General features: G+C 69.2%; 43 protein-coding genes (2 of these 43 running past the window's edge). 18 read left to right on the top strand and 25 right to left on the bottom strand.

Annotated elements, in window-relative coordinates; genetic code table 11:
- Positions 1 to 720 carry the 5' portion of an SDR family NAD(P)-dependent oxidoreductase gene (locus tag NS4_RS02615; protein ID WP_063057813.1) on the bottom strand. The gene continues 177 nt to the left of window position 1, outside the view, so 720 of the gene's 897 nt are visible here — the first part of the coding sequence; its start codon is at positions 718 to 720; its stop codon lies off the left edge, out of view.
- 185 nt (positions 721 to 905) lie between these two features.
- Here NS4_RS02615 and cyp51 point away from each other — a divergent pair, with 185 nt between their 5' ends.
- From cyp51 to NS4_RS02585, 6 genes are all read left to right on the top strand, one after another.
- A complete protein-coding gene (gene cyp51 / locus NS4_RS02610) occupies positions 906 to 2,261 on the top strand; it encodes a lanosterol 14-alpha demethylase (protein WP_063057812.1) in 1,356 nt (451 codons plus the stop codon).
- A gap of 285 nt (positions 2,262 to 2,546) precedes the next feature.
- On the top strand, positions 2,547 to 4,301 hold the full coding sequence (locus NS4_RS02605; protein WP_063057811.1) for a fatty acyl-AMP ligase: 1,755 nt from the start codon (positions 2,547 to 2,549) through the stop codon (positions 4,299 to 4,301).
- A complete protein-coding gene (locus tag NS4_RS02600) occupies positions 4,298 to 7,816 on the top strand; it encodes a thioesterase domain-containing protein (RefSeq protein WP_063057810.1) in 3,519 nt (1,172 codons plus the stop codon). Before NS4_RS02605 ends, NS4_RS02600 begins: the two co-directional genes overlap by 4 nt.
- Positions 7,817 to 7,937: 121 nt before the next feature.
- Positions 7,938 to 9,482, top strand: a complete 1,545-nt coding sequence (locus tag NS4_RS02595) for a PfaD family polyunsaturated fatty acid/polyketide biosynthesis protein (protein ID WP_218020285.1) — start codon at positions 7,938 to 7,940, stop codon at positions 9,480 to 9,482.
- Positions 9,483 to 9,510: 28 nt separating this feature from the next.
- A complete protein-coding gene (locus NS4_RS02590) occupies positions 9,511 to 15,582 on the top strand; it encodes a type I polyketide synthase (protein WP_063057809.1) in 6,072 nt (2,023 codons plus the stop codon).
- 11 nt (positions 15,583 to 15,593) lie between these two features.
- Positions 15,594 to 23,099: a beta-ketoacyl synthase N-terminal-like domain-containing protein gene (locus tag NS4_RS02585; RefSeq protein WP_218020284.1), complete on the top strand. Its 7,506-nt coding sequence runs from the start codon at positions 15,594 to 15,596 to the stop codon at positions 23,097 to 23,099.
- Between the two features lie 27 nt (positions 23,100 to 23,126).
- On the opposite strand, the gene NS4_RS02580 is transcribed toward NS4_RS02585, so the two are convergent.
- Genes NS4_RS02580 through NS4_RS02555 form a run of 6 tightly spaced genes read right to left on the bottom strand, consistent with a single transcriptional unit; the run spans position 23,127 to position 29,835 of the window.
- Entirely contained in the window at positions 23,127 to 25,829 is a 2,703-nt protein-coding gene (locus tag NS4_RS02580; RefSeq protein WP_063057808.1) for a fumarate reductase/succinate dehydrogenase flavoprotein subunit, read from the bottom strand.
- Positions 25,826 to 26,593 carry an ABC transporter ATP-binding protein gene (locus NS4_RS02575; protein ID WP_063057807.1) on the bottom strand — a complete coding sequence of 256 codons (768 nt, stop codon included), beginning with the start codon at positions 26,591 to 26,593 and terminating at the stop codon, positions 25,826 to 25,828. The genes NS4_RS02580 and NS4_RS02575 overlap by 4 nt, the downstream gene beginning before the upstream one ends.
- On the bottom strand, positions 26,590 to 27,441 hold the full coding sequence (locus tag NS4_RS02570) for an ABC transporter permease (protein WP_063057806.1): 852 nt from the start codon (positions 27,439 to 27,441) through the stop codon (positions 26,590 to 26,592). Before NS4_RS02570 ends, NS4_RS02575 begins: the two co-directional genes overlap by 4 nt.
- A complete protein-coding gene (locus NS4_RS02565; RefSeq protein ID WP_063057805.1) occupies positions 27,438 to 28,817 on the bottom strand; it encodes an ABC transporter substrate-binding protein in 1,380 nt (459 codons plus the stop codon). The genes NS4_RS02570 and NS4_RS02565 overlap by 4 nt, the downstream gene beginning before the upstream one ends.
- Before the next feature lie 7 nt (positions 28,818 to 28,824).
- The gene (locus tag NS4_RS02560; RefSeq protein ID WP_063057804.1) at positions 28,825 to 29,052 is read right to left on the bottom strand and encodes a 4Fe-4S dicluster domain-containing protein; all 228 of its coding nucleotides are present in this window, start codon (positions 29,050 to 29,052) and stop codon (positions 28,825 to 28,827) included.
- Entirely contained in the window at positions 29,053 to 29,835 is a 783-nt protein-coding gene (locus tag NS4_RS02555; RefSeq protein WP_063057803.1) for a GntR family transcriptional regulator, read from the bottom strand.
- Positions 29,836 to 30,201: 366 nt separating this feature from the next.
- Between NS4_RS02555 and NS4_RS02550 the strand changes: the two genes are divergently transcribed.
- Positions 30,202 to 31,068 (top strand): LLM class F420-dependent oxidoreductase, encoded by an 867-nt coding sequence (locus tag NS4_RS02550; RefSeq protein ID WP_063057802.1) that lies wholly within the window; start codon positions 30,202 to 30,204, stop codon positions 31,066 to 31,068.
- 21 nt (positions 31,069 to 31,089) lie between these two features.
- On the opposite strand, the gene NS4_RS02545 is transcribed toward NS4_RS02550, so the two are convergent.
- The 6 genes from NS4_RS02545 to NS4_RS31975 form a co-directional block, all read right to left on the bottom strand.
- The gene (locus tag NS4_RS02545; RefSeq protein WP_063057801.1) at positions 31,090 to 32,151 is read right to left on the bottom strand and encodes a glucosidase family protein; all 1,062 of its coding nucleotides are present in this window, start codon (positions 32,149 to 32,151) and stop codon (positions 31,090 to 31,092) included.
- Positions 32,138 to 32,869 carry a class I SAM-dependent methyltransferase gene (locus NS4_RS02540; protein ID WP_039824572.1) on the bottom strand — a complete coding sequence of 244 codons (732 nt, stop codon included), beginning with the start codon at positions 32,867 to 32,869 and terminating at the stop codon, positions 32,138 to 32,140. Before NS4_RS02540 ends, NS4_RS02545 begins: the two co-directional genes overlap by 14 nt.
- Entirely contained in the window at positions 32,863 to 34,125 is a 1,263-nt protein-coding gene (locus tag NS4_RS02535; protein ID WP_063057800.1) for a glycosyltransferase family 4 protein, read from the bottom strand. The genes NS4_RS02540 and NS4_RS02535 overlap by 7 nt, the downstream gene beginning before the upstream one ends.
- Positions 34,125 to 35,000, bottom strand: a complete 876-nt coding sequence (locus NS4_RS02530) for an LLM class F420-dependent oxidoreductase (protein WP_063057799.1) — start codon at positions 34,998 to 35,000, stop codon at positions 34,125 to 34,127. The genes NS4_RS02535 and NS4_RS02530 overlap by 1 nt, the downstream gene beginning before the upstream one ends.
- A 70-nt stretch (positions 35,001 to 35,070) precedes the next feature.
- The gene (locus tag NS4_RS02525; protein ID WP_063057798.1) at positions 35,071 to 35,472 is read right to left on the bottom strand and encodes a carboxymuconolactone decarboxylase family protein; all 402 of its coding nucleotides are present in this window, start codon (positions 35,470 to 35,472) and stop codon (positions 35,071 to 35,073) included.
- The gene (locus tag NS4_RS31975; protein ID WP_157105852.1) at positions 35,469 to 35,675 is read right to left on the bottom strand and encodes a hypothetical protein; all 207 of its coding nucleotides are present in this window, start codon (positions 35,673 to 35,675) and stop codon (positions 35,469 to 35,471) included. The genes NS4_RS02525 and NS4_RS31975 overlap by 4 nt, the downstream gene beginning before the upstream one ends.
- A gap of 175 nt (positions 35,676 to 35,850) precedes the next feature.
- On the opposite strand from NS4_RS31975, the gene NS4_RS02520 reads away from it, so the two are divergent.
- The 4 genes from NS4_RS02520 (at position 35,851) to NS4_RS02505 (ending at position 39,732) form a co-directional block, all read left to right on the top strand.
- Positions 35,851 to 36,051 carry a ferredoxin gene (locus NS4_RS02520; protein ID WP_039825088.1) on the top strand — a complete coding sequence of 67 codons (201 nt, stop codon included), beginning with the start codon at positions 35,851 to 35,853 and terminating at the stop codon, positions 36,049 to 36,051.
- A gap of 230 nt (positions 36,052 to 36,281) precedes the next feature.
- Positions 36,282 to 36,833 (top strand): nuclear transport factor 2-like protein, encoded by a 552-nt coding sequence (locus NS4_RS02515; protein ID WP_063057797.1) that lies wholly within the window; start codon positions 36,282 to 36,284, stop codon positions 36,831 to 36,833.
- Positions 36,834 to 36,838: 5 nt separating this feature from the next.
- On the top strand, positions 36,839 to 38,089 hold the full coding sequence (locus NS4_RS02510) for a hypothetical protein (protein WP_063057931.1): 1,251 nt from the start codon (positions 36,839 to 36,841) through the stop codon (positions 38,087 to 38,089).
- A 41-nt stretch (positions 38,090 to 38,130) separates the two neighbouring features.
- Positions 38,131 to 39,732 carry an acyl-CoA synthetase gene (locus tag NS4_RS02505; RefSeq protein ID WP_063057796.1) on the top strand — a complete coding sequence of 534 codons (1,602 nt, stop codon included), beginning with the start codon at positions 38,131 to 38,133 and terminating at the stop codon, positions 39,730 to 39,732.
- 55 nt (positions 39,733 to 39,787) lie between these two features.
- Here the strand turns inward: NS4_RS02505 and NS4_RS02500 are convergent, their stop codons facing one another.
- Positions 39,788 to 40,474, bottom strand: coding sequence for an ABC transporter ATP-binding protein (locus NS4_RS02500; protein WP_063057795.1), 687 nt, complete (start codon positions 40,472 to 40,474; stop codon positions 39,788 to 39,790).
- Positions 40,471 to 41,508, bottom strand: a complete 1,038-nt coding sequence (locus tag NS4_RS02495; RefSeq protein WP_218020283.1) for an ABC transporter permease — start codon at positions 41,506 to 41,508, stop codon at positions 40,471 to 40,473. The genes NS4_RS02500 and NS4_RS02495 overlap by 4 nt, the downstream gene beginning before the upstream one ends.
- Before the next feature lie 213 nt (positions 41,509 to 41,721).
- Here NS4_RS02495 and NS4_RS02490 point away from each other — a divergent pair, with 213 nt between their 5' ends.
- Together NS4_RS02490 and NS4_RS02485 are read left to right on the top strand one after the other, a co-directional pair.
- Entirely contained in the window at positions 41,722 to 42,927 is a 1,206-nt protein-coding gene (locus NS4_RS02490; protein WP_063057794.1) for a sensor histidine kinase, read from the top strand.
- Complete coding sequence (locus NS4_RS02485; RefSeq protein WP_063057793.1) at positions 42,924 to 43,559, top strand: response regulator; 636 nt, start codon at positions 42,924 to 42,926, stop codon at positions 43,557 to 43,559. Before NS4_RS02490 ends, NS4_RS02485 begins: the two co-directional genes overlap by 4 nt.
- 12 nt (positions 43,560 to 43,571) lie before the next feature.
- Here NS4_RS02485 and NS4_RS02480 read toward each other — a convergent pair whose 3' ends face one another.
- A complete protein-coding gene (locus NS4_RS02480; protein WP_157105851.1) occupies positions 43,572 to 44,231 on the bottom strand; it encodes a class I SAM-dependent methyltransferase in 660 nt (219 codons plus the stop codon).
- Positions 44,232 to 44,416: 185 nt separating this feature from the next.
- On the opposite strand from NS4_RS02480, the gene NS4_RS02475 reads away from it, so the two are divergent.
- On the top strand, positions 44,417 to 44,995 hold the full coding sequence (locus tag NS4_RS02475; RefSeq protein WP_063057792.1) for a TetR/AcrR family transcriptional regulator: 579 nt from the start codon (positions 44,417 to 44,419) through the stop codon (positions 44,993 to 44,995).
- Positions 44,996 to 45,029: 34 nt separating this feature from the next.
- Here the strand turns inward: NS4_RS02475 and NS4_RS02470 are convergent, their stop codons facing one another.
- The 6 genes from NS4_RS02470 to NS4_RS02445 all read right to left on the bottom strand — a co-directional run bounded on the left by NS4_RS02470 (position 45,030) and on the right by NS4_RS02445 (position 50,441).
- Positions 45,030 to 45,593: a TetR/AcrR family transcriptional regulator gene (locus NS4_RS02470; RefSeq protein ID WP_063057791.1), complete on the bottom strand. Its 564-nt coding sequence runs from the start codon at positions 45,591 to 45,593 to the stop codon at positions 45,030 to 45,032.
- A gap of 165 nt (positions 45,594 to 45,758) precedes the next feature.
- The gene (mshC, locus tag NS4_RS02465) at positions 45,759 to 47,000 is read right to left on the bottom strand and encodes a cysteine--1-D-myo-inosityl 2-amino-2-deoxy-alpha-D-glucopyranoside ligase (RefSeq protein ID WP_063057790.1); all 1,242 of its coding nucleotides are present in this window, start codon (positions 46,998 to 47,000) and stop codon (positions 45,759 to 45,761) included.
- Between the two features lie 165 nt (positions 47,001 to 47,165).
- Positions 47,166 to 47,963 carry an SCO1664 family protein gene (locus NS4_RS02460; protein ID WP_063057789.1) on the bottom strand — a complete coding sequence of 266 codons (798 nt, stop codon included), beginning with the start codon at positions 47,961 to 47,963 and terminating at the stop codon, positions 47,166 to 47,168.
- Positions 47,960 to 48,544 (bottom strand): DUF3090 domain-containing protein, encoded by a 585-nt coding sequence (locus NS4_RS02455; RefSeq protein ID WP_063034928.1) that lies wholly within the window; start codon positions 48,542 to 48,544, stop codon positions 47,960 to 47,962. The genes NS4_RS02460 and NS4_RS02455 overlap by 4 nt, the downstream gene beginning before the upstream one ends.
- Before the next feature lie 123 nt (positions 48,545 to 48,667).
- Positions 48,668 to 49,369 (bottom strand): histidine phosphatase family protein, encoded by a 702-nt coding sequence (locus NS4_RS02450; protein WP_063057788.1) that lies wholly within the window; start codon positions 49,367 to 49,369, stop codon positions 48,668 to 48,670.
- 136 nt (positions 49,370 to 49,505) lie between these two features.
- Entirely contained in the window at positions 49,506 to 50,441 is a 936-nt protein-coding gene (locus NS4_RS02445) for an undecaprenyl-diphosphate phosphatase (protein WP_063057787.1), read from the bottom strand.
- Between the two features lie 258 nt (positions 50,442 to 50,699).
- Here NS4_RS02445 and NS4_RS02440 point away from each other — a divergent pair, with 258 nt between their 5' ends.
- The 4 genes from NS4_RS02440 (at position 50,700) to NS4_RS02425 (ending at position 54,794) form a co-directional block, all read left to right on the top strand.
- Complete coding sequence (locus NS4_RS02440; protein WP_063057786.1) at positions 50,700 to 51,674, top strand: aldo/keto reductase; 975 nt, start codon at positions 50,700 to 50,702, stop codon at positions 51,672 to 51,674.
- Positions 51,675 to 51,725: 51 nt separating this feature from the next.
- Positions 51,726 to 52,763, top strand: a complete 1,038-nt coding sequence (locus NS4_RS02435) for a heme/hemin ABC transporter substrate-binding protein (RefSeq protein ID WP_063057785.1) — start codon at positions 51,726 to 51,728, stop codon at positions 52,761 to 52,763.
- A gap of 70 nt (positions 52,764 to 52,833) precedes the next feature.
- Positions 52,834 to 53,916 carry a FecCD family ABC transporter permease gene (locus NS4_RS02430; protein ID WP_063057784.1) on the top strand — a complete coding sequence of 361 codons (1,083 nt, stop codon included), beginning with the start codon at positions 52,834 to 52,836 and terminating at the stop codon, positions 53,914 to 53,916.
- The gene (locus NS4_RS02425; RefSeq protein ID WP_084486552.1) at positions 53,913 to 54,794 is read left to right on the top strand and encodes a heme ABC transporter ATP-binding protein; all 882 of its coding nucleotides are present in this window, start codon (positions 53,913 to 53,915) and stop codon (positions 54,792 to 54,794) included. The genes NS4_RS02430 and NS4_RS02425 overlap by 4 nt, the downstream gene beginning before the upstream one ends.
- A 4-nt stretch (positions 54,795 to 54,798) precedes the next feature.
- Here the strand turns inward: NS4_RS02425 and NS4_RS02420 are convergent, their stop codons facing one another.
- The 3 genes in view from NS4_RS02420 to NS4_RS02410 are tightly spaced (at most 20 nt apart) and all read right to left on the bottom strand, a layout consistent with a single transcriptional unit that may run on beyond the window.
- Positions 54,799 to 56,919: an MMPL family transporter gene (locus NS4_RS02420; RefSeq protein ID WP_063057783.1), complete on the bottom strand. Its 2,121-nt coding sequence runs from the start codon at positions 56,917 to 56,919 to the stop codon at positions 54,799 to 54,801.
- 17 nt (positions 56,920 to 56,936) lie between these two features.
- Positions 56,937 to 57,497 (bottom strand): WKL family lipoprotein, encoded by a 561-nt coding sequence (locus NS4_RS02415; RefSeq protein ID WP_063057782.1) that lies wholly within the window; start codon positions 57,495 to 57,497, stop codon positions 56,937 to 56,939.
- A 20-nt stretch (positions 57,498 to 57,517) separates the two neighbouring features.
- On the bottom strand, positions 57,518 to 57,671 hold the 3' end of the coding sequence (locus NS4_RS02410) for a hypothetical protein (protein ID WP_063057781.1). It continues 197 nt past the right edge of the window; only the last 154 of its 351 coding nucleotides appear in the window; its start codon lies beyond the right edge, outside the window; its stop codon occupies positions 57,518 to 57,520.

Here is a 57,671-nt window from a genome sequence, read left to right as displayed (position 1 = left end):
ACCCGCGAGGTACAGGTACAGCTGAGCGACGTAGTCGGCGGGTGGCGCGTCGAGGGCGGCGTTCTTGCTGATCTCGTCGAGCATGCCGCGCCGGTAGAGTTCCATGATCTTGGCTTCGTAGGCGAATCCGCTGGAGAGCCGGGTTTTCGCGCCGGGGCATACGACATTGGCGCGCACCTTGTGTTCGGCCAGTTCGGCGGCGATGGCGAGAGTGAGGGAGTTGACCGCGCCTTTCCCGGCGGCGTAGCCGGTGCCACCGTAGTCGCCGAGGTAGGCGAAGGAACTGGTGTTGATGATGCTGCCGCGGCCCTGCGCGACCATTCTCGGGGCGGCGGCGCGGCAGGTGTTGAACGTGGTGGTGAGGTGGGAGTCGAGGAGGGCACGCCAGTCGCGGGTGCTGACGTCGAGGATCGAGGAGCCGGCCGGTTCGGCGATTCCGGCGCAGTTGACGAGCACGTCGACGGCACCAAAGGTACGGATACAGGCGTCGACGAGTTCGGTGGCGGTGGATTCGTCGGCGGCGCTGCCGGCGACGCCGACCGCGCGGTGACCGGCGAGGGTCAGCGAATTCACGGTGCGTTCGACCGCGGCGACGTTGCGACTGTTGACCACCACGCCGGCGCCGTGCCCGGCCAGTGCGTGCGCGACGGCGTAGCCGATGCCGCTGGTGGCGCCGACGACCACGGCGCCGCGTCCCCACAGGGTCTGGTTTCCGCTCATCGCCTGTTCTCGCTCGCTTCGCTCGGCCGAACACTACTCCGTACAGGTGTCCAGGCAGTATGGCATCCCCACGGCGGCCCGGTGTCACAACCGGACACATCTTGCTCGCGGACAACACCCCGTAGTACTGTCCAGACAGGTGTCTACCATAGATCCTGGACAGCAATCTGGGGAAGGATTTCCACATGACTTCGGTGAAACCGCCGCGGGTGTCCGGAGGCGAACACGAATACGGCCACCTCGAAGAATTCCGGACCGACCCGATCGCGCTGATGCGCCGGGTCCGGCAGGAATGCGGCGACGTCGGCCGGTTCGACCTCGCCGGACGCCACGTCGTCCTGCTCACCGGCGCCGAAGCGAACGAGTTCTTCTTCCGCGCCACCGACGAAGAACTGGATCAAGCCGCCGCCTACCCCTTCATGAAACCGATCTTCGGTGAAGGCGTGGTGTTCGACGCCAGCCCGGAACGCCGTAAGGAGATGCTGCACAACTCCGCGCTGCGCGGCGATCAGATGCGCGGGCACGCGGCGACCATCGAAAAAGAGGTCGACCGGATGCTGGCGAGCTGGGACGAGGAAGGCGAGATCGATCTGCTCGATTTCTTCGCCGAACTCACCATCTACACCTCCTCGGCCTGCCTGATCGGGACGAAGTTCCGCGAGGAACTCGACAGCCGCTTCGCGCATCTGTACCACAACCTGGAACGCGGCACCGACGCGCTGGCGTATGTGGACCCGTACCTGCCGATCGAAAGCTTCCGGATCCGCGACGAATCCCGCGCGGCCCTGGTCGAACTCGTCCAGGAGATCATGAACGGGCGCATCGCGAACCCGCCCGCCGGCAAAGCGGACCGCGACCTGCTCGATGTGCTGGTCTCCGTGCAGAAAGAGGACGGTACACCGCATTTCAGTGCCAGCGAGGTCACCGGCATCTTCATCTCGATGATGTTCGCCGGCCACCACACCACCTCGGGCACCGCCGCCTGGTCGGTCATCGAATTGCTGCGGCATCCGGAGGTGCTGTCCGGAGTCGTGAAGGAACTCGACGAACTCTACGCCGACGGCCAGGAAGTGAGTTTCCACGCGCTGCGCCAGATCCCGCGCCTGGAAGCGGTTCTCAAAGAGACGCTTCGGCTGCATCCCCCGCTCATCATCCTGATGCGCGTGGCCCAGGGCGAGTTCGAGGTGTGCGGGAACCGGATCGAGCCCGGCGATCATGTGGCGGCGACCCCGGCGATCTCCAACCGGCTACCCGAGGACTTCCCGAACCCGGACAGTTTCGATCCCGGCCGCTATATCGACCCCAACCAGGAAGACCTGGTCAATCGATGGACGTGGATCCCATTCGGCGCGGGCCGGCACCGCTGCGTCGGCGCGGCGTTCGCGCTGATGCAGCTCAAAGCGATCTTCTCGGTTCTCCTGCGGGACTGGGAATTCGAGATGGCGCAGCCGACGGAGTCATACCGCAACGATCACTCGAAGATGGTGGTGCAACTACAGCAGCCGTGCCGGGTACGGTACCGCCGCCGGCAGAAGGCGTGATGATCTGGCCACCACCCAGCGCTGCCTCGAGGGCCCTCGCCGTCGCGGTCGATCACCGCACACACTGCGAGCCGGTCGCCACCACCGCCGACTCTGCTGTTTTGCGGAAAACCCGCACGGGCACGGTTCGGCCCGTGTGGAGGTTGTGCCCGTGGTGGTAGCTGCGAGATCTCTTCCCAAGCGTGAAAACAGATCCGAGCAGACGACGAGTTAACTTGACGCCGCGCGGGATGCCCAGGGCCGGGCAAGCACTACCTGCCGCCGTGGTGAAAGGATCTGCTCACGATGGAGCCCGAAATCGCTGTCGTATCGGCTTTCGCCACCCTCCATGCCGAAGACCCGCGGCGCACATTGTTCGTCTTCGTCGACGAGCACGGTCACGACGGCGAACACCTCACGGTCCACCAGCTCGCGGAGCGAGCACAAGACGTCCGGGCCCTGTTGCGGCGAGCCGGGATGGAACCCGGTGATCGGGTGCTGTTGCTGCACCTGCCCTCGTTGGATTTCATCGTCGCCTTCCTCGGCTGCCTGGCCGCCGGTGTGATTCCGGTTCCTCTCCCGCCGCCGAACCCGTTCGCCCTGGCGAAAGAAGTCGGCGCGGTATCGGGTATCGCGCAGGACTGCGGTGCGCGGGCGATCCTGACGCACGCCGGCTACCGCACCATGGTGGATGCGGTACCGCTTCCACCGGAGGGAGCACAGTGGCCGGAGCTGCCCTGGCTGTGGCCCGTTGATGTCCCGGACCGATCGGGCGAGTCACCTCGCTCCTGGTACCGGCCCAACGATCCGGACGAACCGGCCTTCCTGCAGTACACCTCGGGATCGACGGGCTCGCCGAAGGGGGTGGTGGTCACCCATCGCAATATCCACCACGAACTCGCCGCTCTCGCCGCCGACTTCGAACTCGGGGACGACACCGTCGCGGTCAGCTGGCTACCACATTTCCATGACCTCGGACTGGTCTGTGTCCTGCTCAACACGCTGGTCGGAAACGCTGATCGCACCTACCTGATCTCACCGCTGCACTTCTTGCAGCGGCCGGCGATCTGGTTCGAGGTGCTCTCCCGGGTCGGCGGCACACATACCACCGCGCCGAACTTCGCCTACGACCTCATCGTCCGTAAGACGACTCCGCAACAGCGCGCCGGCTGGGACCTCAGTTCGGTGCGCAGGTTCGGCACCGCGGGGGAAACCGTTCTCGCGTCGACGGTCGAGGCGTTCTTCACGGCTTTCGAATGCAGCGACGCGTCCCGGCAGGCATTCCATCCCGGCTACGGACTCGCCGAGCACACGCTCAGTGTCACCGTCGGCAGCGGAGGCGCCGTGGCCTTCGATCGTGACCAACTCGAAGAGGGCCGGGCCGTGCCGGCCACCGCGAACGACGGCCGTGAACCGGTGCTTCTGTACGGTAGCGGCTGGGTCACCAAACCGGACGCTCGGCTACGCATCGTCGACCCGCAGACCGGCCGGCCGTGCGCGCCTCGGGAAATCGGGGAGATCTGGGTCGATTCCCCCACCAAGGCCCGCGGCTACTGGTCGCTCGAGGAACAGACGCGCGAAACGTTCCACGCTGTGGTCGGTGACGGTGACCCGCGGCGCTACCTGCGCACCGGCGACCTCGGTTTCCTGCACGAGGACGAACTGTTCGTCACCGGCCGGCTGAAGGATCTGGTCATCGTCCACGGCCGCAACTACGCGCCGCAGGATATCGAGGCCAGTGTCCGCTCCGCGCATCCTCGGATTCGTCCCGGCGGGATCGCCGCCTTCTCGGTGCCGCCATTGCCCGGTGCGGCCTCGGAGCGATTGATCGTGCTCGTCGAGACCACGGGCACCGAACTCGACGAGGCCACCGCCGCCGATATCCGTCGCGCGGTCCGCCGTCGGGTGCGCGACGATCACGGCCTCGCCTGCCACGAAGTGCTCGTCGGCCCGAAACTGGTGCAGAAGACGACCAGCGGAAAGGTCCGCCGTCCCGTGTGCCGCGCGGAGTTCCTGCGCCGGGAGAACGAGGACCGGCCCACCGCGGCGGCCACCCGATGAGTCGTGGCCTGATCTTCTCCACCGGCGCGAGCGATCCTCGGCTCGCCGATATCGACGACGACTTCCAGCAACTGCTGACGGAGTTCGCGCAGGTGACGGCGATGGGGAAACTGACCCGCACCCGAACCTTCCACGCACCCGGGATCGTGGTTCGCGGCCATATCGACTTCTTCGACGCCCCGGGTACGCCGGTGCACCCGTTCTTCGGCGGAGGCAAGCGGTACCCGGTGCTGGCACGGTACAGCAACGGTGTATCCAGTGACGACCTCGCCCCCGGAATCCGCGGGCTGTCGCTGCGCTGGTTCGATCCGGACGGATCCGGCGATTCGCCGTTCAACTTGACGTTCAACACGGGCTATCGCGTATTCGCCCCGAACGCGTGGACATTCATGAAGTTCTTCATGCTCCGCGACGACGCCGCGCGCGAAGAACTCGTTCGTGCCACCCCCGGAGCGTTGGCGCCGGCGCTGGATGCGATCCGGGATCCACATCCGTACCACCGCTATCACCTCAACTCACAGGTGCCGCAGCAGTACGTCGACGGAACAGGCAGACCCTGGTTGGTGCGTTACCGGCTGGTGCCCGGGGAAGAGATGCCCGATATCGGCCACCACACGCCCCGGGGATGGGTGGTGCCACCGATCGAGCGGTTGATGCGGGCGCCGGATGAACGACGTTCGTCGACCTTGTTGCGTGACGAGGTCCGCCGCATGGCCTCGGAGGGCTCCCTGCGCGGGTTGTTCCAGATCCAATTGCATCCGCTCGGTGACGATGCCGCGGCGAACCAGGCCGCGCTGTCACCGTCCGCCGACTGGTCGGCGGCATCCTATCCGTTCCGGACAATCGGTGAGCTGCGTCTGGATCTGGTAGCGGAGGAGGATCCCGCCGCCGAGTTACCGTTCGATCCGGCGGACGCCCCGCAGGGCCTCGGGATCGCGCTCGCTCGTTCTCCTTTCGAAGCGGCGTCGATGAATCACGCCCGCGCCCTCGTCTACCGCGCCGGATACGCCGCGCGAACCTTCCGGCCCGAACCCATCGCTACCGGTTCCCCCGCACTGTCCGCCCCGCGCGTCGCGAACGGCGCCGAAGGCGGCCGGACCGTCTGTGTGATCGGCGCCGGACCGGGCGGCTTGGCGGCCGCGCACGAGTTCGAGCGGCTCGGGCACACCGTGGTGGTACTCGAGCGGGAGCCGGTGGTGGGTGGCAAGTCGGTCTCGGTGGAGATCGACGGACGGGCCTACGATCTCGGGGCGCACCTGTGCAATGACCGGTACGAGCACGTCATCGCCCTCGCCGACGAATTCGGCCTGGATACCGAGGACATCATCGCCCCGCACATCTTCGATACGCAGACCTTCACGGCCGCGATGCCCAAGACGGCGTTCGCCACCCGTGACGTCGTCGGACGGTATATGCGGCTGCGCGCCGAGACCTTTCCCGATATCGGCCGTCCGGGTTTGGCGCACTCCGCCCGGGCCCTGTCCGTGCCGACACGAGAATGGCTGCGCGACAACGATCTCGAGGCGATGGGCGCGTCTCTCGGAGCCGTGTACACCTCGGCCGGATACGGCTACCTCACCGACGATCTGCCCGCCCTGTATTTTCTCAAGGTCTCGGAGACGGTGAGTCAGCTGTCGGTCGAGCCGACCCGTACCCGCCACGCCAACGCGTTCACGATCGCCGGTGGCCTCGGCGCACTGTGGGAACGTATCGCGGCGAAGCTGGCCGATGTGCGGACCGGTGTCGAGATCACCTCGATCGACCGCCGCGGTGACAGCGTGTCCGTACGACTCGCGGACGGCGGGACCGTACATGCCGATGACCTCGTGCTGGCCGTCCCCCTCGATCGGCTCGATGGTGTTCTGGACATGTCGCTGGCCGAGCGCGCGCTCGCCCGGCGGATTCGGCGCCTGGACTTCTATACCGTGCTGTGCCGGATCACCGGGTTACCCCGCGACGGGCACTACACCGTGCGGTCCGGGGACGCCAGCCCCGGTCCGGGGCATTGCGTTTCCTTCCATCACCGGTACCCCGGGACCGATGTATACATCTGTTACTCCTACGGTGCCGACGGTCTGGGACCCGACGATATCGTGGCGAACCTGCGCGACGATGTGATCGGGTTCGGTGGTGCGGTGACCGAGGTGCTACTCGTGCGGCGCTGGCCGTACTTCCCGCATTTCGCGAGTGCGGATCTGGCCGAAGGTGTCTACGACAAGTTCGAGGGACGGCAGGGCGTTCGCCGGACCTACCATGTGGGCGGGCTACTCGGCTTCGAGATGATCGAAACGACGATCGCGCACGCACGCGACCTGGTCACCAGGCATTTCGCCCCTGAAGACAGCGAGGAGGTATCCGGCCCGGACGGTGGGCATGCCCCCGTTCCCGGTCGCACTGCCGCGGAGATCAGCGCATGGCTGGTCGGCCGGCTGGCCAGGGAGTTCGAATTGGCCGAAGCCGAGATCGACCCGGCGGCCTCTCTGGATGATTTCGCCCTCGATTCGTTGGCCGTCGCCGCGCTGCACCTGGATCTCTCCGCGTGGCTCGGCTGCCGGGTGCACCCCACGATCCTGCTGGAGAACCCGACGATCGAGGACGCGGCGCGACGGCTGGCCGAGGCGGTTCCCGCCGCACCGAATACCGCCTCCGCCGCGGCGCCGGTCCCGCTGCTGGCCGTTCCGTTGACGCCGCCACGCCCCTTCTTCTGCATACCCGGCGTGAACGGCATCGCCTACCAGTTCCGGACGCTGGCCGCTGCCCTAGGCCCGTGGTGGCCGTTCACCGCGCTGCAGGCGCCCGGTCACGACGGAGCGGAACCGACCCTGAACACGGTGGAGGCGCTTGCGCAGCGCTATCTCCGGGATATCCGCGCGGTGCAGCCACACGGGCCGTATCTGCTCGGTGGATATTCGCTCGGCGGATTGATCGCCTACGAGACGGCCTGTCGGCTGCGCGCTGCCGGGGAGAAGGTCGGCGAGGTCGTGCTGATCGATACCTACGTTCCGCTGGCCGGCCAATCCACACCCCCCTGGGACGAGCGCGCCGCCTTGGACGAGCTGGCGGCGATGTTGCGGGCGGCGGCCGGTGCGACGGGGAACGAGCTGGTCCTCGATCCCGAGCTGCCGCTCGAACAGCGGCGCGACGCGGTATGTCAGGAGTTGACCAGGAGCCGGGGCAGCGGCGCCCGCCGTCAGTTGGAGTTCATCCTGCGGGTGTACCAGGCGAACCTCGAAGCGAACGTCCGCTACCGGCCACCACGATCGGACCTGCCCGTCACCCTGCTGCGGGCCGAGGGCGCGTTTCCGATCGTCTTCGGCCCGGAGCGGGGCCCCCGGGTACCGCTCGGCGACCCGGCCCAGGGCTGGGACACGGTGCGGACCGGCCGGTTCCGGATAGTGGATGTGCCCGGCAACCATTTCACCATTCTCTCCGAGGCCCGGGTGGGCGAGTTGGCCGACGCACTGCGCGAAGTGCTCACGGGCAGGCGGTGGGCACTATCGGAGACCACCCTGTGACGGCACTCCGCAACCCGATATCACGAGTACCCGGCAACGACATCGCTATCCGTTTCGACCCCGGAACCGCGGGTGTGTGTGCGATGCCTGCCGAGGGCCGTGTGCTGCCGGAGGCGGCGTCGTGACCGCGTCGCTGCACCCGATGCCGCTCGAGCAGGTCGTTCGGCGGATACGGGAACAAGTGCACGTCGTGGCCGAGCCCGAGGGTGGGATCACCGCGATGACGGGCGAGCCCGGCGGGCATCGGGTACTCGCGACCCTGCCGCCGCTGTACCCCGAATGGCTGGGTGACCGGTCGTTCAACGAACGGCACGGCACTCGGTTTCCCTATGTGGCCGGGGAAATGGCCAACGGCATCGCGACGGTGGATCTGGTTGTCGCCATGGGCAAGGCCGATATGCTGGGCTTTTTCGGCGCCGCCGGCCTGTCTCTGCCGCGGGTGGAGCAGGCCATCGTCATGATCCGGGCGGCTTTGGGCAGCCGGACGAACTGGGGTGTGAATCTCATCCACGCGCCGCAGCATCCGGAGTGGGAACAAGGTATGGCGGATCTGCTCATCCGGGAAGGTGTTCCCACCGTGTCCGCGTCCGCGTTCATGGAGCTGACGCCACCGGTGGTGCAACTCGCCACGAGCGGGCTACGCCTCGATCCGGACGGCCGTATCGTCCGCCCCCGGCAGGTATTCGCCAAGGTCTCGCGGCCCGAGGTCGCCGAGAAGTTCCTGTCGCCGGCGCCTCCGGACATAGTGGCCATGCTGTGCGCGCAGGGCCGGCTCACCGCCACCGAGGCGGAGTTGGCCGCGCACGTTCCGGTGGCCGAGGACCTGACCGTCGAGGCCGACAGCGGCGGACACACCGACAACCGGCCGCTGGTATCGCTGCTGCCGCGGATACTCTCCCTCGCGGCGCGGGTCGCCGAACGAGCCGGGTACCAGCGCCTCGTGCGGATCGGCGCGGCCGGTGGTATCGGCACCCCGCACAGCATGGCGGCGGCGTTCGCGGCCGGGGCCGCCTACGTCGTGACCGGGTCGGTCAACCAGACCTGTGTCGAGGCAGGGGTGTCCGCGGCGGCCAAGCAGCTACTCGCGCAGGCGGATATTGCGGATGTGATCATGGCACCCGCGTCGGATATGTTCGAACTCGGCGTGAAGGTGCAGGTGCTGCGCCGCGGCACGCTCTTCGGTAACCGCGCCAACCTGCTCTACGAGCTCTATCGGGACTTCGAGTCGCTCGAAGCGATTCCCGCGCCGGAACGCGACAAACTGGAGCGGACGATTTTCCGGGCGTCGCTCGCCGAGATCTGGGATCGAACGCGCCGTTACTGGCTCGACCGCGATCCCACCGAGGTCGCTCGTGCCGACACCGAACCGAAGCACCGCATGGCACTGGTTTTCCGCTGGTATCTGGGCCGGTCCAGTTGGTGGGCGATCGAGGGGGATGACTCCCGGTGCGCCGACTACCAGTTGTGGTGTGGACCGGCGGTCGGCGCGTTCAACGACTGGGTGGCGGGCAGCTTCCTGGCCGACCCCGCGCAGCGCCACGCCGTGCAGGTCGCCCGCAATCTGCTGGAGGGCGCGGCCGTACTCACCAGGGCGCACCAGCTGCGTACGTATGGGGTGCCGGTGCCGTCGACCGCGTTCGATTTCGCGCCCCGACGACTCGTGTAACGAAAGCTCGACCGAAAGAAGCTCGACCATGTCCGAGAGTGCTGCCAGGACCGTACCGCCGGTCGCCATCGTCGGTGTCAGCGCGGTGCTCCCGGGAGAACCCGGCGCGGACGGGTTCTGGCGAACGGTCGTCTCCGGCGCCGATCGAGTGAGCGATATCCCGGCGACACACTGGCTCGTCGACGACTACTTCCACCCCGACCCGGCGGCGACCGACAAAACCTATGCCCGGCGCGGGGCTTTCCTCTCACCGGTACCGTTCGATCCGCTGGCCTTCGGTATCCCACCGAAGGCGATCGAGGCCACCGATACCAGTCAGCTGCTGGCGCTGGTCGTGGCCGAACGCCTGCTGTCCTCGCTCGAACCGCACCGGATGTCGGGTGTGGACCGGGAGCGGGTCAGCGTTGTCCTCGGCACCTCCGCGTTGGAGCTGTTGACCACGATGGCCGCGCGCATGGAGCGACCGGTGTGGCTCGCCGCGCTGCGCGAGAGCGGTATCCCCGAGGACCGAGCCCTGCAGATCTGCGACCGGATCGCCGAGCACTACGTGCCGTGGCAGGAGGGGAGCCTGCCCGGCATGCTCAGCAATGTCGTCGCGGGCCGGATCGCGAACCGGTTCGACCTGCACGGCAGCAACTACACCACCGACGCCGCCTGCGCGAGTTCCTTGGCGGCGCTGTCGAGTGGGATCAACGAGCTCGCGCTCGGCCAGGCCGATCTCGTGGTGGCCGGTGGTGTGGACACCTTGAACGATCCGGTCACCTATACCTCGTTCAGTAAGACCCCTGCGCTCTCGCCGACCGGGGACTGCCGCCCCTTTTCCGCGGACGCCGACGGCATGATCCTCGGTGAGGGCGTGGTGATGTTCGCACTGCGGCGGCTGGCCGAAGCCGAACGCGACGGCGACCCGGTCTACGCAGTGATCCGGGGTATAGGCACGGCATCCGATGGACGTGGTGGCGCCATCTACGCGCCCCGGTCCACCGGACAGGCACGAGCGCTGCGGCGTGCCTACGCGATGGCCGGCTACGGCCCGGACACGGTCGAGCTGGTCGAGGCGCACGGAACCGGCACAGCCGCGGGTGACGCGGCCGAGGTCGCCGCCCTGCGGACGGTATTCGGTGAGACCGGCCGCGCCGACACCGGATGGTGCGCGCTGGGGTCGGTGAAATCACAGGTCGGACATACCAAGAACGCCGCGGGCGCGGCCGGGCTGCTCAAGGCGACGCTCGCACTGCACCATCGAGTCCTTCCACCGACCATCAAAGTGGATCGGCCCAACCCGGCGCTCGAACTGCACGACAGCCCGTTCTATCTGAACACGGCGGCGCGGCCGTGGATCAGCGACGGCAGCCATCCGCGGCGGGCCGGCGTGTCCAGTTTCGGATTCGGTGGCACGAACTTTCACGTCACGCTCGAGGAATACACGCCGACGCAACAGTCGACCCGCCCGGCCCCGCTGCTGCGCGCGGCGGGAAGCGAACTGGTACTGCTGTCCGCGGACTCACCGGCCGCGCTGGTGGCCGCGGCCCGCTCACTCGCCGAGACGACCGATGGAGTGGTCGCCGTGGCACGAAGGACCCAGGAGTCCTTCGATCCGGCGGCAGCCGTCCGCCTCGGCGTCGTCGTCACCGCCGACGATCTCGCGGCGACACTGGGTGCGGCGGCAGACCGGATCGCGGCGCAACCCACGGAATCGTTCACGGGCCCCGGTGGGATGTACTACGGCGCGTACGTCGCCGAACCCGGGCCGGTCGGGTTCCTGTTCTCCGGTCAGGGAAGCCAGTACATCGGTATGGGCGCCGAACTGGCCATGGTGTTGCCCGCCGCGCGGGAGAGCTGGGATGCGGTCGCGGCCCTGGACCGCTCCGGCGAGGAGCAGCTGCATCGGGTCGTATTCCCGCCGCCGGCGTTCACCGAGGAGGAACGCGCGGCGCAGCGAGCCCGGCTCACACAGACCGAATGGGCGCAACCGGCGCTCGCCGCGCAGAGCCTCGCCGCGCTCGCGTTACTGGATACGCTCGGCGTGCGGCCGGATGCTCTGGGCGGGCACAGTTTCGGTGAGCTGGTCGCATTGCACGCGGCGGGATGCTTCGACAACGCGACCTTGTTGAAACTGGCTCGCCGGCGGGGCGAACTGATGCGAGACGCCGCGACCGAGCCGGGTGCCATGGTCGCGGTGGTCGGCACCCTCGCGGAAGTTCGGGCGTTGGTCGAATCCGCCGCAGACAGCCGATTGTGGGTGGCCAACCACAACGCGCCCAGACAGGTCGTCGTTTCCGGTGCGCTGAGCGCGGTGGCCGCGTTCGAACGGCAGGCAGCCGCGGCCGGGCACACCGTACGCCGCGTCGCGGCGGCGGGCGCGTTTCACACCCCGCTCGTCGCCGCCGCGGCCGCGCCGTTGCGGGAAACCCTCGACTCTCTTGCCGTGCGGGCCCCGCGCATTCCGGTGTACGGCAACGCCCGCGGCGAACCGTATCCGGCCGATCCGGACGCGGTGCGGGCCGGTCTGGCCGAGCAGCTCGCGGTCCCGGTCCGATTCGTCGATCAGATCGAAGCCATGTACACGGCCGGGATCCGGACGTTCATCGAGGTGGGTGCGGGCGCGACGCTCACCCGGCTGGCGGGTGAGGTTCTTGCCGGACGCGAGCACCTGGCGGTGAGCCTCGACCGCGCGGCCCGCGGGGCGGACAACCTGCCCGATGCCTTGGCGCGCTTGGCCGTCGGGGGTCTGCGCATGGAATTCACAGCATTGTGGAGCGCCTACGACCTACAACCGGAGGAGGACAAAGTGAGCAGCAAGCCGTCGCCGGCAGCCGTGAACTTGCTCGGCGCCAACTACGGCAAGCCCTACCCACCGGCGGGCGGCTCGGCCGCTCTGCCCCCACCGAACCCGCCCACGTCGGCACCGCCGGCCGGTAACGAACACGCGGTGCCGGCAGACGCCGCGGTTACCGGGGCGGCCGGCGGCTGGACCGCGCCACCGGCGACCCAGGACGAATCCGTATCGCCGGCATACCGCGACGGATTCGTCTCACCGCCGGCCGGCCATGGGCCCGTACCGGCGCCCGCGCCGAGCCGGCCCGCCGCGAGCGGTTCCGAATGGCTCGATGCGCTACGCGAAACACAACGGCTCGCCGGCGAAGCCCACAGCGCCTACCAGCGGACGATGACGGAATCCCATCTGGCGTTTCTGCGCATGTCGGAAGCCGCGCTGGTCCAGCTCGCGGGCGGAACGGCCGCCTCGGCGTTTCCGCCACCGGCGGCCGCGCCGACGCACCAGCACCTGACGAGTGGAACGACCACGCCGGCTCCTCTTCCTTCGGTGATGTACGGAACCGCCGCGCCGGCCCACCGCCCGCCGACGGCGAACGGCACCCCCGGGCCGGCCGCGATCGCACGCGAACTGCCTCGGGCCGAGCCGATGCCGGCCGCTCCCGATATCCCTCCCGCCGCACCCGAAATCCGTAGCCCGCAGCCGTCGCCGGCCGATGTACCGGCGCCGTCGCCGGACTCCCCCACCTCGGTGGATGTGGCCGGTCTGCTGGCGGTGGTGGCGGAAAAGACCGGCTATCCCGCAGATGTGCTCGATGTGGATATGGAGCTGGAATCGGATCTCGGTATCGATTCGATCAAACGGGTGGAGATTCTGTCGGCGGTGCGGGAGCGTTTCCCCGGTATTCGTGAAGTGGACGCGGTCACTCTGGGTTCGGCGCGGACCCTGGCGCAGGTCGCCGGATTGCTCGGCGCCGAGGATTCGGCGGAGGCGACCCTTCCGGCGGGCGAACCACCGCCCGACGATCTCCCGGCACCCCTCGTACCCATGGCCGGCGCGCTGCCGGCGGAAACCTTCCTCGACGACGCCGGTATGCCGCCGCTGCGGCTGACGATCCGGCCGACTCCGCGCGTAGCGCCGGGGCTCGCACTGCCCGGTCTGCTGGGCAGCCGGGTGGCCATCACCGGCGGGACGCCCGGTATCGCCGACCTGCTCGCGAAAGAACTGGTCGAATCCGGAGTGGATGCCCGCGTGGCCCCCGGACCCAGTGCCGATATCCATGGCCTGATCCACCTCGGCATGCTCGGCACGGCACCCACTGTGGACGCGGCGCTCACCGCCGACCGGGACGCTTTCCGGCTGGCGCGGTCCTTCGCTACCGAGCGCAGCGCCGGGCCCGCGTTCTTCGTCACCGTCCAGGACACCGGAGGCGACTTCGGCCTGTCCGGGATCGCACCGGCCCCGACCGGTCTGGCCGCTTTGGCGCGGACGGCCGGGCGGGAGTGGCCCGACGTCACCGTGAAGGCGATCGACTGCGATGCCCGCGGCGGCACCGACGCCGATATCGCGCGGGCGATCGCGGGAGAACTGCTCGGTGGCGGCACCGCGACCGACGTCGGCCTGGCCGTGGACGGCACGCGCACGGTACTGGAAACCGTTCAGGTCGCGCCGAACCGGGCAACCGGACCGGCGGTCGGGCCGGATTCGGTGATCGTGGTGAGCGGTGGGGCACGCGGGGTCACCGCTGCGGCCGTCCGGGCGCTCGCCCGGGCCGCTGCGCCGAAGCTGGTTCTCCTCGGCCGGACACCGCTCACCGACGAACCGGCCTGGCTGTCCGCGGCATATGACGAGACGGCGGTCCGGGAAGCCGTCATAGCACACTTGCGGGCCGAGGGCACCACACCCGATCCCCGGCGCATCCGGGCCGAGGTGGGCGCGGCCATGGCGGCCCGGGAGATCCGCGAAACGCTCCGTGCGGTGGAAACCGCCGGCTCCCCGGTGCGTTATGTGACCGTGGACGTGACCGACACCGAAGCCGTGCGCATCGCCCTGGCCGGTATCCGCGCCGAATGGGGGCCCGTCACCGGGCTCGTACACGGCGCGGGTGTGCTCGCCGACAAAACGATCGGTGACAAGAGTGATGAGCAGTTCGACCGGGTCTTCGAGACGAAGGTCGGCGGACTGCGTTCGTTGCTCACCGCGGTCGACGACGATCCGCTCGAACTGTTGTGCGTGTTCTCCTCGGTGTCAGCGTGCTACGGCAACGCCGGCCAGAGCGATTACGCCATGGCGAACGAGGTGATCACACAACTCGCGGCGATCCAACAGCGCAGGCGGCCGGGCTGCTCGGTGCGGGCTATCGCCTGGGGCCCCTGGGACGGCGGCATGGTGGACGAAACCCTCGCCGCGCACTTCGGTGCCGCGGGTATCCCCCTGATATCACCGGCGGATGGGGCCGCGGCCTTCGTCGAGGAGTTGAGCGAGGAAGGCGGACCCGTCTGTGTGGTGCGGGCGGCGGGACACCCGGACGCGGCCGATGCTCGCGGGGCCGGCGGAGACCTGGCCTTGACGGCCCGCGACCACGAGTACCTTTTCGATCACCGGATCGGCGAGGTGCCGGTGGTGCCGGTGGCACTGGTACTCGAGTGGTTCACCGGGGCCGCGCGGGCCGCGCTGCCGGACGGCACTCTCACCCTGTCCGGCCTCGAAGTGCTGAGCAAGATCGCGCTCGACGATTTCGCGGCGCGCACCACGCTTTTACGGCTCGTGGCCGATCGTCCGGACCCGGTAGGCACACTGCTGCTCACCGTATCCGGACGGGCGGGTCGCCCGCATTTCCGGGCGCGGGCGACCGTGTCCGACACCGCGCCGCATCGGTGGACCGAACCGACCGGTCTGCGTCCGCTGGGCCGGGACACCTACGACGGGAAAGTACTCTTCCACGGACCCGCGTTTCAGGTTCTCACCGGTATCGACGGTGTCGCCCCGGCCGGGGCGGCAGGCGTGGTGACCGGTACCCGCGAGCGGAACTGGCCACAGGCCCACCGGTATACCGACCCGGCCGCGGTCGACGGAGCACTGCAATTGGCGACGCTGTGGGCCGAACACGTACTCGGGACCGCCGTGTTACCCATGGGAGTCGCGGAGTTCCGCCTGTTCGTCCCCGGTCCGCTCGACGGCGCGGCGCGAGTGATCGTCCGTGCCGGCCGGACGGCGGGACGCAGCGAAGCCCACTGCGATGTCCAGGTCTGCGCGACGGATGGGCACCCACTGTTCGAACTGGGTGGGGTCCGGCTCATCGCCCGGCCAGATATCGCCGGTTAGGAGACGCCACAGTGTTCGAGCCCATCGCGATGGTCGGCCGGGGGTGTGTGCTGCCCGATGCGCTCACGCCCGATGCGTTCTGGCACAACATCGTTACCGGCCGGCTCAGTATCTCGACCGCGACCCCGCTCCGATGGCGATTGCCGGGTGCGGCGATGGCGCACGTCGTCGGGCCGGCGCCCGCGCCGGTGCGCAGCGCCGCCGGTGGCTATGTGCACGGGTTCGACGCCGTCTTCCGGCCGGACGGGTTCCGGGTCGGGCGCGACGAGATCGCCGGGCTCGACCCGTCGTTCCGCTGGGTGCTGCACGGCGTCCGGGAAGCTCTGCGGGAAGTCGGAGAGGACAGGCCCCGGGACCGGACCGGTCTCGTCCTCGGCAATCTGTCCATGCCCACGGACGGGTTGACACGGTACGCGGAGCATATCTGGCTGTCGCGACAACGCGAGGAGTTGCGAACGCTGCTCTCGGACACACCGACCGCGCTGAACCGGTTCTCCTCGGCCATGCCGGCCCACTTCGCCGCCGCCGCGCTGGGACTCGGTGGTGGCGCGTTCGCGCTCGACGCGGCGTGTGCCTCCGCGCTGTACGCGATCAAGCTCGCCTGCGACCGGCTCCATGCCGGTACCGCGGACATGATGGTGGCCGGCGCGGTGAACCGTGTCGACGACCTCGCGGTGCACTTGGCTTTCAGCGCTCTCGGAGCGCTGAGCCCCACCGGGCGTAGCAGGCCGTTCCACCGCGACGCCGACGGTCTGGTCCCCGCCGAGGGCTGTGGATTCGTGGCGCTCATGCGCCTGTCCGACGCGCTGGCGGCGGGTGTGCGGGTGTTCGGGGTGATCCGCGGGATCGGCTTGTCCAACGACGGCCGTGGCGCCGGCCTCCTCGTCCCCTCCCGGGCCGGTCAGCTCAGGGCGATCCGATCCGCCTACGCTACGGCCGGGATCGCACCCGAGTCGGTATCACTGCTGGAATGCCACGCCACCGGCACCTCGCTCGGCGACGAAACCGAGGTGCGCAGTATGGCGGAGGTCTTCGGGGCGGCGACCGACCTGCCGATCGGTTCGGTCAAATCCAATACGGGGCATCTCGTCACCGCTGCCGGCATGGCCGGGCTCCTGAAGGTGCTGGGTGCTTTCGAGACGGGTATCCGGCCGCCGACGCTTCAGGCCGACGAACCGGTCGCGGCCCTGGACAGCACCCCGCTGCGGTTGCTGCGCGAATCCGAACCCTGGGACGGCCCGCGCCGTGCGGGCATCAGTGCCTTCGGTTTCGGCGGCAACAACGCCCACCTGGTACTCGACCCGGGCCCGGGTGACAGCGCCGCGGCACTTGTCCCACCCCGCCTCGCGAGCCCGCCCCCCGAGGCCGAGGCGGAGGTGGCGATCGTCGCGATCGGCGCGCGGGTCGGGTCCTGCCGCGACTACGCGGAATTTCGTGAGAGCCTGCTGGGCGGAGTACGCCGCCGCGAGCCGGTCACCGAGTACGACGTGGCGTTGGACGGCCTGCGCACACCGCCGGCCGACCTGCGGCAGACGCTCGGGCAGCAGGTCGCCGTTCTGGAGGCCGCCCGGGAGGCCGCGGGCCGCGTCGGTTTGCCGCGGGAGCGGACGACGGTGCTGATCGGTATGGGTTGCGATGCCGAGGTCGCCCGCCATCCGGCCCGGGTGCGGGTTGCCGCGCACTGCGCGGAAGTCGGTGTGCGCGAACCTGTCGCCGATGCCTTCGCCGCGCCGCTGGCCGCCCCCGCGGTACTGGGCACGATGCCCAATATCGTCGCCAACCGGATCAACTCCCATCTCGATCTGTCCGGGCCCGGCTTCACGGTCTCGGCCGAAGAAGCGTCCGGCCTCGTCGCGTTGGAGCTGGGTTGCCGGGCACTGCGCGACGGTTCGGCGGACGCGGTGCTCGTGGGGGCGGTGGACCTGTCGCACGAACCGGTCCATCGCAGCGCGGCGCACGAAGTGGGTATCGACACCGAACCGGGTGATGCGGCGGTCGTGCTCATCCTCAAACGAGCCGCCGATGCCCGCCGCGACGGCGACGAGCTGCTCGCCATCGTCGCGGACTCCGGCGCACCGGGTGGTTTGGCTGTCGGGGATGTGCCGCCGGCCGATGATGCGCACAGCGAATGGTTCGACCCGGCCGCGCTCTTCGGTGCCCCACATGCGGCGAAGGGCCTGCTGGCGGTTGCCTGCGCGACCGTCGCGTTGCGCCATGGTGCCGTACCCAGGGCGGGCCGTACCGCCGATCCGGCACTGGGCATCCGGCAGGCCACCGTCGCCGTCCGAACGCTCGGTACCACCCCCGCCGTCACCATGCTGACCGCTGCCGAAGTCGTGCCGTGGACCACGGAACCCACAGTGCGCCAATACATATACTCCGGCACCGATATGCACGGCGCGCTCGCCGCAGCTCGCGCCGGAACCGAAGCGGACCACGGTCCCGCTCGGCTGGTCGTCGCGGCCGCGGACGCGGACCAACTCGCGGCCCGCCTCGCGGGCGCGGCCCGCTGGCTCGAAAAGCGCGGCGTACGTCCGGAGGGTGTCTCCTTCCGGGACCGGCCGATCGACGGCGAGGTCGCGTTCGTCTACACCAACGGTTCCGCATGCTATCCCCGGATGGGCCGGGATGTACTGCTGGCCTTCCCGGAAATCGTCGGTCGATTGGCACGCCGCTGTGGTCCGCTCCGTGATTTCGCCGGCTGGGCCTACACAGGGGACGGCGCGGACCCGACTCATGTGCTCGATCAGATCTGGGGTGCGTCCCTGCTCGGCCAGTTCCATACGGAGTTGACCCGCGGCATCCTCGGCCTCGAACCGGTGGCGGTGCTGGGCTACTCGTCCGGCGAGACCAATTCCCTCGTGGCGATGGGGGCATGGGACGAGGTGCCACGGCTGGTCGCCGACGCCCAACGGTCACCGCTGTTCACCCGGGAGGTGGCCGGCGACCTCGATATCGTGCGCCGGGCTTGGCGCGAACACGGGATCGCGGACGGCCGGTGGACCAGCTACCTCGTCAGCGCCGACGCCGACACCGTGCGCGCGGCGCTGGACGGGGAGCCCACCGTTCGGCTCATGGCGATCAGCGCGCCGCGAACGTGCGTAATCGGCGGGGAAGCCGGGAGCTGTGCCCGCGTGCTGTCCAGGCTGGACGGGGCACCCGCGCTGCCGCTCGGCTACGACATCGCCGTACATATCCCGGAAGTCGAGCAGGTGCGGGACGCCTGGTGGCGGCTGCACGACCGGCCGACCACCGACGTGCCCGGGATTCGCTTCTATTCCTGTGCGAGCGCATCGTCCTACACCATGTCGCGGAAGGCCGCCGCGGACGCGATCACCGAGCAGGCAGTGGGCACGATCGATTTCGTGGCCACGGTGGAGAAGGCGTGGGCCGACGGCGTCCGGGTCTTCATCGAACACGGTCCGCGTGCGTTGTGCACCGGCTGGATCTCCCAGATCCTCGGTGACCGCGATCATGTGGCCGTCGCGCTGGACTCCGCGGACGGTCGCGCGCAGCGCAGCCTGGTCCGAGCGCTCGGTGAACTGCGTGCGGCCGGTGTCGAGGCGCATTACACCGACCTCCTCGAGCGGCTGGGTGCCGTGGATACCACGGCCTCGCACACGGATCGGTGCATTCGTGTCGCCGCACACCCGCCGCCGATCACCCTGCCCGAACTGTTGCCCGCGGAGACGATGGGACCCGCTCCGGCTCTACCACCGGTGCCTCTCCCCACTCGCGTCGTATCCCCGGTCGCTCCTGTCGACGCCGCGCCGCCGACCACACACCTCCTTGCGGCACCGGTCCCCGATATCCCGGCGAACGTCCTGCTCGCCGAGGTCGCACTAGTGCATCGACAGCACCTCGAAGAGCGGGCCGCAGCGCACCGGCGCTATCTGGCAGTGACCGGATACGCACAGGAATTATTGTTGCGCGCGACGCTGCGCGGCACCGGAACGAGTGTTCCGGTGCCGCCGACTATTCCTTCTGAAAGGAGCGTTTTCACCGCGGCCGGTGCTGCGGGGACCGCCGGCCGGGCCGCGCCGGGCGACCCGGTGGCGTCGCGGCGGCTGCCGTCGTTCGACCGGGCCCAGCTGGAAGCCCTGGCCACCGGACCCGTCTCGGCTGTTTTCGGCCCGTTGTTCCGGGCTCAGGACGGATTCCGCCGGCAGGTGCGCATGCCGGCACCACCGATGCTGCTCGCCGACCGCGTCACCGGTATCGACGCCGAGCCGGGGCGCCTGGGCACCGGAACGATCCACACCCAGACCGACGTCACCACCGACAGTTGGTACCTCGATCCGGCCGGCCGGATGCCCGCCGGCCTGATGATCGAAGCAGGGCAGGCGGATCTGCTGCTGATCAGCTGGATGGGTATCGACCTGATCAACCGCGGCGAGCGGGTGTACCGGCTGCTCGGCTGTGAGGTCACCTTCCACGGCAGCCCACCGGAACCCGGGGAGACACTGACCTTCGATATCCATATCGACGGTCACGGGGAACACGGTGGTACGCGCCTGTGCTTCTTTCGCTACGACTGCCATGTGAACGGCAGCCTTCGGCTCAGTGTGCGCGGCGGTCAGGCCGGCTTCTTCAGCGACGCGGAACTCGCGGCCACCAGCGGCGTGCTGTGGGATCCGGCCGCGGACGAACCGGACCCGGCCCGCCCCTGCGACCCGCCGGTCCGCGAAAGCGTGCACCGCGCGTTCACCGCCGCGCAGATCGCCGCCTTCGCCAGCGGACGGCCGGATGAATGTTTCGGCCCCGGATGGCGGCGTACCCGGGCGCATGTCCGCACGCCACGGATTGCCGGCGGCCGCATGCTTTTCCTGGGTGAGATCACCGAGTTCGCGCCCGACGGTGGGCCGTGGCGGCGCGGATATCTGCGGGCCACGGCTCCGGTATCACCGGATGACTGGTATTTCGACGGGCATTTCAAGGGCGATCCGTGCATGCCCGGCACCTTGATGCTCGAAGGTTGCCTGCAGGCGATGGCCTTCTACCTGTCCGCGCTCGGTCATACGATCGACGCGGACGGATACCGGTTCGAGCCGGTACCCGGCCGGACGGTGCCGATGCGGTGTCGCGGCCAGGTCACTCCGCGCAGCCGGGAGATCGTGTACGAGGTGTTCGTCGCGGAGGTCTCCGGCGGTGCCGTACCCACGCTGATAGCCGATGTGCTGTGCACCGTCGACGGGGTCAAGGCGTTCCACGCTCGCCGGACCGGACTCCGTCTCGTACCGGACTGGCCGCTGACCGGTATCGCGCCCACCGTGACCGAGAACCGAGATCCCGGTCCGCTCGTGGCCGATCGGACGGCCTTGCTGGCCTCGGCACTGGGGCGGCCCAGTGCGGCCTTCGGCGCGATGTACGTTCCGTTCGACGGCACCCGGCGCGCGGCGCGCCTGCCGGGTCCGCCCTATCTCTTCGTCTCCCGGATCGTCTCGGTCGACACCCCGCCGGCGACGATGCGGCCGGGCGCCCGGGTGGTCGCGGAGTACGACGTGCCGCCGGAAGCGTGGTACTGGGAGGAGAACGGCTATCCGGTGATGCCGGTGTCGGTGCTGATGGAAGTCGCACTCCAACCGTGTGGCTGGCTGGCGTCCTACACCGGGTGCGCACTGTCCACCGACAAGGATGTGCTGTTCCGCAATCTCGACGGCACCGCGACCGTAGTGGGCGAGGTGACGCCGTCGAGCCGGATCGTGCGGACGACAGCAGCGCTGCGCAACCTCTCGACCCATGCCGGGATGATCATCGTCGCATTCGATGTGGTGTGCGAGGCGGATGGCGAGCCGGTGCTGTCCGCGTCGACCGTTTTCGGGTTCTTTCCGCAACAGGCTTTCGCCGAGCAGGCCGGCCTACCGGCCACCGGGGCACAACGCGCGAGCCTAGCCGCGACCGGCGATCCGGTGATCGAACCGGACGCCGCGGCGTCGGCCGGACCGACACTGCGCCTATGGGATCGGATCGTCGCCTACCATCCGGACGGCGGGCCGGCCGGGCTGGGACGCATCGTCGCGACCAAGGAGATCACCGCAGGCGAATGGTACTTTCGGGCGCATTTCTTCCAGGATCCGGTGCAACCGGGTTCGCTCGGTGTCGAAGCGATGGTCCGGCTGCTGCGGTTCGTACTCCGGGACACGCAGCAGGTCGCCGGTATGCGCTTCGAGTCGGTCGCGCTCGGTGAACCCCTGACCTGGAAGTACCGCGGGCAGGTCACTCCGGACAGCCGACTCGTGACGATCGAGCTGACCGTCTCGAGTATCGAATGGGCCGAGACCACGTGCCTGGCCGTCGCCGACGCGGCACTGTGGGTCGACGGGACCAGAATCTATGAGGTGCCGGCGCTGTCGGTCCGGCTGGTGGCCGCGGAGCCGCACCGGACGGAGGAACTTCTCGACCCCGGCGTCGACACCTGGGTAACCGACCACTGTCCCACCTGGACCGTGCCGGCACTCCCCCTGATGTCCACCGTGGATCGGATGTTCGCGGCCGCACGCCGGCTCGGTACCGCATGCGCGCTGCGGGAGTTGCGGCTGCAGCGCTGGACCCCGCTACCCGGCCCGACGAAGCTGCGCACCGAGGTGCGGCGGACCGGTGCGGGACTCGCGGTGACGGTGTCGGTGTGGCGCGAGGCGAAAAACCCCGTCCTGTCGAGGTTCGAGCCGACCGCTACCGCCGTACTCCTCCCCCAGCACATCACGCCCCCGCCGGTCGCCTGGCCGGACCCGGCCGACCCGCACCCGGCGCCGGATCCGTACCTCTCGGGTGCGCTGAGCCACGGACCGCGTTTCCGCTACCTCCTCTCGCTGGAGTTCGGCGCGACCGAGGCGGTGGGGATCCTCGACGCGGCGCACGGCGGCGTCCCGCGCGGCGAACTGCACCAGGGGCTCCTCGACGCGTGCACCCACGTCATTCCGCACGCCGAACTCTGGCGTTGGTCACCGGAAATCGACCGCGGTCTGGTCGGCTACCCGCATCGCATCACGACACTGGACCTGTACGAGCCCTTACCGGCGCAGGGAAAGCTGACCGTTCGAGCCCGATTCGCCGATTTCGAAGAAGGCGAGCGTATGCATCCCTGCTTCGATGTCCAGGTCTGCCAGGAGCACCGGGTGCTGGCCGCGTTCCACCTCGTCGACGCGCTCGTGCCGACCGGCCCGTTGGCCGCCCTCGACCATGCCGAGCGCCGGTCGTTCCTACGAGATCGAGCGTTCGTCGCCGGCACCGGCCTGTCCCGGACCGAGAACGGGGAGACCCGGGTGACCCGGGCGCAGGTCGACCAACTCGACTGGCTCACCGGGACTGTCGCCGCGATCTACGCCCTCGACGGTACCGACCGGCTGGCGCAGATCGCGATGAAGGACCATATCGGCCGCAGGCTCGGCGTCCATCCCAGCGAAGTGCACGCCGACGTCGCCGGATCCTGTGCCCGTTTCGGTGACCAGGTCTATCCGTTGACGGTCAGCGTCCTGCCCACCTCCGTCGTGGTTCGAGACGCTCGAGGCCGACCGTGAATAGAGAGGGGCGTGGGCCGGCCGCGGTCAGTTCGTCACGGCGCGACGGGCGTAGGCGCGGACGTCGGCGTCCGGATCGCCGACGGCCTGCCGGAGCAGTTCCAGGGCCCGTTCGTGACCCGGCCACGCGGTCAGCGTGAGGACCGCGGCCTTGCGCACATCCAGATGGGGGTCGGTGAGCGCGGCGGCCAATTCGGTGACGGCCGGGCCGGGTTCGCCACCGGCGAGGCCCTTCGCCGCGCCCACCCGCACCTGCCAGGCGGTGTCCCGCAGCGCCGCGGCACAGGCCGCGATATCGGATTCGGTGGCACCGATATCGGCGAACGCGGCCAGCGCCGCCGCCCGGACCAGCGGGTCACGGTCGGCGACCAGCCCGCGGACGGTGTCCGCGCCACCGATACCGATGGTGGCCAGCCCTTGGGCGGCCGCGATCCGCACCTCGCGGTTGCCGTCGGCGGCCGCGACGGCCAGTGCGTCGTACTCGTCGAGGGAGACCAGCGCCCGCACCGCGGCGATCCGCACCCGATGATCGGGGTCGGCCAGCGCCGCACGATAGTCGGTGGCCGTACCGGACCGAGCAGACCGCAGCAGGTCGAGAACCACTGCCCGCACCACCGGGTCGGGCGAAGCCAGCCGTTCGGCGAGACCGTCGATGGACGGCAGCACCTCCACCAGTTCGCGAAGTGCGGCCGCGGCCGCCGCCCGCACCGGCGCCGCGGCGTCGTCGAGGGCGCCGACCAGCAGCGTCGTGAATCCGTCCGGGGTGTTCTCGGTGAGTGCCGCGATCGCGGCGACCCGGACACGTTCGTCGGTATCGGACAGGTAGGGCGCCAGTTGCCCGGCGGTGGGCGCGTCCAGCGTCAGCAGCGCGAGCAGCCGGGGTGAGGCGACCGGTGCCGGCTCCGGTACCGCGGCACGGGGCGCGGAGGCCGCGATATTCGGGGCGCGGCGGTGCCCGACGAGTTCGGGCTGCTCGACCGGCACCGGCTCCCCCTGGGACGGAAGATCATCCAACCCGGGCACGGGGACCAGATACGGGGCGACCGGCCGTTTGAGGAACTCCATATTGCCGTCGGCGGTTTTGCGCAGGTTCAGGTGGTAACGCCACGTGTCGTCGTCCCGGTCCGGGAGATCGGCGCGTTCGTGGTAGAGGCCCCACCGGGATTCGGTACGGGTCAGCGAACTGCGTGCGGCCATTTCCGCGCAATCACGGATGAACGACACTTCGGCGGCGCGCATGAGTTCGTGCGGGGTGCGGGCGCCCATCTCGGCGATATCCGCGCGCATCCGCTCGAAGGTCTCCACCGCCAGCGAGAGTTTCGCGGCGGTTTTCGGCGGTGCGACATAGTCGTTGACGAACCGGCGCAGCTTGTATTCCACCTGCGGTTGCGGCGGGCCGTCGGGGTGCCGCAGCGGCCGGTATACCAGTTCGTGGGCGGCGGCGACCTGATCGGCGGGGAGCTCGGTGGGTGCCGCGGTCTCGGCGAGGGTGCCGGCGGCATGCGCGCCGGCGAGTTCCCCGAACACGAACGCGCCGATCATGTAGTTGTGCGGCACGCACGCCAGATCACCGGCCGCGTACAGGCCGGGCACCGTGGTTCGGGCGTTCTCGTCCACCCACACCCCGGAGGCGGAATGTCCACCGCACAAACCGATTTCGGAGATGTGCATCTCGATATCGTGCGTCCGGTAGTCGTGACCTCGGTTGGCGTGGAAGGTGCCGCGGGTGGGGCGTTCGGTGGTGTGCAGGATGTCTTCGAGCGCGGTCAACGTCTCATCGGGCAGATGCGACACCTTGAGGTAGATGGGTCCCCGAGCGGAATCGATCTCCCGTTTGACCTCGGCGATCATCTGGCCCGACCAGTAGTCGGAGTCCACGAACCGTTCCCCCCGCGCGTTGACCTGGTAGCCGCCGAACGGGTTGGCGACATAGGCGCAGGCGGGACCGTTGTAATCCTTGATCAGCGGATTGATCTGGAAGCATTCGATACCGCTGAGCTCCGCGCCCGCGTGATAGGCCATCGAGTAGCCGTCACCGGCGTTGGTGGGGTTCTCGTAGGTGCCGTACAGGTAGCCCGACGCCGGCAGTCCGAGCCGACCGCACGGACCCGTCGCGAGGATCACCGCCTTCGCGCCGACCGTCACGAATTCACCGGTGCGTGTGTTCAGTGCGGCCGCCCCGATCGCGCGGCCGCCGTCGGTGAGCACCCGGACCGGCATCAGCCGGTTCTCGATCCGGATCTTCTCCCGCATCTTCCGTTGCCGCAGCACCCGGTAGAGGACCTTCTTCACATCCTTGCCCTCGGGCATCGGCAGCACGTACGAGCCCGACCGGTGCACCCGGCGGACCGCGTACTCGCCGTATTCGTCCTTCTCGAATTTGACGCCGTACTTCTCCAGCCGCTGCACCATGGCGAAACCGCGGGTCGCGGTCTGGTATACCGTGCGCTGATCGACGATGCCGTCGTTGGCGCGGGTGATCTCGGCGACGTAGTCCTCCGGTTCGGCCTTCCCGGGAATGACAGCGTTGTTGACCCCGTCCATGCCCATGGCCAGCGCACCGGAATGCCGGACGTGCGCTTTTTCCAGCAGTAGCACGTTCGCGCCCTGTTCGGCGGCGGTGAGCGCGGCCATGGTGCCGGCCGTACCGCCGCCGATGACCAGCACATCGCAGTCCAGGCGCACGGTGTCGGCGAGATCAGGAGCCGCGAACAGGGTGGGTGCGGTCACGACAGGGCCTCCACGAGTCGGTCGCGCTGCGGCTGCCGGTCGGCGGCCACGCGCGGGTTCGGAACATCGATCAGCGCGCGCAGTGGTTTCCCGGCGCGGCCCAGCACAGCGATCCGGTCGCCGAGCAGCAACGCCTCATCCACATCGTGGGTGACGAAGACGATCGTTGTGGGGTGGGTTCGCCAGGTCTCGATCAGCAGCCGCTGCATGGTGGCGCGGGTCTGGGTGTCCAAGGCGCCGAACGGTTCGTCCATCATCACCGCGCGCGGGGCGCCGGCCAGGCCGCGGGCGAGTTGGACGCGTTGCCGCATACCCCCGGACAGATTCTTGGGCAGGAAATCGGCGAACCCGGTGAGGCCGACCTCCTCGATCCAGCGGTCGGCCGCGGCGCGGCGCCCGGCCTTGGGTTCACCCCGCAGCCGCAGCGCCAGTTCGATATTGGCGCGCACACTGCGCCACGGCAGCAGGGCATTGTCCTGGAACACCACCGCGCGGTCCCGGGAGGTGGTGGTGACGGGTTCGCCGTCGGCGAGGACCCGGCCGGAGTCGGGGGGCAGCAGGCCGGCCAGGGCGCGCAGGACCGTGGACTTCCCGCACCCCGAGGGGCCGGTGAGCACGAGGATTTCGCCGGGCCGCACCTCCAGCGACAGCCGGTCGATCACCGGGTAGCCGGTGTAGGACAGCGAGATCTCGTCGAGCCGCAGGCTCATGCCCGGCGCGCCGGTACCGGACGCGTGGGTTTCGGTGGTGAGGGTGGTGGTCATCGGTTGTTCTCCTCTCCCCGTGGCAGCCAGCGGGTGACCCGGCGGCCGAGCAGTTCGATCGCCGCGGAGGTGCCGAACCCGAGGACGCCGATGGTGACGATCCCGACGAAGACACCCGGATAGTCGACGATGGTGTAGGCCTGCCAGGTGCGGTAGCCGACACCGAGGCGGCCGGAGATCATCTCCGCGGATACCAGGCAGATCCAGGCCACCCCGATCCCGACCGACAGTCCGCCGAAGATGCCCGGCAGCGCACCGGGGAACACCACCCGCAGCAGCACATCCCACCGGTTGCCGCCGAGCGTGCGCACCGAGTCCTCCCACAGGGTGGGTAGCGCGCGGACCGCGTGGCGGGTGCTGACCATGATCGGGAAATAGGCGGCCAGGCCGGTGATGAACACGATGCCGGCTTCGTCGTCGGGGAACAGCAGGATGGCGATCGGGACCACCGCGATGGCCGGGACGGGCCGGGCCAGCTCGGTGAGCGGGCCCAGGATTCCGGCGAACAGGCGGGACCGGCCCAGGGCGATACCGCTGGTCACCCCGAGCACGGTGGCGATACCGAATCCGGTGAGGATGCGGATCAAGGATTGCGCCAGATCCAGATAGTAGACGTCGGTGCCGAGTTGGCGGCCGAACGCGGTGATCACCTCGGTTACCGAGGGCAGGGTGTCGAAACGCAGCCACAGCCGGATATCGGCGGTGGTCAGGACCTGCCAGAGCAGGATCGCGGCCAGCACGGAACCGACCCGCAGCAGCCGGTCCGGCCACACCGACCTCCCGGGTCGGCGCGCCGGAGCGGGCGCCACGGCGGGCGGGGCTGGAGCGAGGGTGGTAGCCGCGGTCATGACCGGACCTCGGCGACGGCCTGGTCGTAGGTCACCGGAACCGCGGTCGGGTGGGTCTGGCGGTGGCGAAGCGTGGCTGCCTGGGTGGTGAAGGGCAGGAAGGTGTTTCCGTCGCGCAGCCAGACCGCCTTGTCCGCGAACCAGCGGGTGCCCAGTTCGGTGTCGACGATATAGGCGGCACGGACCTTCGCCCCCTCGGCGCGGGCGGCCGCGACGGCGCGCAGCAGCTCGGTGGGGTTACCGGCGGGGCGCGTGCTGTCCTGGCCGTCGAGCCACAGTTCGGAACCGGAACCGGCGGTCTGGTTGGCGGTGTCGGCGAGCGCCTTCTCGTAGTCCTGGCCGCGGGCGGCGAACGCCGCGCGCAGCCGCTGGTCGTCGACGAAACCGTCGATATCGAGGTCGGCGAAATCGCCGATCGACTTCAGATACCGCACATCGTCTTTTAAGGCCGAGATCAGACTCGGTTTCAGGGTGGTGTCGAAGGAGGTGCCGCCCGGGCCGTTGTAGAGATACACGACCTCCTGCGGCAGATCCGAATCCTCGGCCACTATCCGCGCCGCCTCCAGCGGCTGCTGCCACAGGAATTCCGTGGCATCGAGCTGGGCCTGCAGGAAGGCGTCCACCACCTCGGGATGTTCGGCGGTGTAATGCCCGCGGGCGACCACGCCGTGGAAGGTCGGCACATTCAGTTCGGCGCCGTCGTAGAGCAGTTTCGCCTTGTCCTGGAACACCAGCAGCCCCGGCCACGCCACGAACTGGGACAGGGCGGCGACCTGGCCCGATTCCAACGCCGAGGCACCCACCTGCGGCTGCTGGTTCAGCACCTCCACACCGGCCACCGGATCGACCCCGGCGCGGGTGAGGGCCTGCACCAGGGTGCCGTGGCCGGCGGACCCGACACTGGCCGACACCTTCTTCCCGGCCAGCTCACCCACTCCGGTCAGCGGCGAGTCCGGCGGTACCACCACCATGTTCAGCGCGCCCTTGGGGTTGTAACCGGTGACGGACAGGAATTCGGTGCGGGACCGTTCGCCGGCCTGGGTGCGGGAGCCGTTGATCAGCAGCGGATAGTCGCCCATGGAGCCGATATCGATCTTCTCGGCCACCATCTGGGCGGTGATCGGGGCGCCGGTGTCGTAGTCCTGCCATTCGACCTTGTAGGCGGGGCCGCCGTTCTCGGTGATCTGCCGCAGCCGCTGTTCCAGATATCCCTGGGCGCGCAGCAGGGTGCCCGCGGTGACGGTGTTGATGGTTTTGGACTGGTAGCCGACGACGACGGTGACGGTATCGCCGGCGGCGGCTTCTTCCAGCGAGCACCCGGTGAGGGCCAGTGCCGCGGTGGCGGCCAGGACGGCCAGGCGTTTCAGAGTGGGCATGAGAGGTCTACCTCAGGAGATACGGCATGTTGACAGTGACGGCGCCGGTGGGACAGCGGGCGGCGCAGGGCCCGCAGTACCAGCATTCGTCGACGTGCATGAAGGCCTTCCCGTTCTCGGGGTTGATGGCCAGGGAGTCGAGCGGGCAGATCTCGACACACAGCGTGCAACCCTCGATACACAGGGATTCGTCGATGGTCACGGGGATATCGGTGCGCTGGTTCGCCAATGCCATCTAGAGGACCTTCCATTCGGGGATGCCGCGGGACAGGCTGCCGCGCAGCGTGATCCGGTCACCGCGCATCCGGACGTATTCCAGGTCGACGGGGGTTCCGTCGTCGAGCCGGGTGAGGCGTTCGAGCATGAGCAGCGGTGCTCCGTCGGGGACGTCCAGGGTGGCGGCGGTGTGCCGGTCGGCGGGTATCGCCTCCACGGTGAGGTCGGCCGAACCCAGGGACCGGCCGCTGAGCTGTTCGAGCAGCACGAAGACATCGGTGTGCGCGAGGTCGTGGTCGAGAACGCGCACACCGATCTCGGGAGCGAGGTAGGTGAGATCCAGGCTCAGCGGCTGCTCACCGAGATACCGCAGCCGCTCCAGGTAGACGACCTGCTCGCCGGGGGCGAGCCCGAGCCGCCGGGCCACCGCCGGCGGCGCGGTGATCAGTTGCCCGGCCCGCACCTCGTTGCGGACCGTGCCGTGGCCCTCCAGGGTCTCCTGCAGGCCCAGCAGCGCGTCCAGCCCGTGGTCGTACTTGCGGGCGGTCACCCGGGTGCCCAGCCGCGGCGCGCGGTCGATCAGGCCTTCGTCGCGCAGCAGCGCCAGGGCGTCGCGGATGGTGTTGCGAGAGGTGTCGTGCTCGGCGGCCAGCCGCTGCTCGCTGGGCAGGGTATCGCCCAGGGTGCCGGCGTGGATCTGGTGGCGGAGGATATCGGCAATGCGCCGGGCCTGGTCGGCCCGGAGCCGGCGGACACCGGCCGTACCGCCTGCCCGCTCGGTGTTCGTATCGCTGACCTGCATGAACGCTGACGATAGCTGCGTTTCTGGACGATCCGGGCCCGCCGACGGGCGGCAGCCGGACAGCCCGGCGCAATTCGCCGGGCACCGACGGACGCGACCAGCGCGGATCCGGGCCGATCTCGTCATTACGCCACCCGCGCGAAGGCCACCGGGGTTGAGATCAGGCCGATTCGAATGATCGACCACGCACCCGCAAACCATGGCGGCCGAGCGACCGGGCGACGCGACGGAGCCCCTACCTGGACACGGCGGTATCGGGCCGGATACATCCTTCCGACCCGCCCGTCACGGCTTGACCTGGAGCGCTCTCCAGGTCGTAGCGTGTGCTCGACGGATAATCCACCACGGCAAGGGGAGACGAATCCGATGGAACTCGGGTTGCACATTCCGATTTTCGAGATCGACGGCGGTACCGGCGCCATCGCCGGTGAACTGGCACTCGTCGGGGCGGCGGCGGAGGCGGCCGGGGCTACCTGGCTGTCGTTCATGGACCATTTCTTCCAGATCGAACCGACCGGGCTGCCCGCCGAGGCGAACATGCTGGAGGGCTACACCAGCCTGGGGTACATGGCCGCGCACACCTCCACGATCGAACTCGGCCTGCTGGTCACCGGCGTGACCTACCGGCACCCCGGTCTGCTCGCCAAGATCGTCACCACCCTCGATGTGCTCTCCGGCGGCCGCGCCGCGCTCGGTATCGGGGCCGCCTGGTTCGACCGCGAACACCACGGGCTCGGGGTGCCGTATCCACCGGTCGGGGAACGGTTCGACCGGCTCGAGGAGACGCTGCGCATCTGCGCGCAGATGTGGGATCCGCAGAACAACGGGCCGTTCGAGGGCAAGCACTATCAGCTGGCGGAAACCCTGTGTTCGCCGCAGCCGCTGCACCGGCCGACCGTGCTGATCGGCGGCGGCGGGGAGAAGCGCACCCTGCGGCTGGTGGCCCGCTACGGCGACGCCTGCAATCTGTTCGCCTCGAGCACCGAGGAAGTCGCGCACAAACTCGATGTGCTCCGCCGCCACTGCGACGATCTGGGCACCGATTACGACCGGATCCGCAAAACGGTCCTGGCGGGCAGCCCGGACCCGACCGCCCACGACGACTTCGTCCGCCAGATGGCGGGTTACGCCGAACTCGGCGTGCACACCGCGATCGTCATGCCGCCCGGCGGCTCCCCGGCCGGATGGGTGGACACACTCGCCCCGGTGGTGCCGAAGCTCGCCGAACTCTGAGCGGTGACGTCGTCCCGGGCGTCAGCCGGTGACCCGCACGGGCACCGCCCGCCCCGGGACGGCGTCGGCGGCGAGATCTCGGAAGATCCCGTTTCCGGCACTCGCCCGGGACAGGGCGTCCGCGGCCAGGATCACCGCGGCGCCGGTCCAGGTGGTGCGTTCCACCGGCCAGCGTTTCCCGTCCGCGTACACCAGCCCGGTCCAGTAGGATCCGTCGGTCTCCCGCAGATGCTGGATGCTGGCCAGCAGGGGCAGGGCGCGGTCGCGGTCACCCAGGGCGTCGAGGGACAGGACGAGTTCACAGGTTTCGGCGCCGGTGACCCAGGGCCGGTCGCTGACACAGCGGATACCGATATTGCCGACCACGAAGGTGTCCCAGCGTTGGGCGATGCGGTCGTACCCGGCGCGTCCGCGCAGCGCCCCGCCCAGGACCGGGTAGTACCAGTCCATCGAATACCGGTCCTTGCGGGTGAACACCTGCGGATGGTCGCGCAGTGCGCTGCCGAGCCGGTCGCGGGCGGTCTCCCACTCCGGACGGGGGTCCCCGAGCCGGCGCGCGAGCGCCAGGGCGGCGCCGATGCTGTGGTACATACTCGCCGAGCCGGTCACCAGCGCCTCGGGCAAAACCTTGTCGCCGTCGCGCAACCAATAGATCTCACCGTGCTCGCCCTGGCTCGCGACGACCAGGTCGATCGCGGCGGCCACCACCGGCCACAGATCGGCCGCGAACGCGGTATCGCCGGTGACCGCGAGGTAGTGCCAGACTCCGGTGGCGAGATAGGCGCAGAAGTTCACATCGGTGGCCGGGTCCTCGATCTCGCCGGCGCGGAACTGCCGTGGCCACGACCCGTCGGGGCGCTGGGTGCGCGCCGACCAGGTGTAGGCGGAGACGGCTTCGTCGCGCAGCCCCGCGACGGTGAGCGCCATCGCCGATTCGATGTGATCCCAGGGGTCGGTATGCCCGCCGGGGAACCACGGGATCGCGCCGTCGGGTTCCTGCGCGGCGGCGATGGACTGCGCGGTCTGCAGGATCTGGCGGCGGGTGAGAACCGAAGGTACCGAGGGGAGTTCACCCGCCGGCACGGGTCACCGCCGGCTTGCTGAAGTACAGCGCCACGCTTTTGCCGACCAGCGGGTCGAGCAGGCGCTCCGCCGTCCGGGTCAGCGCCGGTTGTTTCATCATGTCCCACACCAGCATCCGATGGTAGGCGCGCACCAGCGGATGCTCGGTCTTGTGTACGCCCACCGCGCATTTGATCCACCAGTACGGCGAGTGCAGGGCGTGCACATGGGTGCGGTGGGTGTGCCGCAGGCCGCGCGCGGTGATCTTGTCCCGCAGCTCGTCCGCCTTGTAGATGCGGATATGTCCGCCCTCGTTGGCGTGGTACTCGTCCGACAGCGCCCAGCACACCCGCTCGGGCAACCACCGCGGTACGGTCACCACCAGCTGCCCGCCCGGGCGCAGCACCCGCACGAGTTCGGCGATGGCGGCGTCGTCGGCGGGGACGTGCTCCAGGATCTCCGAGGCGATGACGACATCGAATTCCCCGGCGCCGTAGGGCAGGTCCAGAGCGTCACCGTGGACGGCTTCGGCCTTCGCTCCGGCGGGCGCTTCCCCGGCCTGGGCCATGGCCTCGAACATGGTCGCGACGCCGGCGAGTTCGGGGGCGTCCTGATCGAAGGCCACGACATCGGCGCCGCGACGGTAGGCCTCGAACGAATGCCGGCCGGCACCGCAGCCCACATCGATGACCCGGGTACCCGGACCGATCCCGGCGCGGTCGAAGTCGACGGTCAGCACGAGACGCCTCCTGTGATGAATTCTGCCGATCCGGTGTGCCGGGCGATGGCCCGCTCGTACACCTGCACGGTCTGTGCGGCCACCGATTCCCAGCTGAACACCGAGACGGCCCGGTTCCGGGCGGCGGTCTGCATCCGCTGCCGGGTCTGGGGGGAATCCAGCAGCTGCCCGATCACCCGGGCCAGTTCGGCGGAATCGCCGGGCTCGGTGAGTTCGGCGCAGACGCCCGGCTCACCGACAACCTCCGGAAGCGCGCCGGTGCGGCTGACCACCAGCGGGGTCCCCGACGCCATGGCCTCCACCGCGGGCAGCGAGAATCCCTCGTAGAGGGACGGGATGCAGGCGATCTCCGCCGACGCCAGAACCTCGGCGAGTTCGGTATCGGTGAGCCCGGCGCGGACGGTGACGATATCGGAGAGGCCTAGTTCGGCGATCTGCTTCTCGGTGGGCCCGTTGGGCTCCAGTTTCGCCACCAGCTGCAGTTCGACCCGGTGGGTGATCCGCAACCGGGTCAGCGCCTGCAGCAGATGCGTGATGCCCTTGAGGGGTTTGTCGGCGCTGGCGACGGCGACGATCCGGCCTGGCACGCGGGGACCGCGCGGGGCGAACAGTTCGGTGTCCACACCCAGTGGCACAACATTGAGCTGCCCGGGATCGACACCGAAATCGTCGGCGATATCGGTGGCCGACGATGAGGAGACGGTGAGCAGGTCGGGGATCCGCCGGGCGATACGCTCCTGCATACCGAGAAACCCGTACCAGCGGCGCACCAGCGGTTTGCGCCGCCAGACGGCCGCCGCCAGGTCCACTTCGCGGTCCTTGGTGATGGGATGGTGCACGGTGGCGACCAGCGGCAGCCGTTTCGCGATATCGAGCAACCCGCTGCCCAGACACTGATTGTCGTGCACGACGTCGAAATCGTGGACCCGTGTCCGCAGCAGCCGGGCGGCGCGCATGCTGAAGGTGCGCGGTTCCGGGAAGCCGGCGGTCCACATGGTGGCCAGTTCCAGCAGATCGATTCGGTCCCGGATCTCGCGGGGATGCGGCGTGCGGAACGGGTCGTCGTCGCGATAGAGGTCCAGGCTGGGCACCTCGGTCAGGGTTACGCGCGGATCCAGGTCGGCGGGATAGGGCTGACCGGAGAAGACCTCCACGTCGTGGCCGAGTTCGGCCAGTCCGGCGCTGAGGCGGCGCACGTAGACCCCCTGCCCACCGCAATGAGGCTTGCTGCGGTAGGACAACAGGGCTATCCGCACTAGCTGTCCTCGCCGGTCTCGGTGATCGAATTCATGCTTCGCAGTTTGCCAGCCAGCCGTTCGAGATAGGCACGCACCTCCGGTTCCCCTTTGTCCGGCAAGCCGTACAGCACATCGGTGACACCGTCGGCGGCCCAGGACGCCAGGCGTTCGGCGTCGGGTTTGAAATCCAGGGCCACCACCCGCGGCGCACCCTCGCGACCGGCGTCGGCCCACGCCTTCTTCAGCGTCGCCAGGCTGCCGGAGATATCGTTCTCCCCGGGGGTGGTGATCCAGCCGTCGGCGTGTTTCGCGATCCAGGCGCAGGTCCGTTCGGTACCGGCCGCGCCGATGAGGACGGGAACCGTGCGGTCGACCGGCTTGGGCCAGGCCCAGCTGGGCCCGAACTTCACGAAGTCGCCGTCGTAGGCGGCCTCGTCCTCGCGCCACAGCGCCCGCATGGCCTCCAAATATTCGCGCAGGGCGGTGCGGCGTTTGTTGCCGGGTATGCCGTGATCGGCCAGCTCGTCGGTGTTCCAGCCGAAGCCCGCGCCCAGGGTGACCCGGCCGCCGGAGAGATGGTCGAGCGAGGCGATGGTCTTGGCGAGGGTGATCGGATCGTGTTCGACCGGCAGCGCGACCGCGGTGGCCAGTTCGATCCGTTCGGTGACCGCGGCGGCGGTGGCGAGCGCGACCCACGGGTCGAGGGTGCGCATATAGCGGTCGTCGGGCAGCGACGCGTCGCCGGTCTGGGGGTGCGCGGCTTCGCGTTTCACCGGGATATGGGTGTGTTCGGGGACGTAGAAGGAAGAGAATCCGTGGTCCTCGGCGGCCCGGGCCGCGGCGGCGGGGGCTATCCCGCGGTCACTGGTGAACAGAACGATGCCGAAACGCATACTCGTGTGCCTTGTCTGTGGTGGGGCCGGCGGGCCGTGGCGCGTCCCGGCGGGTGGGAGATCGTGGTCGTCAGCGGCCGTTGTCGGCGGCTTTCTTCGCCTTCTTGGCGTGCTGGTCGAGCTGGGCGCCGATCACATGGTCCAGTGAGGTGCCGGCCGGCCAGCCCACGTAGTGGCAGAGGAACAGCGCGATCTCCCGCAGCTGGGTTTCGTCGAGTTCCTCGTTCTGCAGGGCGGCGCCGACCTGGATACCGGCGACATCGAACAGGCCCTGGGCGGTGAGCGCCCCGAGCAGCAGCAGCCTGCGATCACGCAGGGTGAGGCCGGGACGCGACCAGATATCGGCGAACAGGTGGTCGGCGGTGACGGCGAAATGCTCGCCGGGACCGTCCTTGAATTCCCATCCGTAGACCTCCGCCATCTTGGCCAGCCCGCGTTCACGCACGGTGGACTCGGGGGTGGGGTCGCTCATGGCTGCTCCTTCTCCGCCGGATCCGCTCCGCCGGAAGTGTCTGGACAGGTGTACGGAATATAATTCGGACGCTCGCCGCCACGCAAGAACACGTTCTCGTTCCCGCTGCGGGAAACCGTCAGGAAAGTATGTGCCGCGACATTCGCGAATCGTCTCGGCCCCGGCACCGATTCTGGGAAAATCGCTGAATCGTTGTCGGGCACATCTGTCGATGGTAGCGTCCAGACACATGTCCAGCTATGTGTCTTCCCGACGGGCCGATCGCCCATCACCCGGGAGGAACTCGTTCTCGGACCGGGCAGGTTCCGACCCGGGAGCGCCACGCCCCGCCGTCCCCGGAAACCGCCCCGCACACTCCACGCCGAGGGAGCACACATCATGAAAATCGTGGCCGATCTGGACCTGTGCCAAGGACACGCCGTCTGTGCCGCCGAAGCGCCGGACGTCTTCTCCGTACCCAAACGCGGCCAGGTGGAGATCCTCGACCCGAACCCGGGCCCGGAACTGAAAGCAGACGTCGACAATGCCGTCCGCTACTGCCCCACCCAGGCCCTGCTGCTCGTCGCCGATACGCCATGAGCGAGTCAGGCCCGGAGGCGGTAGCGCAGCGTGACCACGCAGGGCCCTCGCTCATGGCCGGACAACACCGACTGAGCGGATCTGGGCCGCACGCGCGCTGGTGCGACACCGTCGCCCGCGCCTCGACTTCCGCGTCGGCACGTCGACCGATCACCTGCCTCACCCGTGCTCGACGACCACCGCTACCGACTAGATCCAGCCCACAAATCCTTTTCGAAAGGGACACATCCATGACAGGTTTCGACCGCGCCGAACTCGACGAGATGGTGCGCCGCTGGGTGGCGGAGAACGAACGATGTGAGAAGCTCGGCGACTGGAAGCCGCTCGCCGATATGTACACCGCCGACGCCACCTACGGCTGGAACTACGGCCCCAAAGACGAATTCATGGCCGTCGGCCGCGACGAGATCCGCGATCTCGCCCTCGGCCAGGAGATGGAGGGCCTGGAGGGCTGGCAGTACCCCTACCAGCAGTTCGTCATCGACGAGCGCAGCGGCGATGTGATCGGCTTCTGGAAGCAGGTCTACGACACCACGCCTCGCGCCGACGGCAGCAAGTACACGGTGAACGGCATCGGTGGCAGCTGGTTCCGCTACGGCGGCGACTACCAGTGGTCGTGGCAGCGCGACTTCTTCGACTACGGCAATGTCTCCGCGCTGTTCCTGGAGATGATGACCGATAAGGCCATGTCGGACGGGATGAACGCGCGGATCGCCAAGGCCACCTCGGGCCGGCTGCCCGGCTGGTACAAGATCGGCACCGCGCCGGCCTCCCTCTGGTGACCCCGATGTCCGTACCCACCAGCAGGTTCCACGAGCTGACCCGGGAGCAGCTGGCCGTCCTGGTGCCCGAACTGCTGCTGTGCGGGCAGCTGATCGACCGGTCCGGGATGGCGCACTGCATCTCCGCGTTCGGCCGGGAGGGAATGGCGCAGGTCGCGATCGAGGAATGGCAGCTGTCCAGCCCGGTCTATACCCGGCGGATGCAGCGGGCACTCGGTTACACCGGCGACGACGTGGTCACCATCTTCAAGGGACTACAGCTCGATATCGGCGCGCCACCACAGTTCATGGACTTCCGGTTCCGCGTCGACGACGCCCGCCACGGCGAGTTCTGGCTCGACCACTGCGGCGCCCTGGTCGATGTCGAACCGTTGGGCCCCGACTATGTGACGGCCATGTGCCACGACATCGAGGACCCCACCTTCGACGCCACGGCACTGGCCACCAACAAGTACGCCCAGGTGCGGCCCATCCACCGCCCACCCCGGGTCCCCGCCGACCGGCATCCCATGTGCGCGTGGACGGTGATCATCGACGAATCGCACACCCCGCCGGAGGTGCCACGCAATGCGCCGCTGGTAGAGGAGTCGGTGGCCGCGCGGTTACCGCTGGCCGATATCGACCCGGGCGACGAGGGCCGCGCCGACTACAGCGGGCCGCTGCTCAGCGATCTGCGGTTCGCCGACTTCTCGCATTCGGCCCTGGTCCGGATCGCCGAGGAGGTGTGCCTGCAACAGCATCTGCTGGTACTCGGGTTCATGATCGCGGTGCACGAACGCACCGATGACGATGCCGCACTCGAGATCGGGCGCAAACAGTTCACCGGAATCGCCGGGGTGGCCGCGGAACGGATCCGGGCATGCCTCGGGCTGGGCACCGATCTGGATGCGCTCGCCCAAGTGCTGCGCGTCCATCCGGCGCTGAATCCGCGGCACTACACCGATGTCGAAGTCGAGCCCGGCATCGGTGTCCTGCGGATCCGTTTCCCCGGCGGCAGCGGCGCGCTCACCGACCGCGGCTGGCTGTCGATGGTCGAACCCGGGTGTCTCGGCCCGCTGGACGCGCTGGTCCGTGGGGTCGACCCGCATCTGCGGAGCCGGGTCGTCGACGAGGGACCCGACGGCTGGACCGCCGAGATCTCACGCGCCGACGAACCGTTCGCCGAAGCGCCGGAGGTGGCGATCACCCGCTTCAGCACGGGCGTCGATTTCCGATTCACCGACCGCGGTATCCCACTCCCTCTCACCGTTGTCTGACCCCTCCCGGCACCCAGTGCCCGGCCCACCGCAGGACTGATATGGCCAATAACTTCGCCGACCTGTTCGAACATTCGGTCGACGCCATGCCCGACCGGATCGCGCTGATCGAGGAGGGTCGGCGCGTCACCTACCGTGAGCTGGACGAACGCGCCAACCAGCTCGCCCATCACCTCGCGGCCCAGGGGGTCACCCGCGGCACGCATATCGGGTTCCAGATGCACAACGGTATCGACACCATGCAGACGCTCATCGCCTGCTTCAAACTGGCCGCCGTACCGGTCAACATCAACTTCCGGTACGGCCCCGAGGAACTCGCCTACCTCTACGACAACGCAGACCTCGAATATCTGGTGTATCACGCCTGTTACGGGGATGCGGTACGGGCCGCGGCGCAGCGGTCGCCACGGCTGAAATATCTGCTGTGCGCGGCCGACGACCGCACCCCGGCCGACCCCGATGTCGACTGCCTGGCCGAGGTCACCGCGGCGGCACCCACCACCCGACCGGAGGTACCGCGCACCGCCGACGATCTGTTCGTCATGTACACCGGCGGCACCACCGGTATGCCCAAGGGCGTGCTGTGGCGGCAGGAGGACATGTGGCGGGTCCTCGGCGGCGGGATCGATTTCTACAGCAACGAGCCCGTCACCGACGAATACCAGCAGTCCCGCACCGGCGCCGCGGGCGAACCCTCCACCTGGCTGATCCTGCCGCCGCTCATGCATCTGGCGGCCATGATGCCGACCTTCATCGCGCTGTGGTCCGGTAACTGCGTGATCTTCGTACCCCGGTTCGATCCCGCCCATGTCTGGCGCACGGTGGCCGCCGAACGGCCCGGGGTCATGGTGATCACCGGTGACGCGATGGCCCGTCCGCTCATCGACTCCTACCGCGCCGACCCCGTCGACGCCACGGGGCTGTTCATGATCGCCTCGGGCGCCGCCCTGCTCACCCAGCCGACAAAGAACGCACTGCTGGACCTGATCCCGAACCTGTTCGTCTCCGATTCCATCGGCTCCTCCGAAACCGGCTTCGGCGGTATCGGCTTCGCACAACGCGACGAGGACCCGGCGCGGAAACCACGGGTATCGATCGGGCGCGGCGCGGTGGTCGTCGACGACGACGGGTGTCCGGTGGCACCGGGCGGAGAGGGCTGGCTGGCGAAGACCGGCGCGGTCCCGATCGGCTACTACAAGGACCCGGAGCGCACCGAGAAACTGTTCAAGGTCGTGGACGGGCAGCGGATAGTGGTCACCGACGATCGGGCCCGGCTGGAGGACGACGGCACCATCAGCCTCATCGGCCGCGGCAATATGGTGATCAACACCGGTGGCGAGAAGGTGTTCGCCGAAGAGGTCGAGGGCGTGGTGAAAGCGCACGCCGATATCTACGACGCCACCGTGATCGGAATGCCGCACGAACGCTGGGGCCGGCAGGTCGCAGTGGTCGTCAGCCTCACCGGGGACACACTGGACCTCGAGGGTCTGCGCGCCCACGTCCGCGGCCACCTCGCCGGGTACAAGGTGCCCCGCGCGGTATGGATCACGGACACGATCGTGCGGTCCCCCAGCGGTAAACCCGATTACACCTGGGCCCGGAAGTACGCGGCGGAGCGCGAACCCGACCATCGGTCGGACTGAGATCCAGCGATACGGGCGCAGGCAGGCACCCACTGCGGGCGCTGCGGGGACACGGTCAGACCCCGGCCGCCGCCGGAGAGTGCAGTCGGCCGTCGCGTACCTCCACGACTCGATCGGCCGCCGTGAGGTGGGTCGGGTCATGCGTGACCATGACGGTAGCGATCCCGCGACGGTGGGTCGAGCGAGCGATCAGATCGACGACGGCCGCCCCACGCTCGCGGTCCAGGGCACTGGTGGGCTCGTCGACCAGGAGCACAGCCGGGTCGTTCATCAGCGCCCGGGCGATGTTCACCCGCTGACGCTGACCACCGGAGAGTTGGTGCGGACGCCGGCCGGCCACGTCGGCCAGACCGACCGATTCGAGTATCCGCAGGGCCCGGTCGTGCACGCCCCGGGTGCTGCCGCCGGTGAAGCGCGCCGCGACCGTCAACTGTTCGGCTGCGGTGAGCGCGGGCAACAGATTGGGTTGCTGGAAGACGATCCCGATCTTCTGCCGACGGAGAACGGCCAGCGCTCGCCGCGACATGCCGCCGGTCTCGATACCGTCCACGGTCACCGTCCCCGAATCCGGAGTGATGAGCGTGGCCGCTACGGCCAGCAGACTGGATTTGCCGGAACCGGAGGGACCCACCACGGCGGTGAGCGTGCCGGCGGATACATCCAGGTCCACAGCCTCCAATGCCGTCGTACGTACCGGACCATCGGGATAGGACAGGGTGACAGCGGTCAGATTCAGGGTCATCGCACGGACTCCAGAGCGGTCAAGGGGTCGACAGAGGTGATGTGGCGAATGGACAGGGCAGAGCCGAGCAGGCCCAGCACTATCAGTGACGCTCCCGATACCGCGGCGTCCGCGGGCGTCAGCAGGAACGGCACGGACGCGCCGCGGACGGCGGCACCCAGCCCGATCGCCAATCCGGTGCCGAGCAGCGTGCCACCGGCCAGCAGGACCGCCGCCTGGCCCAGGGCGTCCGCGAGCAACCGTGCGGTCGACGCGCCCAGCGCTTTCAGAACGGCGACGTCACGGCTGCGCTGGATGGTCCACACGGTGAAGAACGCGCCGACGACCAGCGCGGAAATGACGAACAGAAGCCCGCGCATCAGCTGCAGCGAACTGTTCTCGGAGGTGTAGGACCCGATTGCGGCCAGCGAATCGCGCGTCGAGACCGTTGTCGTCCCGGCCGCCTCGTCGATGTCCCGCACGTCCACCCCCGCGTCCGTATTCAGCGCGATGACGGTCGCGATCGGTTCCCCGTGTCCCTCCACCGATGGCACGGTGCGGCGCCAGGCGTCCAACCCGGTCCAGACAACGGGAGTGTGCGCGAACGAGGCGTCACCGCGCACCGCCGCGACCGTCAGCGTCCGGCCGGCGAACGTAAACGTTTCGCCGAGCCCGACGCCGAGGTCCTCGGCCGCGGCGCCGGACAGTATCGCTGTCCCCTCACCGATCAGGTCACCGGCGGGGGCCAGGGCCGAACCGGGCCGGACCCCGAACACGCCGACCCCTGCGGTTCTGCTTCCCGCTTTCGCGGTGACGGTGCTTATTCCCAGCGGTTCGGCAGTCTCGACGCCGGGGGTATCCGCCCATATCCGCCACTGGTCCTCGGTGATGAGGGATTCGGTGTACGACAGTTCGGCGGTGGTGCCGTCCGCGCCGAACACGATCTTGCCTGTGGGCAGACCGGTGATCGCGGAGACATTCTGCTGCGCCAAGCCGGCGGTCAGGCCGGACAGCACTCCGATCAACAGGCTGATCAGCGCGATAACGATGCCCATGAGGGCGAATCTCCCGCGGGCGAACTTCAGGTCTCTCCAGGCGACGAACACGGCCGGCAGCCCTTTCATGAGGGGGTGGTGTCTCCACCCTCGCCGCCCGGCGCCGCGCGCACATCTGCCCCGGGACGGAGAACGACCGGCCCGAAGGCGCAGCGGCGGTTCCTACTTTCGACAGAGGCAGCCCCGCACGCTGCTGCTTAGGCTGGGGGGACCGTGAACACCACCCTTACATTCACCCCCAGAGCCCTGGCCTGGTCCCTGCACCTGCTGGTCCTGGCGCTGCTCGTACTCGCGGTGGGGCGGGCGGTCGCCGGCCACCATCCACACGCCGGTGCGGTCGCGGCGGCGGCCACGGCATGCGGGCTCGTGTACGCGAGCGGATCGGTGCTGCCCGCCGTGCGCGGCTCCGGGCGAGCCGCGGCGGTATGGCTGGCCGTCCTGGTCTGCGCCTGGCTCGCCTTGCTCGTGATATCCGCCGACGGGGTCTGGGTCGCCTTCCCGCTGTACTTCCTCCAACTGCATCTGCTGCGACGACGCGCCGGAATCGCCGCCGTCGCGTTCACCGCCGTGGTAGCCGTAATCGGCTTCGCCGCCCACCAGAGCACGTTCGCCGCGCCGATGGCCATCGGCCCGGCACTCGGCGCGGCAGTGGCCGTCGCAGTGGTCCGTGGGTATCAGGCGCTCTATCGCGAAAGCGAGCAGCGCCGGCGGCTGATCGAGGAACTCACCACCACCCGCGCCGAACTCGCGGCCGCGGAACACGCTGCCGGGGTGCTGGCCGAGCGGGAGCGGCTGGCCCGCGAGATCCACGACACCCTGGCTCAGGGCCTGACCAGTATCCAGCTGCTCCTGGGCGCCGCCGAGCGGGTGCTGCCCGGGGCACCGGACAGCGCGCTGCGCTATGTCGGCCAAGCTCGCCGGACCGCGGTCGACGACCTCGCCGAAGCACGCCGGTTCGTCGCCGCCCTCACCCCACCCGCGCTGGAGGGAGCCTCTTTGGCGGATGCACTCGAACGCCTCTGCGCCGCCACCGGCGCCCGTCACGGGATCACCGCCCGCTTTCACCGCGACGAGAACCCGGTCCCGATGCCGACCTCCTACGAGGTCGCCTTGCTACGAATCGCCCAGTCCGCGCTGGCGAACACCGTCCGCCACGCGGCCGCGGCGAGCGCCGATGTCATCCTGCGATATCTCGGGGACCGGGTCGTCCTCTCCATCGCCGACGACGGGTGCGGATTCGACCCCGCCGGCTCGACCGCGACCGGAGCCGGCGGCGGCTTCGGGCTCGCGTCGATGCGCGATCGCGTCCGCGTGCTCGGCGGGGAGCTGACCGTCGAATCCGCGCTGGGAGAAGGCACCACACTGACCGCCCGGCTTCCCCTCGGTCCGCCACGCACCGGAGTCGAGGCGTCCGCGTGACGGGGACCCGGATCCGGCTGTTGCTTGCCGATGATCACCCGGTTGTCCGGGCGGGGTTGCGCGCCGTGCTCGAGACCGAATCCGGCGTGACGGTGGTGGCCGAGGCCGCCACCGCCGAGGAGGCGGTCGGCCGCGCGGGCGCCGGCGATATCGATGTCGTGCTGATGGACCTACAGTTCGGTGCGGGCATGAACGGCGCCGAGGCCACTGCCCGGATCACCGCACGGTCCGGAGGGCCGCGGGTGCTCATCGTGACGACTTTCGATTCCGAAGCCCATATTCTGCCGGCGATCGAAGCCGGAGCCACCGGATACGTCCTCAAGGACGCCCGGCCCGAAGACCTGGTGGCAGCTGTACGGACCGCCGCCGCCGGACGCACCGCACTGGCCCCCGCTGTCGCCGACCGGCTGCTGAACCGGTTGCGCACGCCGGGGGCCACACTGACCCGTCGTGAAACCGAGGTCCTCACCCTGGTCGCCGCCGGCCTGTCCAACCGAGCGATCGGCGCGGACCTCCACCTCACCGAGGGAACCGTGAAATCCCATCTGGCGCGGATCTACACCAAGCTCGGTGTCGATTCCCGTACGGCCGCCGTTGCGGCGGCCACCGAAGCGGGCCTGATCCGGCGGTGAAACCCACGGGTGTCAGGAGGGTGCGCCCGCGCGGACACGCTCCAGTACACGGAGCGAATCGGTGACCGAGACCTCCCGGAATTCGCCGCTGTTGATCGCCCGCCGATAGATACCGTAGGGGGCCTGGCCACCGTCTGCGGGATCGGGGAAGACATCGTGGATGGCCAGTCCGCCCCCGGGGACCACCCACTTGACCCAGCCGCGGTAGTCCCGGTCGGCAGCTTCTTCGGTATGGCCGCCGTCGATGAACAAAAAATTGATCGGGGTCCGCCAGGTGGCGGCCACGCGCGCGGAGCTGCCGACGATCGCGATGACGGTATCGGACAAGCCTGCGGTGTCGATGGTGTGCCGGAATCGCGGCAGGGTGTCGAACAGGCCGGTGACCGGGTCGACCAGCGAGGTGTCGTGGTACTCCCAGCCGGGCTGGTGTTCCTCGGAGCCGTGGTGGTGGTCGACGGTGAACACCACCCCGCCCTGCGCGCGGGCGGCGGCGCCGAGCAGGACGGCCGACTTCCCGCAGTAGGTGCCGATCTCGGTGATCACCCCGCCGTGGCAGTACTTCACGGCCGCGGCGTACAGCGCGCGGCCCTCCGCCTCCGGCATGAACCCGGTGGCCCGGCGGGCATGATCGAACAGCTGTTCGTCGGTCAGCGGGGACGGCGATACGGGCATCGAGCCTCCTTCGGAGCAGGTACGTACAGGCCGCGGAGGCCGCAGCGAAGGCGGCGGTAACGCATCATCGGCGGGCGGAGTTCGCTTCTGAACAGCGGCGCCACGGCGGTGAACGACATTACTTCACCGGCTGTGGACTGGGCGGAAGTTGATCCGGCACTCCACCGACACTACTATCTAGACACATGTCCGAAGGCGATTCCAGAATTCTCGAGGCCACTCGGCGGCGCTTGAGCGGCAAGCAGGCGGACACCGTGGACAAACTCACCAGAGCCGCGATGGAAGTGCTGTCCCGCGAAGGTTTCGCCGGACTAACCATCCGCATGGTCGCCACCGCAGCCGGTGTGGGCACCGCGACCGCCTACACGTACTTCTCCTCGAAGGAGCATCTGGTCGCGGAGATCTTCTGGCGCCGGATCCGGTCCTCGCAGAGCCCGGTCAGCCACGACGCCGACCCCACCGTGCGGGTACTGGCCGAACTGCGCGGTATCGCTTTGCTGGTGGCCGACGAACAGGAACTGTCGGGGGCGGTGACGAGTGCGCTGCTGGGCCGCGATCCCGACGTCCAGCATCTGCGGACCCGGATAGGTATGGAGATCCGGCAGCGCATCACCCGGGCCCTCGCACCCGAAGCCGACCCCGAAACGGTGGAATCACTGGAACTGCTGTACGCAGGGGCCCTGGTGCGCGCGGGTATGGGTTACGAGTCCTACGCCGATATCGCCGACCGGCTGGAGAAAGCGGCGCTGCTGGTCCTGAAATGACCTCGGGTGAGCCGGAAACCGGTACCGGGGCGCGCTAGCCGTTCACGGCCGGCCGGCGGACATGGGAGTAGACCAGCCGCGCGTACTCACCGAGAAGTTCGTCCAGGCACACCTGCTGGCCGGCGGCCACCATCTGCTGATATCCGATCAGCAGGGCCATCCCGAGTTCGGTGTCGACGGCGGCGATCCGCTCGTCGCCCACCACACTCGCGATCGTCTTGCGCACGGTGCGGCGCCGGGATTCGTCGACCCGCTTGAGCGCCACCCCCACCGCTTCGTCGTTGGCCGCCCAGGCCCGGATCGCCGCCTCCGCCCGATGGTGCAGGCCCAGGGTCAGATCCGACAGGGCCCGGATCGCCTCATCGGGTGTGGACGGATCGAAATTCAGGGTACGCAGGATCAGCACCTGCCGGTTCTCCCAATGTTCCAGCAGCGCATCCACATACGACTGCCAGCTCCCGAAATGGTGATAGAACGATCCGCTGGTCACCCCGAGCCGCCGGCACAGCACGCCGATATTGAGGTGCCGGAAACCGAGTTCGGACAGAACCTCCAGGCCGGTGTCGAAGTAGTTGTCCTTACTGACGATACGAGACATGCGGCGCCGATCTCTTCGGTGAACGGGTTGGGATTTCGAGCATCGAACAGTACCCCATGCGCGACCCCGCCCGGCCGAGAGTGGTGAAAGGTCACCGCCTGCGCGGCCGGTCCACCGTCGTAGTAGAGACTGTGCGCGCGAAGCCGAGCGCTCGCCACGCCCCGGTCAGCGCAGGCGTACGCCCAGTAGCGCGTCCACCGCCGCGGCGATATCCGCGCCCGCGGCCGGGTCGGCGCCACCGTACGCGAGAGCGTCGCGCGCCCAGGCGTCGAGAGCCGCGAGCGCCGCCGGGGTATTCAGATCGTCGGCGAGATGGGTGCGCAGCCGGGCGACGGTATCGGCGGCCGGCGGCGCGGCGGCCACCGCGGCGGCCTGCCGCCAGTAACGCAGCCGCGCCTCGGCCTCGGTGAGCGCGCTGTCGGTCCACATCCGGTCCGCGCGATAGTGGCCGGCGAACAAACCCAGCCGGATCACCCCCGGATCCACGCCCTGGGCCCGCAATTTCGATACCAGGACCAGATTGCCCTTGGATTTCGACATCTTCTCCCCGTCCAGCCCGATCATGCCGGTGTGCACGTAGTGCCGGGCGAAGCGCCGTCCCGCGGCCAATGCCTCACCGTGGGCGGCGGAGTATTCGTGATGGGGATAGATCAGATCGCTGCCGCCGCCCTGGATGTCGAATTCGGTACCCAGCCGGTTCACCGCGATCGCCGCGCATTCGATATGCCAGCCGGGCCGGCCCGGCCCGAACGGCGACGGCCATGACGGCTCACCGGGGCGTTCGGCCCGCCACAGCAGGGCGTCCAGCGGATCACGCTTGCCCGGCCGGTCCGGGTCACCGCCGCGTTCGGAGAACAGGCGTTCCATGGTGGCGCGGTCATAGCCCGATTCGTACCCGAACTGCTCGGTGGCGTCGGTACGGAAATAGACATCGGGGTACTGCTCGTCCTCGACGGTGTAGGCGGCACCGGAGGCCAGCAATTTACCGACCAGCTCGACGACCTCCTCCACCGATTCGATCGCGCCCACGTAATCCCGCGGCGGCAGCACCCGCAGCGCCGCCATATCCGCACGGAACAATTCGATCTCGCCGGTACCCAGGTCCCGCCAGTCCACCCCGTCCCGGTTCGCCCGCTCGAACAGCGGATCGTCGACATCGGTGACGTTCTGCACGTAGTGCACCTCGCGACCGGCGTCGCGCAATACCCGGTTCACCAGATCGAAGGTCAGATACGTGGCCGCGTGACCGAGATGAGTGGCGTCGTACGGGGTGATCCCGCACACGTACATAGTGGCCGTATTGCCCGGGGTCACCGGGCGGATACAGGAATCGGCGGTGTCGTGCAACCGCAACGGGGGCCCTGTTCCGGGGACCGCGGGGATCGGGGTGTCGGACCAGGACTGCATGCCTTCGAGAGTAGAGGTCGCGACACGCCACCTCCCGCCCACCCCGCCGCGTGCGCCGCGATCATGATCGTCGGTGGCACCCGGACCTGCGTGAACGACGCCATCGGGAGAAGGCAACCGTTGGCTTCAGACAGAACGAATCCGGCGCCGACGCCGGTCACCGGATCAAAAAGCGGGCCACGGAATGGGACGTGAGGTCTCGGGGAAGGGCAGCACCGGCTCGTCGAGCAGGCGCTTCGCCCGGCGCAGCAGGGCGTCGATCTCGGGGTCGGTGAGATGGTCGGCCAGGCGGTCGGCGAGCTCGCCGGGCAGGGTTTCGGTGAACGCGGCGATATCGGCGAGCAGTTCCGCCGGAATCGGCTCCCCGGCCCACCCCCACAGCACCGTGCGCAGTTTGTTCTCCTGGTGCAGGCAGATCCCGTGGTCGACGCCGTACACCTCACCGGCGGCCGATTCCAGGGCATGCCCACCTTTGCGGTCGGCGTTGTTCAGCAGCACGTCGAGCACCGCCATCCGCCGCAACCGCGGATCGTCGGCATGCACCAGCGATACCTCGTCCCCCGCGCCGTCGTAGGCGCGCAGCACCTCCCGGAAACCGTCCGGCACCCTCTGCGGCGGGCACAGATCGATCAGGTCCAGCCGGGTGTTGTCCGGTTCCCGGGTGGTGATCCAGCGCTGGACCATTCCCGGCCCGTAGGGGCCGTCCCGTAACACCGTCTCCGGGATCACCGTCCAGCCCAGCGCATCGCAGATCAGATACGAGGCCACCTCGCGCCCGGCCAGGGTTCCGTCCGGGAAATCCCACAGGGGCTGCTCACCGCGGATCGGCTTGTACACCACCCGCAGATCGCCGTCGCCGGTGGCGAGATCACAGACCAGGGTCACATTGCTGGCAACACCCACCCGGCCCAGCACCGTCAGGTCACCCGCGCGCAGCGCGTCCACGGTGCCGGGCACGGTCATTCCTCCAGATCGTTCGCACCGAAAAGTTCACCGCGCTTGTACCCGTTGGTGCGCACACACATGTGCCCGCGCGCCGACAGCGGTTCCCCGCACAGCGGGCACGGCGGGCGCCCGGCCGCGATCACCCGGGTGGACCGCAACGCGAATTCGCGTGCCTGATCGGGGGTGAGGAACACCCGGACCGCGTCCGGGCCCTCGTCGGTATCGTCGAGGACCACCGATTCGTCGACCTCGGTCTCGGTGATCGCCAGCAGTTCGACGACCACTGCCCCGGCGTCGGCATCCCAGCCCAGCCCCATGGTGCCGACCCGGAACTCCGCATCGATCGGCGTGACCAGCGGCGCGTTGTCGTTGACCTGCTCGGCCTGCGGCGGCACCTCGGCACCGAATCGCCGCGCCACCTCGTCGAGCAGCAGACCCATCCGGTCGGCGAGAACCTTCACCTGCTGCTTTTCCAGCAGCACACTCACCACCCGGGGTTCCTCCACCGCCTGCAGGTAGAACGCGCGATCGCCCGGCTCACCGACAGTTCCGGCGACGAAACGTTCGGGGGTGCGGAAAACATGGATTGCTCGTGACACATGCACCTCCTGATACGTGACCCTGTTCGGCTGCGGTACCCCGCTGCGCCGTATTCCGGCGCGGACGCCGATTCGCCCGATGCCGCCGAGAGGTGGCGCGTTCGCCGGTATCGGGCATACCCATTATCCGTCTTTCCTTCCTGACCCGATCTCCCCACCGGGCACGGGCCCGGCCGCGCCGGACTCACCCTTCGGCGGGGGCGCCAGACCGGACAGGTCCGCACCGGTGTCGTTCATCCGCGTGACGAACGGCGCGGTGCGGGTGTAGCGGACAACGCTGAGCGAAGCGGGCTCGACCATGATTCGCTGGAATCCGTCGAGATGGATGCCGAGCGCGTCCGCGAGCACCGCCTTGATCACATCACCATGGGTACACGCCACCCACAGCTGGTCCCCGTCGTGCAGTTCGGCGAGGGCCCGATCGTGTTCGCGAATGGCCGACACCGCCCGTGCCTGCACCTGCGCCAGTCCCTCGCCGCCGGGGAACACCGCCGCGGAGGCATGCCGCTGCACCACCTGCCACAGCGGCTCCTGCAGCAGATCCTGGATCCGGCGACCTGTCCACTCGCCGTAGTCGACCTCGGCGAGGCGGTCGTCGACCACCGGTTCCAGGCCGAGCTCGGCGGCCAGCGGCGACACGGTGCGCTGACAGCGCAGCAGTGGAGAGGTGACGATCCGCGAAATCGGCAGGCCCGCGAGCCGGTCCGCGACGGTCCGGGCCTGTTCGCCACCGCGGTCGGTGAGTTCCACACCGGGACTGCGACCGGCGAGAGTGCCGCCGGTATTGGAGGTCGACACACCGTGTCGCAGCAGGATCACCGTCATGCGGCCAGCCTAATGGGCGCGGTCGGGCGGAGTTCATCCGCAAGACCGCGCACGGCCGGAACACTTCCGGGGCTGCGCCCGGCCGCAACCGCCGGGTACCCGCAACCGGCCGCCGCGGCAGCGTCGTCTGTATCGGTCATGTGGCCGAAACGACCCCGCCTGCGAGCAGACCGACGATCACGACACCGAGCACGATCCGGTAGCCGACGAACCAGTAGAACGAATGCTTGGCCACGAACCGCAGCAGCCACGCCACCGACGCGTAGCCCACCACGAACGACACCAGGGTCGCCACCAGCAGCTGGGCACCCGAGGCGTTGAGCCCCTCACCCGCGGGTTCGAAAGCGTCGGGGAGACTGAACAGTCCGGACGCGGTGACCGCCGGGATCGCCAGCAGGAACGAGAACCGCACCGCCGCCTCCCGTTTCAACCCGAGGAACAGGCCCGCGCTGGAGGTCGCGCCCGACCGGGAGACCCCGGGAATCAACGCCAGGCACTGCGCGAAACCCATCACCAGCCCGTCACGGGTGGTGAGTTGTTCCAGCGGCCGCTGTTTCGGGCCGAAGTGTTCGGCCGCCGCGATCACCAGCGCGAAAACGATCAGCATGATCGCCACCAGCCACAGGTTCCGGGCGCCGGTGCGGATCTGGTCTTTGAAGACCAGTCCCAGCACGCCGATCGGGATGGTGGCGATGATCACATACCAGCCCATCCGGTAATCGAGTTCGCGCTGCGCCTCGGCACCCGGGTCGTAACCGGCCGGACCCGTTCCGGTGACCACCGGGAGTTTCGTGGTGACCATCTCGCTGATCGGCACGTTCTCCCGGGACCGCGCGGTGAGCTTCTCGAATACCGTGGCGCACCACACCCGCACGATGCGCCAGATGTCCTTGGCGAAGAACAACAGCACCGCGGCCTCGGTCCCGAGCTGGGTCACCGCGGTGAACGACGCGCCGGCGTCTTCCCCGAAGAACAACGACGACACGATCCGTAGATGACCCGACGACGACACCGGCAGGAACTCCGTCAGACCCTGCACCAACCCGAGCACCAACGCCTGTACCCAGGTCATCGACTCGCCAACCACACATCCTCCTGTACAACGCCGAAAACCCGCTCCGCCTTCGGTCTTACGGCACCCCGGCCGGCATCCTGGCACGGCGACGACCGGCAGCGACCCTACAGTGCCCGCTCCGGGTCCCGCGCGGCGGCCGCTGCTGCGGCGGACACGCCGAGGCGACCGTTCGTCCCGGACCGCCACCGCGCGAACACGCTCTAGGCTGGGCGCCGTGAGGATTTGTCGAACCGTGCCGGACATGGAGACTCGGTGATGGAACAGCGCACCGTCGGCCGCAGCGGGCTGCGGGTTTCCCGGATCGGGCTGGCCACCCATACTTGGGGCACCCACACCGACCCCGATACCGCCGCCGCGCAACTGATCGCGTTCGCCGAATCCGGCGGCACCCTCGTCGATACCTCCCCCGCCTATGCCGGCGGGGCCGCGCAACGGATCCTCGCCGACCTTCTCGGCGATCTGGTGTCGCGCGACGAGCTCGTCCTGTGCGCGGGCGCGGGCCTGGTCCCATATTTTCCGTCGGTCCCCGCGGGTAGCGAACCGCCACCGCCGGGGCAGGCCCGGATCACGGTCGACTGCTCGCGCCGCAGCCTGCTGCGGCAGCTGGACCGCACGCTGCTGGAACTGGGCACCGACCATCTGGATCTCTGGCAGATCACCGCCTGGGACGCGAGCACCCCGCTCGACGAGATCGCCGCGACCCTGGAATACGCCATCACGTCCGGGCGCACCCGCTACGCCGGCGTCCGCGGCTTCACCGCCTGGCAGCTGGCCAGCCTGGCCGCGGTCAGCCCGGTCACCGCCGTGCAGACCCCGTACTCGCTGCTCACCCGCGGCGCCGAGGACGATACGGCGCCGGCCGCCGCGCACCACGGTGCCGGTCTGGTGGCCACCGCTCCCCTGGCCGGCGGCATCCTCACCGGGAAATACCGGGACGGTGTTCCGGCGGACTCCCGCGCCGCCGACGAAGCCACCGCCGCCGAGATCCGCGGCCGCCTCGACGACGACCGCGCCACCGCCGTCGTCGACGCGCTGGTCACCGCCGCGGACGGGCTGGCAACCTCCCCGCTGGCGGTCGCACTGGCGTGGGTGCGGGACCGGCCCGGGGTCGCGAGCATGCTCGTCGGTGCCCGCGATATGGGTCAGCTCACCGGGGTGCTGGCCGCCGAAACGCTGGAACTGCCGCGGGCGATCGCCGCCGCCCTCGACGATGTGAGTTCCACCCCGTAGCGCGGGGGCGGGCGAGCACCTGACACACCCGCACGGATTAGCCTTGCCTCCATGAGGTATCACCGGGTCCGCTCCGGACGGGCGCGCGCACTGCTGGCAGGCCTCGCGGTGGGCCTGCTCGTACTCACCGCCGCCTGTGACAGCCCCGAACCCGCCGGCGCCGCCACACAGCGGGGCCCTGCCACCGCGGTCCTCGACGACCTGGACCCGGTACCGATCACTCCGCCGCCCACCCCGGTACTGCCCGCCACCGTCCGCTCCTTCGACGGCACCGATGTCACGGTCACCGACGCGAGCCGGATCGTCGCCGCCGATCGGTACGGCACCCTCGCCCAGATCGTCTGGGCACTGGGTCTCGGCGAGAACATGGTGGGCCGCAGCACCGCGGCGGCGTTCCCCGCCGTCTCGCATCTGCCGAACGTCACCGGCGGCAACGGCGCGCTGAACGTGGAATCGATCCTGGCCTTACGGCCCAGTGTGTTCCTCACCGACACCACCAGCGCATCCCCGGCGGTCCGGGAACAGTTGCGCGCCACCGGGGTCACCGTGGTCTACTTCGACCCGGAACGCACCATGGCGGGGGTGGTGCCGCAGATCGAGGCGGTCGCCGCCGCCCTCGGTGTGCCCCAGCGCGGTCGAGAGCTCGGCCGCCGCACCAGCGACGAGATCGCGGCCGCCTCCGCCGCCGTACCGGCCCCGGATCCGCGGCTGCGGATCGCGTTCCTGTATCTGCGGTCCAGCGCCATCACCATGCTCGCCGGGCCCGGCTCCGGCGCCGACGCGCTCATCGCCGCGCTCGATGCCGAGGATGCCGGGCAGCAGGCCGGGCTGACCGAACCGTTCACCGCCATCACCAGCGAAGCCATGATCGCGGCCGCCCCGGATGTGCTGCTGGTCATGACCGACGGGATGAAATCGATCGGCGGAGTCGACGGTATCGTCCGGATCCCCGGGATCGCGCAGACACCGGCGGGCCGCAACAAGCGGATCGTCGATATGTCCGACGCGGTGCTGCTGTCGTTCGGGCCCAATACCGGCCGCGTCATCTCCGCACTGTCCGAGGCCGTGTACGGCCGGACCGGCGCATGAGCGAGTCGGGCCCGGAGGCGGCAGCGCAGCGTAACCACGGAGTGCCCTCGATCATGCCGGTGGATCCAGCATGACCGTCGCCCTGGAGAAACCACCCGCACACCCGGATGCCGGTCACCCACGCCGCCGCGCGGTCCTCGCCTTCACCGTCGCGGCCGTAGCGCTGGTGGTGCTGGCCCTGGCTTCCGCCGCCATCGGACAGGTCCCCACCACGCCCGCCGAGGTCGCCGGGAGTTTCGCACACCGGATCGGCCTGGACTGGGGTCCGCTGCCCGCCCACCCGGCCGGGGAGGTCACCCTGTGGGAGGTCCGGTTCCCCCGCGTGGTCCTGGCGATCCTGGTAGGCGCTGCCCTGGCCACCGCCGGGGCGCTGCTGCAGGGTGTGTTCGCCAATCCGCTCGCCGAACCCGGCGTCATCGGAGTGTCCTCGGGTGCGGCGGTGGGCGCCGGAACGGTGATCGTGTTCGGCGGAGCCTTCGTGGCCGCCTGGTCGGTCGCGGCGGCCGCGTTCGCCGCCGGACTGATCACCACCGCACTGGTGTACGTACTGTCTCGGGCGAACGGCCGAACCGAAGTGGTGACCCTGGTGCTCACCGGTGTCGCGATCAACGCATTCGCGGGCGGGCTCATCGCGTTCCTGTTGTTCGTCGCCTCGCCCGCGGCACGCGACCAGATCGTGTTCTGGCAGCTCGGCAGTCTCAACGGTGCCACCTGGGACGCGGTCACGGTCGTCGCGATCCTGACCGCCGCGGGGATTACCGCCGCGATCCTCGTCGCGCCCCGGCTGGATCTGCTCGCGCTCGGTGAATCCGCGGCACGCCATCTCGGTGTCGACGTGGAACGGCTACGGCGCACGGTGATCGTGATCGTCGCCGTGCTGACCACCGCGGGGGTGGCCTTCACCGGGATCATCCTGTTCGTCGGCCTGATCGTCCCGCACGTGGTGCGGATGATCATCGGCCCCGGCCACCGGGCCCTGGTGCCGGTGAGCGCGGTAACCGGCGCGGTGGTGCTGCTGAGTGCCGATGTCGCCGCCCGCTCCCTGGTCGACAACGCCGACCTACCGCTGGGCATGCTCACCTCGCTCATCGGCGCCCCGTTCTTCTTCTGGCTGCTACGCCGCACCCGGGCCCGGGCGGGAGGCTGGGCATGACCGCGGAAACCACCACCCTGCGCTACGGGCTCAGCGGGCTGCTGCGGCGCGGGCACGACCTGCCCGGCGCCCCGGAACCGGGCCGCGTCACGCTGCGCGCCCGGGGAGTCACGCTGGACCGGCACGGAGGCGGCGGCGGGACGCGGCGGGTACTCGACAGTGTCGATTTCGAGGTCGCCGCCGGTGAGGTCGTGGCGCTGGTCGGGCCCAACGGAGCCGGGAAATCGACGCTGCTCGCAGTACTCGCGGGAGAATTGGATCCCGGCGGAGGCAGCGTCGAACTCGACGGTCGCCCCCTCGACCGGTGGACACCCATCGATATGGCCCGTCGCCGCGCGGTACTACCGCAGTCGCATACGGTCGGGTTCCCGTTCAGCGCCGCCGAGGTGATCGCCATGGGGCGCGCGCCCTGGCAACGCACGCCGCACGCCGAGCGCGACGACGCGATCATCGCGGCCGCTATGGCCGCCACCGACAGCACCCACCTCGCCGGCCGGTCGTTCCCGAGCCTGTCCGGCGGGGAACGGGCCCGCGTCGCACTGGCCCGGGTGCTGGCCCAGGACACCGCGACCCTGCTACTGGACGAGCCGACAGCCGCCCTGGACCTGGGGCATCAGGAAGCCGTGCTCGCCCTCGCCGTGGACCGCGCCGCGGCCGGCGCCGCGGTGGTGGTCGTCCTGCACGATCTGGCGTCCGCCGCCGCCTACGCCGACCGTGTCGCGGTACTGGACGACGGACGCGTCGCCGCCGCCGGACCCCCGCGCGAGGTCCTGACCGGGGAGCTGCTCAGCCGCGTCTACCGGTACCCGGTCGAGGTCCTCGACCATCCGGGCACCGGTGCGCAACTGGTGCTGCCCGCCCGCCCGGCACGCGGCTGAGGCGTCACTGCGGCCGGGGGACGCGTGATCGCGGACGCCAGACGAGTTTGAGCACGGCCGGGGTCAGCAGCATCCGGATGACAGTCGCGTCCAGTATCAAGGCCGCGATCATGCCGTAGGCGATGTACTTCATCATCACCAGCTCCGAGAAACCGAACGCGCCCGTCACCACGATGAGGATCGCCGCCGCCGAGGTGATCACCCCACCGGTGTGCGCGATCCCGTACCGGATGGCCTCCGGTGGGTCGGCGCCCGCCGCCCGCGCCTCCACCACCCGCGACAGCAGGAACACCTCGTAGTCGGTCGACAGCCCGAACACCACGGTCACGATCAGCACCAGCACCGCGAACATCAACGGCCCCGGCGTGAAATCGAAGAACCGCGCCCCGTGACCCTCTACGAAGATCCAGGTCAGGATGCCGAGCGTGGCACCCAGGCTCAGCGCCGACATCACCACCGCCTTCACCGCCAGGATCAGCGACCGGAACGCCGCGTACATCAGCGCCAGCGCCGCGGCCGCCAGCAAGGCCGCCAGCAACGGCAACCCGTCGAGCAGGCCGTGGATACTGTCGCGTTCCAGCGCCGGCACGCCCGCCACCATCACCCGCACGCCGTCGGGCTCCTCGATACCGCGCAGCACCGCGATCGCGGTATCGGCGGCCCGGTCGTCGACGAGTCCCGCCTGCAGCACATTGATCCCGTCGCGGGTGGGTGCGGCAGGTTCGAACTGTCCCGTCAGCCCGGGTGTGGCATTGGCCTGCAGGCGGATATCGCTCAACTGGGACGCATCCGCGCCGGTCACGACCAGGCGCAGCGGTTCGGTCCGGAAACCCGGGAACAGCGCGTCGAACTGCTCCTGCGCCCTCCGCGCCGGGTTGTCCTGCGCCAGATATTTTTCGCTCAGGCCCCCGAACTCGATATGCCGGAACGGCACCATCAGCAGCAGCAGGCCCAGCACCACTGCGACGATCACCGCCCACGGCCGCGCCATCGACCACTGCGCCAGCCGGGAGAAGATCCCGCGATCGATCTCGGCCTCGGTATCGGCCCGCGCGAACCGCCGCCACTGCCACAGATCGATTCGCGGGCCGGCGATCGCCAGCATCGCCGGTAGCGCGGTCACCGACAGCACCGCCGCCAGCAGCACAGAACTGATTCCGCCGTAGGGAACCGACCGCAGCACACCGTTCGGAAAGATCAGCAGCGCGCCCAGGCTCACCGCGATGATCGCCGCCGAGAACAGAACCGTGCGACCCGCCGTGGCGACCGTGCGCGCCACCGCCTCCTCCGCACCGCGGCCCGCGGCCAGTTCCTCCCGGAACCGGGTGACCGTGAACAGACCGTAGTCGATCGCCAGGCCCAGACTCACCAGCGTCACCACGGCACTGGCGAAAACGTTCACCTCGATATAGCCGGTGAGCAGCCGCATGATGCCCTGGGTGCCCAGGATCGTCATTCCGCCGATCAGCACGGGTAGCAAGGCGGCCACCACTCCGCCGAACACGAAGTACAGCAGAATCGCCACCAGCGGCAGCGCGATCATCTCGGCCCGCCGGATATCGTCCTGCATACCGGTGTTGATGCCCTCCACCACCGGTTGCAGGCCGGCCAACTGCACCGTCGTACCGGCGGGCCCGGTGCCCGGCCCGTCGGCCGCCAGTTCGCCGACGATCGCCTGGTAGTTCTCGACGGTCGCCGAACCTTCGCCCCGCAGTCCGATACTGGCGAACGCGTGGGTGCGAGAATCATCGGCGAACTGCCCCGACAGCGCGCTGTCCCAGTAGCTGTCGATCCGCAGCACCCGGTCGGGATGATCGCGCAGCAGACCGGACAGCCGGTCGGTCACCGCCGACCGGACCTCCGGATCGTCCACGGTGCGCCCCGGCGGCGCGGTGTACAGGGCGATCACATCGCTGTCGGTATCACGGCCGAAAGTCGCGTCGGCCAGTTTCGAGGCCGCCACCGATTCGCTCGACTCGTCGAACCACCCCTCCTGGGTCAACCGGTCGGCGAGGTCCCGGCCGTACAGGCCCGATACCACCACAAGTGCCGCGAAGACCACGAGCACCGCGAGCCGGTGCCGGTACACGAAACGACCCCACGGATGGGTTTGCGACGTGTCCATCCGCGGGTGCCCGCCGCCTAACCGCACGCCGCGGTTCGGTAATCGGCCGAACGCAGGATTCCGCACAGATCGGTCCGCGACAGCTTCCAGGCGCCGTCGAGATAGATGAAATGCACCACGGTGGTGCGGACTGCGGTGCCGGAGCCGTCCTTGTCCAGTCGCAAGGTCGCGGTCACCGTACCGTCGTGGTTGTCGAACACGGGGTCGGTGACCCCGTACACCGCCCGCGGGTTGTCCTGGAGCGCCTTGTACATATCGGGGATGGCCTGCGCGAACGCCTCTCCGTCCTCGATCAGCGCGGTCCGCTCCGAATCCGGCAGCGCCGGGTCCAGCGCCCGTTTGATCTGCCCATCCAGTTCGGCGGCCGTAGGCAGCGAACGGGACGCGAGTTCCCGCGAGGTCGCCGCCGCGGACGAAGACAACGCGGCCTTCGCCGAGGAGCGCGCCGCCGCCACCGCCTCTTCGTCGACCCCGGATCCGCAGGCGGTCACCGAAACCGCTGCCACGAGCAGAATGGCGAGTGACATGAATCCGGCGCGCACCCCACGCACCAGCCGGAAAACAGATGTGTACCGCATCACGTCATGAATACCATCATTCACTGCATACCCTCGATCACCGACCCGATCCGGGCCAGCAACGCCCGCACGGTCGGAACATTACGGCCTCGCGGCGGAGGCTCGGCGGCAGGGAGCAGATCGCGCACCAACGCCACCACACTGCGAATGTCGTCCAAATCGGTATCGGTCACA

It is taken from the genome of Nocardia sienata NBRC 100364, assembly GCF_001613205.1.
Taxonomy (GTDB): Bacteria; Actinomycetota; Actinomycetes; order Mycobacteriales; family Mycobacteriaceae; genus Nocardia; species Nocardia sienata.
Note: the sequence above shows the minus strand (reverse complement) of the source record. Positions and strands in the feature narration are given on the sequence as shown.

Excerpts from the sequence above, each read along its gene's own strand:
- NS4_RS02605 (WP_063057811.1), top strand. The coding sequence starts at position 2,547 with ATGGAGCCCGAAATCGCTGTCGTATCGGCTTTCGCCACCCTCCATGCC.
- cyp51 (WP_063057812.1), top strand. The coding sequence starts at position 906 with ATGACTTCGGTGAAACCGCCGCGGGTGTCCGGAGGCGAACACGAATAC.
- NS4_RS02460 (WP_063057789.1), bottom strand. The coding sequence starts at position 47,963 with ATGACCGTGCCCGGCACCGTGGACGCGCTGCGCGCGGGTGACCTGACG.
- NS4_RS02530 (WP_063057799.1), bottom strand. The coding sequence starts at position 35,000 with ATGCGTTTCGGCATCGTTCTGTTCACCAGTGACCGCGGGATAGCCCCC.
- NS4_RS02495 (WP_218020283.1), bottom strand. The coding sequence starts at position 41,508 with ATGGGCATCGTTATCGCGCTGATCAGCCTGTTGATCGGAGTGCTGTCC.
- NS4_RS02480 (WP_157105851.1), bottom strand. The coding sequence starts at position 44,231 with ATGCCCGTATCGCCGTCCCCGCTGACCGACGAACAGCTGTTCGATCAT.
- NS4_RS02505 (WP_063057796.1), top strand. The coding sequence starts at position 38,131 with ATGGCCAATAACTTCGCCGACCTGTTCGAACATTCGGTCGACGCCATG.
- NS4_RS02470 (WP_063057791.1), bottom strand. The coding sequence starts at position 45,593 with ATGTCTCGTATCGTCAGTAAGGACAACTACTTCGACACCGGCCTGGAG.
- NS4_RS02575 (WP_063057807.1), bottom strand. The coding sequence starts at position 26,593 with ATGACCACCACCCTCACCACCGAAACCCACGCGTCCGGTACCGGCGCG.
- NS4_RS02525 (WP_063057798.1), bottom strand. The coding sequence starts at position 35,472 with ATGAGCGACCCCACCCCCGAGTCCACCGTGCGTGAACGCGGGCTGGCC.
- NS4_RS02435 (WP_063057785.1), top strand. The coding sequence starts at position 51,726 with ATGAGGTATCACCGGGTCCGCTCCGGACGGGCGCGCGCACTGCTGGCA.
- NS4_RS02560 (WP_063057804.1), bottom strand. The coding sequence starts at position 29,052 with ATGGCATTGGCGAACCAGCGCACCGATATCCCCGTGACCATCGACGAA.
- NS4_RS02520 (WP_039825088.1), top strand. The coding sequence starts at position 35,851 with ATGAAAATCGTGGCCGATCTGGACCTGTGCCAAGGACACGCCGTCTGT.
- NS4_RS02420 (WP_063057783.1), bottom strand. The coding sequence starts at position 56,919 with ATGGACACGTCGCAAACCCATCCGTGGGGTCGTTTCGTGTACCGGCAC.
- NS4_RS02600 (WP_063057810.1), top strand. The coding sequence starts at position 4,298 with ATGAGTCGTGGCCTGATCTTCTCCACCGGCGCGAGCGATCCTCGGCTC.
- NS4_RS02555 (WP_063057803.1), bottom strand. The coding sequence starts at position 29,835 with ATGCAGGTCAGCGATACGAACACCGAGCGGGCAGGCGGTACGGCCGGT.
- NS4_RS02570 (WP_063057806.1), bottom strand. The coding sequence starts at position 27,441 with ATGACCGCGGCTACCACCCTCGCTCCAGCCCCGCCCGCCGTGGCGCCC.
- NS4_RS02440 (WP_063057786.1), top strand. The coding sequence starts at position 50,700 with ATGGAACAGCGCACCGTCGGCCGCAGCGGGCTGCGGGTTTCCCGGATC.
- NS4_RS02445 (WP_063057787.1), bottom strand. The coding sequence starts at position 50,441 with ATGACCTGGGTACAGGCGTTGGTGCTCGGGTTGGTGCAGGGTCTGACG.
- NS4_RS02425 (WP_084486552.1), top strand. The coding sequence starts at position 53,913 with ATGACCGCGGAAACCACCACCCTGCGCTACGGGCTCAGCGGGCTGCTG.
- NS4_RS02475 (WP_063057792.1), top strand. The coding sequence starts at position 44,417 with ATGTCCGAAGGCGATTCCAGAATTCTCGAGGCCACTCGGCGGCGCTTG.
- NS4_RS02415 (WP_063057782.1), bottom strand. The coding sequence starts at position 57,497 with ATGCGGTACACATCTGTTTTCCGGCTGGTGCGTGGGGTGCGCGCCGGA.
- mshC (WP_063057790.1), bottom strand. The coding sequence starts at position 47,000 with ATGCAGTCCTGGTCCGACACCCCGATCCCCGCGGTCCCCGGAACAGGG.
- NS4_RS02515 (WP_063057797.1), top strand. The coding sequence starts at position 36,282 with ATGACAGGTTTCGACCGCGCCGAACTCGACGAGATGGTGCGCCGCTGG.
- NS4_RS02430 (WP_063057784.1), top strand. The coding sequence starts at position 52,834 with ATGACCGTCGCCCTGGAGAAACCACCCGCACACCCGGATGCCGGTCAC.
- NS4_RS02500 (WP_063057795.1), bottom strand. The coding sequence starts at position 40,474 with ATGACCCTGAATCTGACCGCTGTCACCCTGTCCTATCCCGATGGTCCG.
- NS4_RS02590 (WP_063057809.1), top strand. The coding sequence starts at position 9,511 with ATGTCCGAGAGTGCTGCCAGGACCGTACCGCCGGTCGCCATCGTCGGT.
- NS4_RS02510 (WP_063057931.1), top strand. The coding sequence starts at position 36,839 with ATGTCCGTACCCACCAGCAGGTTCCACGAGCTGACCCGGGAGCAGCTG.
- NS4_RS02550 (WP_063057802.1), top strand. The coding sequence starts at position 30,202 with ATGGAACTCGGGTTGCACATTCCGATTTTCGAGATCGACGGCGGTACC.
- NS4_RS02565 (WP_063057805.1), bottom strand. The coding sequence starts at position 28,817 with ATGCCCACTCTGAAACGCCTGGCCGTCCTGGCCGCCACCGCGGCACTG.
- NS4_RS02450 (WP_063057788.1), bottom strand. The coding sequence starts at position 49,369 with ATGACGGTGATCCTGCTGCGACACGGTGTGTCGACCTCCAATACCGGC.